This is a genomic window from Leptospira ainazelensis (assembly GCF_016918785.1).
Taxonomy (GTDB): Bacteria; Spirochaetota; Leptospiria; order Leptospirales; family Leptospiraceae; genus Leptospira; species Leptospira ainazelensis.
On the sequence record NZ_JAFFPT010000060.1, the window covers coordinates 172,600 to 230,270 of the forward strand.

General features: G+C 43.6%; 50 protein-coding genes and 1 tRNA gene (1 of these 51 running past the window's edge). 24 read left to right on the forward strand and 27 right to left on the reverse strand.

All coding sequences use genetic code 11. The annotated features are described in order from the left end of the window. Both JWG44_RS14185 and JWG44_RS14190 read left to right on the forward strand, forming a co-directional pair. Positions 1–995: the 3' portion of an ABC transporter permease gene (locus JWG44_RS14185; RefSeq protein ID WP_205275716.1), read on the forward strand. Its footprint begins 1,495 nt before the window's first position; the window shows 995 of its 2,490 coding nt (coding positions 1,496–2,490); its start codon lies off the left edge, out of view; the stop codon is at positions 993–995. Positions 996–1,076: 81 nt separating this feature from the next. Continuing rightward, positions 1,077–2,012: a hypothetical protein gene (locus tag JWG44_RS14190; RefSeq protein ID WP_205275653.1), complete on the forward strand. Its 936-nt coding sequence runs from the start codon at positions 1,077–1,079 to the stop codon at positions 2,010–2,012. 10 nt (positions 2,013–2,022) lie between these two features. Here JWG44_RS14190 and JWG44_RS14195 read toward each other — a convergent pair whose 3' ends face one another. Both JWG44_RS14195 and pyrE read right to left on the reverse strand, forming a co-directional pair. Then, positions 2,023–2,730: a hypothetical protein gene (locus tag JWG44_RS14195; RefSeq protein WP_205275654.1), complete on the reverse strand. Its 708-nt coding sequence runs from the start codon at positions 2,728–2,730 to the stop codon at positions 2,023–2,025. Further along, positions 2,723–3,286, reverse strand: a complete 564-nt coding sequence (gene pyrE, locus JWG44_RS14200) for an orotate phosphoribosyltransferase (RefSeq protein ID WP_205275655.1) — start codon at positions 3,284–3,286, stop codon at positions 2,723–2,725. The genes JWG44_RS14195 and pyrE overlap by 8 nt, the downstream gene beginning before the upstream one ends. Before the next feature lie 115 nt (positions 3,287–3,401). Between pyrE and nadE the strand changes: the two genes are divergently transcribed. Further along, complete coding sequence (gene nadE / locus JWG44_RS14205; protein ID WP_205275656.1) at positions 3,402–5,336, forward strand: NAD(+) synthase; 1,935 nt, start codon at positions 3,402–3,404, stop codon at positions 5,334–5,336. 2 nt (positions 5,337–5,338) lie between these two features. Here nadE and JWG44_RS14210 read toward each other — a convergent pair whose 3' ends face one another. The 3 genes from JWG44_RS14210 to JWG44_RS14220 all read right to left on the reverse strand — a co-directional run bounded on the left by JWG44_RS14210 (position 5,339) and on the right by JWG44_RS14220 (position 6,958). After that, positions 5,339–5,650 carry a HigA family addiction module antitoxin gene (locus JWG44_RS14210; protein WP_205275657.1) on the reverse strand — a complete coding sequence of 104 codons (312 nt, stop codon included), beginning with the start codon at positions 5,648–5,650 and terminating at the stop codon, positions 5,339–5,341. Positions 5,651–5,730: 80 nt separating this feature from the next. Continuing rightward, entirely contained in the window at positions 5,731–5,991 is a 261-nt protein-coding gene (locus JWG44_RS14215; RefSeq protein WP_332460793.1) for a type II toxin-antitoxin system RelE/ParE family toxin, read from the reverse strand. A 259-nt stretch (positions 5,992–6,250) separates the two neighbouring features. Continuing rightward, on the reverse strand, positions 6,251–6,958 hold the full coding sequence (locus JWG44_RS14220) for an LIC_20245 family lipoprotein (RefSeq protein WP_205275658.1): 708 nt from the start codon (positions 6,956–6,958) through the stop codon (positions 6,251–6,253). 121 nt (positions 6,959–7,079) lie between these two features. On the opposite strand from JWG44_RS14220, the gene JWG44_RS14225 reads away from it, so the two are divergent. From JWG44_RS14225 to recJ, 6 genes are all read left to right on the forward strand, one after another. Next, entirely contained in the window at positions 7,080–7,820 is a 741-nt protein-coding gene (locus tag JWG44_RS14225; RefSeq protein WP_205275659.1) for an LIC11073 family putative lipoprotein, read from the forward strand. Then, the gene (rsmI, locus tag JWG44_RS14230; protein ID WP_205275660.1) at positions 7,817–8,584 is read left to right on the forward strand and encodes a 16S rRNA (cytidine(1402)-2'-O)-methyltransferase; all 768 of its coding nucleotides are present in this window, start codon (positions 7,817–7,819) and stop codon (positions 8,582–8,584) included. The genes JWG44_RS14225 and rsmI overlap by 4 nt, the downstream gene beginning before the upstream one ends. Before the next feature lie 12 nt (positions 8,585–8,596). Then, complete coding sequence (locus tag JWG44_RS14235) at positions 8,597–8,920, forward strand: flagellar biosynthesis anti-sigma factor FlgM (protein WP_069607848.1); 324 nt, start codon at positions 8,597–8,599, stop codon at positions 8,918–8,920. An 82-nt stretch (positions 8,921–9,002) separates the two neighbouring features. Beyond that, positions 9,003–10,169 (forward strand): iron-containing alcohol dehydrogenase, encoded by a 1,167-nt coding sequence (locus JWG44_RS14240; protein WP_205275661.1) that lies wholly within the window; start codon positions 9,003–9,005, stop codon positions 10,167–10,169. Between the two features lie 736 nt (positions 10,170–10,905). Beyond that, entirely contained in the window at positions 10,906–11,226 is a 321-nt protein-coding gene (locus JWG44_RS14245; protein WP_205275662.1) for a bactofilin family protein, read from the forward strand. Positions 11,227–11,228: 2 nt separating this feature from the next. Beyond that, positions 11,229–13,160, forward strand: coding sequence for a single-stranded-DNA-specific exonuclease RecJ (recJ, locus tag JWG44_RS14250; protein WP_205275663.1), 1,932 nt, complete (start codon positions 11,229–11,231; stop codon positions 13,158–13,160). On the opposite strand, the gene pcnB is transcribed toward recJ, so the two are convergent. Further along, entirely contained in the window at positions 13,157–14,683 is a 1,527-nt protein-coding gene (pcnB, locus tag JWG44_RS14255) for a polynucleotide adenylyltransferase PcnB (protein WP_205275664.1), read from the reverse strand. The two genes, recJ and pcnB, sit on opposite strands and share 4 nt — an antisense overlap. 53 nt (positions 14,684–14,736) lie before the next feature. Here pcnB and JWG44_RS14260 point away from each other — a divergent pair, with 53 nt between their 5' ends. Together JWG44_RS14260 and JWG44_RS14265 are read left to right on the forward strand one after the other, a co-directional pair. After that, positions 14,737–15,753, forward strand: a complete 1,017-nt coding sequence (locus JWG44_RS14260) for a M23 family metallopeptidase (RefSeq protein WP_205275665.1) — start codon at positions 14,737–14,739, stop codon at positions 15,751–15,753. A gap of 155 nt (positions 15,754–15,908) precedes the next feature. Continuing rightward, a complete protein-coding gene (locus JWG44_RS14265; protein ID WP_205275666.1) occupies positions 15,909–16,841 on the forward strand; it encodes a prolipoprotein diacylglyceryl transferase in 933 nt (310 codons plus the stop codon). Positions 16,842–17,680: 839 nt separating this feature from the next. Here the strand turns inward: JWG44_RS14265 and JWG44_RS14270 are convergent. Together JWG44_RS14270 and JWG44_RS14275 are read right to left on the reverse strand one after the other, a co-directional pair. Beyond that, on the reverse strand, positions 17,681–17,893 hold the full coding sequence (locus tag JWG44_RS14270; protein WP_205275667.1) for a hypothetical protein: 213 nt from the start codon (positions 17,891–17,893) through the stop codon (positions 17,681–17,683). A 12-nt stretch (positions 17,894–17,905) separates the two neighbouring features. Beyond that, positions 17,906–19,246: a protein-disulfide reductase DsbD family protein gene (locus JWG44_RS14275; protein WP_232371654.1), complete on the reverse strand. Its 1,341-nt coding sequence runs from the start codon at positions 19,244–19,246 to the stop codon at positions 17,906–17,908. Between the two features lie 324 nt (positions 19,247–19,570). Between JWG44_RS14275 and JWG44_RS14280 the strand changes: the two genes are divergently transcribed. After that, positions 19,571–20,299, forward strand: a complete 729-nt coding sequence (locus JWG44_RS14280) for a hypothetical protein (protein ID WP_205275669.1) — start codon at positions 19,571–19,573, stop codon at positions 20,297–20,299. A gap of 391 nt (positions 20,300–20,690) precedes the next feature. On the opposite strand, the gene glnA is transcribed toward JWG44_RS14280, so the two are convergent. Continuing rightward, the gene (gene glnA, locus JWG44_RS14285; RefSeq protein ID WP_205275670.1) at positions 20,691–22,112 is read right to left on the reverse strand and encodes a type I glutamate--ammonia ligase; all 1,422 of its coding nucleotides are present in this window, start codon (positions 22,110–22,112) and stop codon (positions 20,691–20,693) included. A gap of 73 nt (positions 22,113–22,185) precedes the next feature. Here glnA and JWG44_RS22705 point away from each other — a divergent pair, with 73 nt between their 5' ends. From JWG44_RS22705 to JWG44_RS14300, 4 genes are all read left to right on the forward strand, one after another. Then, positions 22,186–22,368 (forward strand): hypothetical protein, encoded by a 183-nt coding sequence (locus JWG44_RS22705; protein WP_408611981.1) that lies wholly within the window; start codon positions 22,186–22,188, stop codon positions 22,366–22,368. 71 nt (positions 22,369–22,439) lie between these two features. Continuing rightward, positions 22,440–23,726: a hypothetical protein gene (locus tag JWG44_RS14290; protein WP_205275671.1), complete on the forward strand. Its 1,287-nt coding sequence runs from the start codon at positions 22,440–22,442 to the stop codon at positions 23,724–23,726. Between the two features lie 76 nt (positions 23,727–23,802). Next, positions 23,803–23,876, forward strand: a tRNA-Met gene (locus tag JWG44_RS14295). Positions 23,877–23,896: 20 nt separating this feature from the next. Next, entirely contained in the window at positions 23,897–24,181 is a 285-nt protein-coding gene (locus JWG44_RS14300; RefSeq protein ID WP_205275672.1) for a Cys-rich protein, read from the forward strand. A 183-nt stretch (positions 24,182–24,364) separates the two neighbouring features. Here JWG44_RS14300 and thiH read toward each other — a convergent pair whose 3' ends face one another. Continuing rightward, positions 24,365–25,498 carry a 2-iminoacetate synthase ThiH gene (gene thiH, locus JWG44_RS14305; protein WP_205275673.1) on the reverse strand — a complete coding sequence of 378 codons (1,134 nt, stop codon included), beginning with the start codon at positions 25,496–25,498 and terminating at the stop codon, positions 24,365–24,367. Beyond that, the gene (locus tag JWG44_RS14310) at positions 25,479–26,306 is read right to left on the reverse strand and encodes a thiazole synthase (RefSeq protein WP_205275674.1); all 828 of its coding nucleotides are present in this window, start codon (positions 26,304–26,306) and stop codon (positions 25,479–25,481) included. The genes thiH and JWG44_RS14310 overlap by 20 nt, the downstream gene beginning before the upstream one ends. A gap of 131 nt (positions 26,307–26,437) precedes the next feature. On the opposite strand from JWG44_RS14310, the gene JWG44_RS14315 reads away from it, so the two are divergent. Together JWG44_RS14315 and JWG44_RS14320 are read left to right on the forward strand one after the other, a co-directional pair. Then, a complete protein-coding gene (locus tag JWG44_RS14315; RefSeq protein ID WP_205275675.1) occupies positions 26,438–26,962 on the forward strand; it encodes a DUF1564 domain-containing protein in 525 nt (174 codons plus the stop codon). A 503-nt stretch (positions 26,963–27,465) separates the two neighbouring features. Further along, on the forward strand, positions 27,466–28,509 hold the full coding sequence (locus JWG44_RS14320) for an HD domain-containing phosphohydrolase (protein WP_205275676.1): 1,044 nt from the start codon (positions 27,466–27,468) through the stop codon (positions 28,507–28,509). Between the two features lie 31 nt (positions 28,510–28,540). On the opposite strand, the gene JWG44_RS14325 is transcribed toward JWG44_RS14320, so the two are convergent. Then, the gene (locus JWG44_RS14325) at positions 28,541–31,315 is read right to left on the reverse strand and encodes a chromosome segregation SMC family protein (RefSeq protein WP_205275677.1); all 2,775 of its coding nucleotides are present in this window, start codon (positions 31,313–31,315) and stop codon (positions 28,541–28,543) included. A gap of 89 nt (positions 31,316–31,404) precedes the next feature. On the opposite strand from JWG44_RS14325, the gene JWG44_RS14330 reads away from it, so the two are divergent. Beyond that, on the forward strand, positions 31,405–33,243 hold the full coding sequence (locus JWG44_RS14330; RefSeq protein WP_205275678.1) for a motility associated factor glycosyltransferase family protein: 1,839 nt from the start codon (positions 31,405–31,407) through the stop codon (positions 33,241–33,243). Between the two features lie 636 nt (positions 33,244–33,879). Here the strand turns inward: JWG44_RS14330 and JWG44_RS14335 are convergent. The 7 genes from JWG44_RS14335 to JWG44_RS14365 form a co-directional block, all read right to left on the reverse strand. Continuing rightward, positions 33,880–34,374, reverse strand: a complete 495-nt coding sequence (locus tag JWG44_RS14335; RefSeq protein WP_205275679.1) for a hypothetical protein — start codon at positions 34,372–34,374, stop codon at positions 33,880–33,882. Positions 34,375–34,520: 146 nt separating this feature from the next. Beyond that, positions 34,521–34,733: a hypothetical protein gene (locus tag JWG44_RS14340; protein ID WP_205275680.1), complete on the reverse strand. Its 213-nt coding sequence runs from the start codon at positions 34,731–34,733 to the stop codon at positions 34,521–34,523. A gap of 115 nt (positions 34,734–34,848) precedes the next feature. Beyond that, positions 34,849–35,601, reverse strand: a complete 753-nt coding sequence (locus tag JWG44_RS14345; RefSeq protein ID WP_205275681.1) for a hypothetical protein — start codon at positions 35,599–35,601, stop codon at positions 34,849–34,851. Continuing rightward, the gene (plsY, locus tag JWG44_RS14350) at positions 35,576–36,226 is read right to left on the reverse strand and encodes a glycerol-3-phosphate 1-O-acyltransferase PlsY (RefSeq protein ID WP_205275682.1); all 651 of its coding nucleotides are present in this window, start codon (positions 36,224–36,226) and stop codon (positions 35,576–35,578) included. Before plsY ends, JWG44_RS14345 begins: the two co-directional genes overlap by 26 nt. Beyond that, the gene (gene der, locus JWG44_RS14355; protein ID WP_205275683.1) at positions 36,223–37,695 is read right to left on the reverse strand and encodes a ribosome biogenesis GTPase Der; all 1,473 of its coding nucleotides are present in this window, start codon (positions 37,693–37,695) and stop codon (positions 36,223–36,225) included. The genes plsY and der overlap by 4 nt, the downstream gene beginning before the upstream one ends. Positions 37,696–37,716: 21 nt before the next feature. Beyond that, the gene (smpB, locus tag JWG44_RS14360) at positions 37,717–38,202 is read right to left on the reverse strand and encodes an SsrA-binding protein (protein ID WP_069607876.1); all 486 of its coding nucleotides are present in this window, start codon (positions 38,200–38,202) and stop codon (positions 37,717–37,719) included. A gap of 103 nt (positions 38,203–38,305) precedes the next feature. Continuing rightward, positions 38,306–41,338, reverse strand: coding sequence for an AAA family ATPase (locus tag JWG44_RS14365; RefSeq protein ID WP_205275684.1), 3,033 nt, complete (start codon positions 41,336–41,338; stop codon positions 38,306–38,308). 156 nt (positions 41,339–41,494) lie between these two features. Between JWG44_RS14365 and JWG44_RS14370 the strand changes: the two genes are divergently transcribed. Beyond that, entirely contained in the window at positions 41,495–42,607 is a 1,113-nt protein-coding gene (locus JWG44_RS14370; RefSeq protein ID WP_205275685.1) for a pyridoxal phosphate-dependent aminotransferase, read from the forward strand. Next, positions 42,591–43,448 carry a prepilin peptidase gene (locus JWG44_RS14375; protein WP_205275686.1) on the forward strand — a complete coding sequence of 286 codons (858 nt, stop codon included), beginning with the start codon at positions 42,591–42,593 and terminating at the stop codon, positions 43,446–43,448. Before JWG44_RS14370 ends, JWG44_RS14375 begins: the two co-directional genes overlap by 17 nt. Positions 43,449–44,277: 829 nt before the next feature. Here the strand turns inward: JWG44_RS14375 and JWG44_RS14380 are convergent. The 7 genes from JWG44_RS14380 to JWG44_RS14410 all read right to left on the reverse strand — a co-directional run bounded on the left by JWG44_RS14380 (position 44,278) and on the right by JWG44_RS14410 (position 50,260). Beyond that, positions 44,278–44,667, reverse strand: a complete 390-nt coding sequence (locus JWG44_RS14380) for a hypothetical protein (RefSeq protein WP_205275687.1) — start codon at positions 44,665–44,667, stop codon at positions 44,278–44,280. 436 nt (positions 44,668–45,103) lie between these two features. Then, positions 45,104–45,298 (reverse strand): hypothetical protein, encoded by a 195-nt coding sequence (locus JWG44_RS14385; protein ID WP_205275688.1) that lies wholly within the window; start codon positions 45,296–45,298, stop codon positions 45,104–45,106. 174 nt (positions 45,299–45,472) lie between these two features. Continuing rightward, the gene (locus JWG44_RS14390; RefSeq protein WP_205275689.1) at positions 45,473–46,693 is read right to left on the reverse strand and encodes a hypothetical protein; all 1,221 of its coding nucleotides are present in this window, start codon (positions 46,691–46,693) and stop codon (positions 45,473–45,475) included. A 62-nt stretch (positions 46,694–46,755) separates the two neighbouring features. Then, a complete protein-coding gene (locus JWG44_RS14395) occupies positions 46,756–47,472 on the reverse strand; it encodes an ABC transporter ATP-binding protein (protein WP_205275690.1) in 717 nt (238 codons plus the stop codon). A gap of 1 nt (position 47,473) precedes the next feature. After that, positions 47,474–48,712, reverse strand: a complete 1,239-nt coding sequence (locus tag JWG44_RS14400; RefSeq protein WP_205275691.1) for an ABC transporter permease — start codon at positions 48,710–48,712, stop codon at positions 47,474–47,476. Then, positions 48,712–49,524, reverse strand: coding sequence for a secretion protein HlyD (locus JWG44_RS14405; RefSeq protein ID WP_205275692.1), 813 nt, complete (start codon positions 49,522–49,524; stop codon positions 48,712–48,714). The genes JWG44_RS14400 and JWG44_RS14405 overlap by 1 nt, the downstream gene beginning before the upstream one ends. A 16-nt stretch (positions 49,525–49,540) precedes the next feature. Continuing rightward, on the reverse strand, positions 49,541–50,260 hold the full coding sequence (locus tag JWG44_RS14410; protein ID WP_205275693.1) for a TetR/AcrR family transcriptional regulator: 720 nt from the start codon (positions 50,258–50,260) through the stop codon (positions 49,541–49,543). Between the two features lie 349 nt (positions 50,261–50,609). Between JWG44_RS14410 and JWG44_RS14415 the strand changes: the two genes are divergently transcribed. Beyond that, positions 50,610–52,586, forward strand: coding sequence for an LTA synthase family protein (locus tag JWG44_RS14415; RefSeq protein WP_205275694.1), 1,977 nt, complete (start codon positions 50,610–50,612; stop codon positions 52,584–52,586). Positions 52,587–53,469: 883 nt separating this feature from the next. On the opposite strand, the gene JWG44_RS14420 is transcribed toward JWG44_RS14415, so the two are convergent. Next, positions 53,470–55,386: a sulfatase-like hydrolase/transferase gene (locus JWG44_RS14420; RefSeq protein WP_205275695.1), complete on the reverse strand. Its 1,917-nt coding sequence runs from the start codon at positions 55,384–55,386 to the stop codon at positions 53,470–53,472. A 550-nt stretch (positions 55,387–55,936) separates the two neighbouring features. Here JWG44_RS14420 and JWG44_RS14425 point away from each other — a divergent pair. Both JWG44_RS14425 and JWG44_RS14430 read left to right on the forward strand, forming a co-directional pair. Next, on the forward strand, positions 55,937–56,491 hold the full coding sequence (locus tag JWG44_RS14425) for a DUF2721 domain-containing protein (RefSeq protein ID WP_408611984.1): 555 nt from the start codon (positions 55,937–55,939) through the stop codon (positions 56,489–56,491). 207 nt (positions 56,492–56,698) lie between these two features. Continuing rightward, positions 56,699–57,505, forward strand: coding sequence for an HET-C-related protein (locus JWG44_RS14430; protein ID WP_205275696.1), 807 nt, complete (start codon positions 56,699–56,701; stop codon positions 57,503–57,505). Positions 57,506–57,671: the final 166 nt, after the last annotated feature.

Consider the following 57,671-nt stretch of genomic DNA (forward strand, 5'->3'; position numbering starts at 1 on the left):
AATCCCTCAACGACTGGGTGGATTCGGAATTTCCGGCGGAACTAACGATCATCAACGCTGAAAATCTCGCAGCGGGAATCCACGGAGGAGTTCCCCTTTCCTTGTTAAACGAACTGGCGCAACTCCCGCAGGTAAAATCCCTGGACGGATTCTGCGTAAACACGAGAACGGAGACGGATCGCGGAAACTTTACGATTCACGCATATACTTTTTCAACATACGATCGCGCGGATGCGGCGGAGAAACTCGCGACAAGGGAGAATGAAATTCTCATCTCTTCGAACATGGCTTATCTGCAAAACTTTAAAGTGGGAGATAAAATCATTCTCTCCACAAAACTCGGAAAGGAAGAATTTTGGATCCGAGGAATCAAGGAACATTTTTTTTCGGAGCGAGGGACGATCATGATGGATATCAAAAACTACGATCGTTTTTTCGGACTTGGAGGATACAATTCGATCAAGATATTCTTAAAAGAACCTTTGAAAGAAAAAGAAGCCGAACTTGCGATTTCGAAAATTTTAATACAAAATCCTTCCTTGAAACTGTTAAACTCTCAGGAACTCAGGGAAATTTATACCGAAGGAGTGGATAAGGTTTTTGGAGTTTTAAATACGCTCAAAACGACCGCCTTTATCATCGCGATGATCTCCTTGGTTTCATCTCTTCTCCACAATCTTATCTCCAAAAAAATGACGTTAGGAATTCTTAAATACCTGGGAGCCGATCACGCACAACTCGGCAAGGTTCTTTTGACCGAAAGTATCTTTCTCACGGTAGTTTCCACTTGTTTCGGCATTCTTCTTGCGTTTCTTTTATCCCCGATCGTTCTTTACGTCGTCAATAAAAACGCATTCGGATGGACGCTCAAGTTTACCGTAAACCCCGAGGTTTCCTTCTTTTTTCTGATCCTTTCTCCGCTCCTCGGAATTCTTTCAGCCTTGGTTCCGTTGTATACTCTGCGAAAACTCGGATTCCGAATCAGTCAGGAATGATTTCTAACATTCTATGTTTGATACTCGGATGAAAACCAACTTGATTGTAAAAGAACTTTCGATTAGGATGTTCCAACCGTTATGAAGAGCCTGACAGACGTCGCTTTAGAAATCGCTTCCGAAATCAAGAAGATCAATCTTCAGGACGACGACAAGATCCCCACTTCGGATACGTTTGTAAAAGAATTGATGGCTCTTTATTCGCGAGAACCGGAAGATCTTCGCAATATCATAGAGGCCCTTCGAGAAGCAAAAATAGTCTTTGTCATCAAGATCGTATTGCCGGAAGAAAGGGCGAGCAAGATGAACGATCCGGGTGTGGACGCTTACGCGTATGCCGATCTCAAAATTTTGACCGATCTAAAATACTTCGCTGAAAAAAAATTGGAACGCCTTTACGAGGCGACGTATTACAAAAAGAAATCTCCCTCTCTTATCGCTCGCGAACTTTTTCCGAAAATCCGGGAACTGAACAACACTCCGATCGGAAGAATCGTAAACATCGCCGTGATGCTCGAAGAGTTTATTCGGATGATGAACAACAATCCGAACGACTTTTTAGAGGAGTTTAGAATCCAAGCCTTGGAGGAGATCCTCGTTTCCAAAGGAAGTAGTCCGTCTGAAGGAAAAGACATCGTCGAAGACTCTTCTCCCACGTCTTCGTTTTCCAGCTCCTTTAGTCCGGTCCCTTCGCAGAGAGCGACGGATCGGATGGAAGAACAACTAAACAACGTCAACCCCAACAGTCCTTGGGGAAGAATGGTTTCCAAATTTTCGGTGGACTTCCTGCTTCGAGTTCATCTCAGAAAATGCGAATTCGAAACCATACGCAAATTGATCATCACGGGAAAGGTGGCCGAAGCCGAACAACTACGTCTGGTTCGCGATAGTCTTTTGAAAATGGAAAAAAACATCCACGTCGACACGGTCCTCGCTTCTTATCTGGAAGAAATGGTGGAACTCCGAAGACTCACACAGAGAAAACTCAATCTGCTCGGAAAATCAAAAATTCTATAAAGATAGAATATTAGAATAACTTTAAATAGATCGCACACTGCGCGATCAAAAGCGCTCCTAAGAGAAAAATCCAACGTCGTTTTGCGGAAAAAGCCATCTGAATCCTGTCTTCCGGAAAATAAATCGCCACAAGAAGCGCGTTCACGTTTGCTACGAGATAAAAGGATTCTATCTTGATTCCGAACGGTTTATAAAAGGAAGCCGCCAAAACCGCAAAGGAAGGGATAAAATACAAAAGAGTTTTGAGTTGAAAAAAACCTCCCTTATTTTCCGTAAGAATCACCTTTTTACCGCTATGTTTTTCCAGTTCCGATTGAAACAAATCCGGCTCCAAAAGATTGAGAACCGGAATTTGATCTTCCTTTGTGGAGATCAAAAAACGGACATAGGAACGAAAGATATCCCTTTCGATCGAAACCACCGACTTGAGTTTTGTTTCCAAGGATTGCCCTTTGGAATTGAAAAGTTTAAAAGAATGAGGCCCCAACTCCACCTTGGCTCCTTCCAAAACGCGGAGTTGTCTCGAAAAATTTCTATAAAGAAGAAACCCGAGAAAGATCGAAAGAAGACCAAAAATTCTCACGAAGTCAGTTTTTCCCTCTTCGGGAACCTTTAGGAAGTTCCAGACCAAAAAGGAAAGATACAAAAGAATCACCGCCACGGAACGAAGAAGAAGATTCCTGCGAAACCTCGCGGAATCATATAAGAATTCACGCATGTTCTAAATTACCAAAATCACTTTTTTTGAATATAGGAAAGATCTTAACGCCTTCCGCAAGGATCGCTTCCATTCCGCCTTCCTCACGATCCAGAATACAAATCCCCTGGGTCACTTCGATACCGGCGTCTCTCAGACTTCGAATCGCTTGAATGGTGGAACCGCCGGTCGTGATCACGTCGTCGACAACAACGCAGGTTTTGACCGCGTGAACCGCTCCTTCGACGAGTTTTTTGGTCCCGTGTTCTTTGGAAGTTTTGCGGATGATCAAAGGATAGACGTTTTTATTTTGTTTTCTAAATTCCAAACTGATTCCGTAGCAGATCGGATCGGAACCCATCGTAAGTCCGCCAAAGGCTTCCGGTTTTGAGATTCCTACCTGAGGAAGGTGTTCGTCCACGACGTATTTGCAGAGAAGTTCGAGACGATCCGGAACGAGAGTGATTTCCTTGCAGTTAAAATAGTGTCTGGATTGTTTTCCCGAGGCCAGGGTAAAGGGTTGTTCGGAATAACGATACGCGTGGATTCGAATGAGGTCTAAAAGATCTTGTTTCATAAAGAGTTCTCGTTCTTTTTTTAAAAATATTTTTAACCAGAATCCGAAATGGAAAGAATCTGGAAAACCGGAAAAAACACTTTCAAAAGGAGTTCGAACCTGAATTCTGTAAAACATGCAGTCAGTGAGACTTACTTCCGTTTCTCTCAAAACTCGAGTTCTGGATTTTTCGGGAAACTTTGAAAAAATAAAGAGGGTCTTGGAGAAAGAAAAAGATTCCGATCTGATCTTATTTCCCGAACTTTGTATCTCCGGATACGGATGTGAGGATTCGTTTTTTTTCCCGAGAGTATGGAAGGATTCCTGGGAATCCCTGAACCAACTTCTTCCCTTTACCGAAAATAAGATCGTAGTCGTCGGCCTTCCTATATTCCAAAATCCTTATCTATTCAATTGTGCCGCTGTTCTCTGTAACAGAGCCGTAGCCGGAATCGTTCCTAAATCCAATCTTGCGGCCACGGGAGTACACTACGAAAACAGGTGGTTTGCCAAAGGAGAAGAAGCTCAGGAGAATCTGGTGGCCCCCGACGGATCGGCGATTCCCTTTGGCTCCCTGATTTTTGAAACCGATCATTTTTCTTTCGGAGTAGAGATCTGCGAAGATTCTTGGGTATTACAAAAACCTTCCCTTACACTTTCGGAGTCCGGAACCGATCTTATACTTTCTCCCGGCGCTTCTCATTTCGCGTTCGGAAAACAAAGGATCAGAAGGCAAATTTTCAAAGAAAGTTCGAGAAGAGAGTCTAACGTGTATCTGTTCTCCAATCTTTGTGGAAACGAATCCGGAAGACTGATCTTTGAAGGCGGATCCTTGATCGTTCAAAACGGAAACCTCGTCGCGGAATCGGAACGTTTGTTCTTTGGAGAGGCTCAGGTCTGCTCCTCGGAAATCGATTTCGACGTTTCCAGATCCGATCGAGCGAGAAACTTTCGTCCTTCGGGAAACCGTTCCAGGAAAAATCGGACGGAAGAGGACAATCGAATTTATCTCGGAATCCAATTCCGAGAAAAAAAACCGAAGATCCAACGTTCTCTCCCGGAACCTTCACTTTCCAAAGAGGAAGAATCGTATCGCGACTTCACGAGAGCGGTCGCTCTCGGACTTTTCGATTATATGATTCAATCGGGGACCAAGGGTTATACACTTTCACTTTCGGGAGGAGCCGATAGCGCCGCATGCGCTCTTCTCGTGACCGCGATGAAAAAAATCGCCAAAGAAGAATTAGGTGAGAATTACTTTCAAACCAAAGGAATTTCCGAGGATCGAATTCTTTCCACACTTTATCAAGCGACAAAAAACAATTCCGAAAGGACAAGATCTCTCGCTGCGGAACTCGCAAAAGACCTGCAAGCCGTTCACGGAGATCTAACGATCGACGATGAAGTAAAAAGTATCACTGACAAAATTTCCAAAGTTACGGGTGTTTCTTTCGACTGGGAAAAACACAATCTCGTATTGCAGAATATACAGGCAAGGGTTCGTTCTCCGATCGTCTGGATGCTCGCGAATTTAAACGGACATCTTCTTCTTTCCACGGGGAATCGGAGCGAGGCGAGCGCGGGTTATACGACGATGGACGGAGATTCTTCCGGTTCCGTGGCGCCGCTGACGGGGGTCAGTAAAGAATTCATTCTAAAATGGATGCATTTTGTCGCGGAAGGAAAGGATCCGATTCTTCCTTCGTTTCCTTCGGTGAAAGAGATCGTTCAGTCGCCCCCGAGCGCGGAACTCAAACCGCTCGAGGACAAACAAGAGGACGAAAAAGATCTCATGCCCTATCCTCTTTTGCAAAAGATCGAAGAACTTTTTGTGGTTCGCGGCGCGGGATACGCAGAAATCGTTCAGCTTCTTTCCTCAGAACCCGAGGTTCTAAAACTTCCTTCCGGATTTTTAGAGGAAAGCGTTCGAAAATATGTTCAATTGTTTCATAGAAACCAATGGAAACGGGAAAGACTTCCTCCTTCGTTTCACCTCGACGAATACGGACTCGATCCAAAATCGAGTTTTCGTTTTCCCATTCTTTCGGAAGAAAAAGGATCCGGAATCTAAAATCAGCCGACCTTTAAATCGGTCGGTTTGATTTTGTCGTATTCTTTGCCTTTGAGCCGAATCAGTTCTTCCAAATCGAATGCCATCTGGTAGTTGAGCCAGAAATCCGGAGTCATCTTAAAATATTTCGCCAGCCGCAACGCAGTGTCCGGTGAAATCGACTTTTTACGGTGAATGATCTGTGAAATCAAACTTTCGGAAACGCCGATGTCCTTTGATAGACGATACGCGGACAAGGACATCGGTTCCAAAAAATCAAACTTTAAAACATCTCCAGGATGTGGATTGGAAACTCTTCGATTTTTTATTTTCATCGTAAAAACCTCATACAAGGTTAAGTTTATCAAATTCTTCGCACATAAAATAGAAACACAATTTCAGTGATAGTCGACGATCATAACTTCGTGAGGACGTTGTCCTTCCAGAAAAAACAAATTCTCCACTGATCGTTGATTCGTACCGAATACATTCCCTTTCGATCCCCTTTCAAAATTTCCAGACGGTTTCCAGGAGGACTTTTTAAATCCTGGAGCATCTTTGCCGAATCCAGAGATCGAAGTTTTCTTCTCGCGACGTCTTCAAAGACGCGATATTCTTTGGGAGACCATCCGTTGTGAACACTTTCCGTGAGCTTGTCTCCGAAAGATTGAATCATCTTTCTTCACCATAAGTAAAGCAATACAAATGTCAAGGTTTTTTTAATTTTATAGGAGCGAAAAAAGATTCAGTTCATTAGAAAAATAGAATGTTTTTCAGACAAATTGGTTTTTAGAAAAATGAAATCGGACTTCGAGTCCGGAGGAGAAACGATACGATTTTAGAAAGATCTCTCAATTCTAAAATGGGGAAGAAAGGTTGTGAGTTTGGCGGAAAGCGGCCGATCGTTTTAGATCGGCCTTTGGTAGTTTAGAATTTTATAAACCCGCTTGTTTAAACGCGTTTTCCTTATCTTTTTGAACCTGTTGGAGCTGGTTTTTGATCGAGTCCTGGATGTTTTGTAATTTTTTCTCGGTCTCTTCCTCACCCGAACCTTTCTGAAGATCCACAAGATAGTTGATGATATCCATTCTATCCTGAGTTTGTTTTTCCATGTGATTGTAGTAGGAACGAATCTGAGTGGGAGAAGCGGTTCTTGCGTAGACGTTTCTCGCAGCTTCCGCGATCTGATTCTCCTCTTGTTTTTTGGCTTCTCTCTCGGCGGCATTCAACTTTTTAGGAACGAGAGAATTGTTCGGAAAACGTTCTCTCAACTGGGAGAAACGTTCCATCTCTTCGTTCGTATAAGGTTTGTTTGTCTGCGGATTGAGAGGGTTATCTGGATCGGCGGCGTTCGGATCCGATTCTTTGGTTTCTCCTTTTTCCGATTCGATGTATTCTCCCTTTCCGGCTTTGTAAAAAGAGGAATCAAAAATCGAATCATTGGTCCTTCCACCGGAGGAGCCGGAAGAGGAAGAGGAAGAGGAAGAACTTCCTCCCCCGCCCAAAAGAAGCGCAACGCTGTCAGCTTCTCGATTTTTCTTTTCCCTTTCCGAAGGATCGTCGGAAGAAAAAAGAATCCAAATCAAAACAAAAAGAGCTATGGAAATACCGGAATAGAGAACGATTTTACGAATGCTGATCAAGGGTTTTGCTCCGGAAGAATTCTGGAAATTTTGATTGTAAGACCGCTCTTATAGGAAATTCTATCCTGAAAGCGGATCCTTTTCAAATTTTTGAGAATTCGAATCCGAAGCAAGATAAAAAATGTCTTCTAAAACACAACATCCGGCGATTCTTTCCACCTTTCTTTCGATTTTTCTTTTTTTCGGATGTGGTCAAAATACGGAGACGGCTCAGTCGCCTTTTGTTTTTCTTTCTCCCGTAGGAGTTCCTCAGTTTTTTAGCGTCATCGCGGCGAACGAAGGAATCACCGACAAAGCTGAAAAAGATACGGATTTCGTTTCCGAACCGAACAGCTACAAACCGGAGTTTTTAATCCGTTATTTTGTTACAAACGGGGAACCTCAGTTTGTAGGATACAATCTTTATATTACAACGGCGGCTCCTTCCGTCGCGGAAACTCTCGCGGGTGGAAACGTCTATTTGGAAGACGGGGTACAACCTTCCTTTCCTCATTTGGCTTCCGAAGCCTCCACTACTTCCACAAAACTGCAAACCCGTCGTGTTTTAAATCAGGTTGCTCCTCCGGGAGTTTTTCCGTTTATCAAATGCGAAATCTATACGTTTTCGATGAGAGCTCTTCTGAACAACGGAATCTTTTCCAACCCTTCCACGGCGGTTCGGATGTGTTCTTCTTCTCGTCCTTATCTCTGTCCGGTCGGATCCAGTTGTAATCCTTCGGAATGTAATACAGCTTCTTGCAGTACGACGGTGAAACAAAACTGTCCCGTGGGAACTCTTTGTAATCCTTGTCTGATCGCCGGAGCCGAAGAAACCGGATGCGCGTGTCCGTCCGGCGTATCTCCTCCCGGCTGCAATCTATGAGTTTAGAGGAAGAATCGGAAGAATCTTCCTCGGAAGAAATTCCACTCCAACCGGGAACTCTATATGTGGTTTCCACACCGATCGGAAACTTGGAAGACCTTACCTTTCGAGCCTTACGCATTCTTAAAAATACAAATCGAATCCTTTGTGAGAACGCGGGACATTCCCGAAGACTTCTTAAATTCTATGGAATCGACACTCCGGCTTCTACGCTCTATAAGGATCAATCCGAGGTTCCCTATTCGGGGCTTCTGGAAGAATTGAGAGAAGGAAAGAATTTCGCTCTTATCTCCGACGCCGGGGCGCCCGGGGTTTCGGATCCGGGTTCTCATCTCGTGAGAATGGTACGGGAAGCGGGACTCAGAGTAACCCCGATTCCCGGTGCAAGCGCTCTCACCGCGTTACTCTCGATCTCCGGTTGGCAGGCAAATCCGTTTTTGTTTCTGGGATTTATTTCCGAAAAAAAAGGAAAGAAGAGAAATCAGCTGGGAGAATGGAAAAACTTCGAAGGTTTGATCATGATCTTTGAATCGGTACATCGGATCGGAGATACCCTCGACGCCGTGAAAGAAATTTTTCCGAACGGGGAATTTCTGATCGGACGAGAAATGACCAAAATGCACGAGGAAATTCTTCATTATTCTCCTCTTTCCGAAGGAAAACTCAAGGAATTTGCCCGAAAGGGCGAATTTGTGGTTTTAATCAATACGAATCGGAAAAAAATGCTTAAAGGCTCTCTTGGATCGGCCGATAGAATTCAGTAGAGGTAAGAAATCATGACTATCGATAAAATCGGTGGGATCGGCGGAAGCGGATACGAACCGAAAAGAACCACCCCGGTTAAAAAAGCGGAATCAAAAGAGACTTTTGACAACGTTTCCATTTCCGATACCGCAAAACAAAAAGCATCCGAAGCAAGGCTTCAGGCTGAAGTTCAAACTATAACTCGTAAAATTCTTTCCACTCCGGAAGAATCGGATCGTTCCGTAAAATTAAAAGAAGTCAAAGAAAAACTCAAAAACGGAGACTATGACAATCTGAGTTCCGATGTTCTAAACACGATCGCAGACAGAATCTCTGAGACCATGTTAGGTCAATAAAAACGTTACGGAAGACTGATTTTTACCTCTATTTAAATTAGAATGATTCCGAGTCACTAGGTTACTCTGGGGGACGACGACGATGCCGATACTCCCCGATTGGGTTAATTACACATTTCCACCTAAAATCCACTTTGAAGCTGACTGCGGTTACAAAGTGGGTAACTTCGTTAAAAACATTGGAACAAGAACCGTTATTTTTTCCACTCAACAAGAGCTGGAGAATATGGACGAGTTGTCCATCATCAAAACCAGTTTAGAAAAACATATCGATGGAGTTATACTCTACGATGATATCGTAAAAGAACCCACACTCGAAGAATTGGACACGGCCGCATATTTTGCTAAAATCGCAAACGCGGATTGTATCATCGGTTACGGTTCCTACGAATCGATCAGCATGGCGAAAATCATCGCCCTTCTCGTTACAAACGACATTTTCGCAGAAGAGATGTTAAACGATAAAAAGACAAAACTTAAAAAACCGCTTCCGCTTATTTTGATTCCCACTCATCCCGTTTTTGGTTTGGAATGTTCTCCGATTTCTACGGTTCTTTTGGGAGACGAGAAGATCATCAAATACTTTTCCCACGAACTTCTTTTTCCCGAGCTGATCATCGCGGACCCGAAAATTTCCTCTTTTATGAGTTCTTCCGATATTTCAAAAGTTGGAGTAGGAATTTTGGCTGCGGCGGTGGACACGATTCTTTCCAAATTTTCCACTGAGTTGACGATTTCTTCCGCCTTGAGAGCGATCGAACTTCTTCAGAAAAACCTGATTCCTTCGATAAGGGATCCGAAAAACATCAACTATAAAAACGGTCTTTATGCTGCGAGTCTTTTGACCGGAATCGCTCAGTCTTCCAGCTCTTTAGGACTTTGTTTCGCGCTTTCATTAGCAAGTTCGAATATTACGAATCTTGATATTTTTCAGTCCATGTCCATTCTTCTTCCACACGTGATGGAATACAATCTCACCTCCTCCGCGGGTAAATACGTGATGATCGCAAGAGCCTTAGACGAGGACATCACGAACATTTCGGTGATCGAGGCCGCTATCAAGGCCGTGGAAGGAATTCGGAAAATTTTTATAGAATTGAAAATTCCTCAGAGGTTGTCCGAATACGAAGTGAGAAAGATCGATCTTCCTCTGATTGCAAATCTCGCGGCTTCGTTTCCGTTTTTGGATTCCCTTCCGAGAGAACTTCCTAAAAACGAGATCGAGACGATCTTGGTCGCCGCTTTCTAAGAGTTTAAAAAATCGCGGCGTTCACGGAGGATGGTCGAAGTTCCGACAAAAGACGTCCGATTTTTTTTTCTTGTAAGAATGCGATTTCCGTGAAAAAGAAAAATCTTCCAAGTTTTCCCGGGAAGCGAGTCCGCCCAGTCCGGGCATTCCTTACCCACAAAGTTGTTTGAATCTTAAGAAAAATCTGTCGGAACTACGACAATCCTCCGTGAAACGAAATCCCCGCCCGGATTTCGGGTGGAGGGGAGCGGTGGCGGGAAAACTCCGGGAGATTTTCCTATATCACAGAATTATAATTTTGCAAACACAATTCTCTCTCAGAGCCTTTGTAGGAACTCCTACAAAAAATCTTATCGGGACCTGGTTCATTCTAAATAGTTTTTCCAATTGCGTGTAAGGTTATGCAAAAAACTCAGTGCAAGATCCCTATGGCTCTCTACCCGGTGTGGGCCTGCAAATTTCTCAGTAGAAGGTCGGAACTACGACAAAGACCCTCCGCGACTTTCCTAATTTTTCCCCTTAACCGACTTCACTTTCAAAGACGCACAACGTGTGGAAAGAATCCTTTCCGAATCAGCAAAAAAAAATCTGAATTTTGGTAAAAAAAAATCAAAAAACCGTTCCGAGTGTTCCTCTTCAAGAACCGTCTTTAAACAGAAGGGAAAAGGGAAACGCCGCCTAAAAGGGCAAAAAAACATTTGAAACTGCCTCTCTTCCCTCAAAACTTGGAGACAGAATGAGCGACGAACACATCGATACAATCATCGGAGACGATATCCATTTCCGAGGAAAACTGAAATTCAGCAATTCCTTGAAAATCAAAGGCAACTTTAAAGGAACCATCGAAACGACCGGAAAACTCGTAGTCGGGGATACGGGCGAAGTGGAAGCGGACATCCAAACAGGAACCCTCGAAGTCGAAGGCGCTCTGAAAGGAAACGTTTCAGCAAACGGAAAAGTCTCCATCCGTAAAACCGGAAAAGTCATCGGAGACATCCGCACACCCGATTTAGAAATAGAATCCGGAGCACGTTTTAGCGGCAATAGCGCAATGTAAGAATGCTCAAAAATTCCCCCTATTCTCATGGCCCGGGATTGAAGGAAATTTCTTCCTCCGGGCCTCGCCCGCATCTCAGCCCTCTCCAACATAGATTCTACCAAACTCACTTACGGGAAAAATCCCATCCCGAACACCTTCTCTATCACGGACTCAGGGAACTCCCTTCTCCCTTTTTACTTCCGGATCTGGAACCGGCCCTCGAACTCTTAAAGGAAACCGTTTCCTCCGGAAAAAAAATTCTTCTCTTTGGAGATCGGGATTGTGACGGAGTTTCTTCCACAAGTCTTCTTGGAGGATTTTTAAAAAAAATCCATCCGGGAGAATTGATCCTCAAAGTTTCCAACGAAGAAGACTACGGACTTTCTCCCGCCGCGCTCGACTTCGTAAAAAAACACAAACCCGATCTTCTCATCACTCTGGACTTCGGAACTACCAATCACGTTCAGATCGACGAACTCGCTTCTCTCGGGATCAAGGTCATCGTCCTCGATCACCATGAAATTCCGGAAAGAATTCCAGCTTGTTTTCTTGTTTCTCCCAAACGTCCGGACTCCCAATATCCGAACGAAAAAATCTGCACCGCGGTTCTCGCGCTCAAATTTATCCAAGCCTATCTTTATTCTTCTTTGGAAGAATACAACCTCGGGACTTGGATCGGAGACGGAAATTCTCTCTTCTCTGGTTATTTGATCCACAGAGGAAAACTCGTCTTTCAAGGAGAAAGACAGGAAGTAGAATCCAAATTCTCCTTTCCCATCCGAGAAGCGCACTACAGCTTCTCTTCCGAGTTTCCGGAAAGAGAATGGTTCTATCAGGAATTTCTAAAATACCCGGCGATCTTAGAACAGTATCTTCAAAATTTCGATCTCGCCGCGGTCGGCACGATCTCCGACATGATGCCCCTTTTCGGAGAAAATAGAATCATCGTAAAGGAAGGATGTAAAATTCTTTCCAAACTCTATCGTAAGGAAACCAGACATAGGGAAGGATTGTATCAGCTCCTTCAACTCATGGAACTCAGCGAAAAACACGTCACCTCGAAAGATCTCGGCTGGGGCCTCGGACCCATGATCAACTCCGCGGGAAGAATGAATTCCACCGAAGTCGCTCTTCATCTTCTTTTGGAGGAGAATCCGGAACGTGCAAAGGCGGGAGCCAAGGAACTTCAAAAGTTAAACGAGGAAAGAAGGGAAAGAACAAAACGAAATCTTTTCAAGGTCGACGGTTTTCTAAAACGAAAACAGGAAAGAACGCAGAAAGCGGTTCTTTTTTGTTACGAACCCGACTTCGAACCCGGGGTTTCCGGAATCGTAGCGACCCGTCTTGTGGAAGAATACAAAAAGCCGGTTTTATTTATCACGCCCGATCACGGTCACGCAAAGGGAAGCATTCGTTCTTTTGGAAAGGAGAATGTTTTGAATCTTCTAAAAAAAGCCGAATCGATCTTCTTTCAATACGGAGGCCACAAGGAAGCCGGAGGTTTTTCCCTTACCATCGATCAAATTCCCGAACTCGCGAAGGTCATCTTTGAACACGCGGATTCTTGGTTGGAAGAAGAACAAAAACAGGCGGTTCAACATTCCACTCCGAGTCTGGTTTCCCTCGAACCAACCGAACTCAACGCAAAAATCTTTCAGGAACTCTCCGTCTTTGAACCCTTTGGTCATGAGAATCCGGTTCCTCTTTATTCCATCAAAGGCGCAAAGATCTATCACACCAAACCGATGACCGACGGAAAACACGTTCGTTTTAGAATTTTGGGAGTTCCCGAAACGATCCAGTGTCTGATCTGGAATCGTGGGAAAGATTTTTTAGACTTACTCAGCAAAACCGGAAGTCTGGATCTCTGGGGTTCCTTGGAGGAATCCACCTTTCGATCCAAAACTTCCCTTCAGTTTGTAGTAAACTACTTTCAAGAATCGGAAAATTAAGATTCTTCTCCGGGAAAATTTGCGGAATTGTTTCCGCGAGAATCGTCGGAATCGTTTTTAGAGTTTCCGCTTTCACCGTTGGAAATTTCTTCTTTCCGGTTTCCACGTTCTCCTCTTTGTCCTCCGTCTTCTCCTCCACGGTTTTTATTCCGAAAGTTTTTGTTCCGATTTTTATTCGGACGCGGACCGGGTCTGTCTCCGCCGCCTTGGCTTTGATTTCCACCACCTCTTCCTTCGTGAAACTTCTTCACCGGAATCGGTCTCTTTCTTACGGAAATTTCCCAGAAAAAAGCGCTCTGAATCGATTGTTCGTCGTTCTCTGCAATGGCTCCGATTTTAAAGACCATAAAGGCGTCGTAAAAGTAATCCTTCATACGGAAAAAATTATTCTGCGACGATTTTTCATCTTCCGTGCTTAGGAATCTCTGCTGACTTGCAAAAATCTTAATCAATCGATCCTTATCTTTTTTAGGAGTTTCGAGTCGATTGAAGATCGGATCCAAGCTCGTTTTGATCGCCGGAACCAAATGCATATTCTCTTTCGTAAGGGCCTCGCTTGCGAGATCCGAAAAAATGAGAGAATAGAAAATATGAGGAGTCATCTCCTCTCTTTCCGTGAGAAGTTTGTCCGCGATCGCAAGACGTTTTCCGATATTGGTTTCTAAAAACTTTTCGCCAAAATTAGAATTTTTCTTACGCTCTTTGTCAAAGGCTTCTTTGAAAAGAACTTCCAAAAGACCGTGCTCCGCCATTCCTTGAAAGATCAGAGAAGTTTTCCAGGTGCGGAAGATCTTATTGTATTCTTCCAACATTCTAGAACTCGAAGCTTTTTCCAATTCGATCTTGTGTTTGCGGATCGCCTTTGCGGTTGCCTTTTCAATTGTTAAACCAAGAATCTCCGCGAACTTTACGGCGCGAAGCATTCTTACAGGATCTTCCCGAAACGAAATATCCGGGTCTCCGATAACCCGCAGTACCTTATTCTGAATGTCTTCAAATCCGCCGACGTAATCGATGATGGAATCATTTCGAACGTCATAATATAAAGAATTGATTGTAAAGTCTCTGCGAGCGGCATCTTCCTGAGGTGTGCCGAACTTGTTGTCTCTCTTGATGAGGTAATCCTGATCTTCCACGGCTTTTCCCAACCGATAATCCGGCAGGGAACGAAACGTACTGACTTCGATCACTTTTCCGCGAAAAAGAATATGCACAATTTTGAATCTTCTTCCGATGATTCGACAGTTGTTGAAGATTTTTTTTATCTGGTTCGGAGTTGCGTTAGTGACTACGTCGAAGTCTTTAGGCTTTCTTCCCAGGAGAAGGTCTCGGACCCCTCCTCCAACGATGTAAGCCTTAAATCCAAATTTATTCAGCCTATGAATGATCTTGACCGCGTCCTCATCTATCATGTTTTTGCGGATCAGATGGGCATCCCGATAATAGCGCTTGCCATCCGGGTGAGAGAGAATATCCTCAACTGATCCTATTTTTTTCTTGAACAGATTGGACAGGAATTTCATATAAAGAATGAGTCTATAATCCTTTCATTCCCCCTACCTGCAAGTAAAAATCTATGACAAGCCCTGCAAAGTTCGATCTCAAATTAACGCATTCCGAGCGTTTGCAGGTCAGAATTCTCAAGTTCAAAAATTGGTTTCGTAAATTTAAAGAGAGAGGGTCCAAAAAGATCTCCTTTTTACTCGTTCCACACAGTCACGAGAACGTAATTCGGATCGAACTGAACGTTTTTATGGCTTGGTTCCTCGGAATCCTCTTAGGATCGATTCTCGCGCTTGCCTTTGTCTTTCTTTCTTATCTCAACTTCTTCTATCGCCCCGACGAAGACCTTTTTCAAAAAAGCGACGAGAACGTGAGCCAATATCTTTACTATGATATGCTCCTCCAAGACGCCAAAAAGGAAATTCGAGGTTTGGAAAGAAAAACCGAACAGCTGAATCTCGTGGCCTGGGACGAGGTTCCTTGGAAACGAATTCTTACCTATGAAGTAATCCCCGAGTTTCGGCTCAAAAAAGAGATTCCGGATTCCGAGACAAACCTAGAACTCTATAAGAATACGGTGGAAGGTTTTGCCGCCCAGAACATCGAACTTTTCCGAATTCGCCAGGCCTTTGAAAACGCCTTTGATTATCTCGAAGAAAGGGAATCCATTCTCTACGCATTGCCTAGGGGACGTCCTCTCAAACCGGGGGTCGGTTTTGTTTCCTCCACATTCGGAGGAAGGGTCGATCCCTTCGGTCTCGTAATCTTAGGGGAACATCACTCCGGCGTCGACTTCGCTTCTTCCGAAGGAACTCCAATCTATGCCACCGCACCGGGAATCGTTGTAGAATCCGGCCAGTCTTCGGGAGGACTCGGAAAGAACATTCGAATCAATCATTTAAACGGAATCTTTACGGTCTACGGTCATTGTTCTCAAATTCTCGTGGAAAAAAATCAGGTAGTAAAACGGGGAGATCTGATCGGACTTGTAGGTTCGACCGGAAAAGCGACGGGGCCTCACGTTCACTACGAAGTTCACTTTGGACAAGACCCTCCCGTGGATCCTGCCGAATTTATCAACATCGAGTGATTCTTCCAAAAAAAAGAAGACCAAAGTTTTCATTCTTACGTTCCAGCGTTTTTCAAAAGAATTTAATTTTTCAAATCTCGAAAGAGCGTCTTTGTCTTTTTCAAAAAAGGATTATGGGTTGATCCATTCCCGCAATCGAGAGAATTGGTTACACTATGATCGATAGAATTCCAGTGCCCTTTCTCAAACAATTCTTCAATTGGGATGGACCGTCCACATTCAGCATTCTCATGATGCTCGGTTTTTTAGCCGCATCCTATCTTCTTCCTAAAGAATTAAAACGAAGAAACTTAGAACCCGAACATTCGGACTGGCTTCTTCTTTTGGGAATTTTAGGAACCTTGGTCGGCGCGAAGATTTTTTTTATCTTTGAAATCTGGGATCAGATTTTTATGGAAACTCCCGGCTTTGACGGAAGGTTTCTCTATCCTCTCACTCACTGGTTCGGGTTTCCGGGAAGAATGGCTCTCTGGGATAATTTATTTTCTGGAAGCGGTCTTGTTTTTTACGGAGGATTTCTTTTCGGAATTCTTTTTATCTCGCTCTACATGAAATATTTCAAACTCGACGTGGCTTCTTATTTGGACGCTGCCGTCCCAAGTATGGCGATCGGTTATGCGATCGGAAGATTGGGTTGTTGGGTTTCGGGTGACGGATGTTACGGATTCGCGACCGACTTAAGAATTCCTCTTTTGGTTTTTGATTATCACGGGGCTCATCCTTCGGGGGTTCCAGTTTGGAACACTCCTCTGATCGAATCGATCATATCTTTTGTATTTTTCGCCTACTTTCAATTTTGGGCCAAGGACAAAGGTTTTCGGAAATTCTCCATCGGAGCTCAGTATCTTATCCTTCACGGGTTTGCAAGACTGATGGTGGAATTTTTGAGAGTCAACAAGGCGGTGTTTCCGTTTATCACACCTCCTCCGTTAGTCAACATTCCAAACGCCGAACAGAATCCGGAATTTTTGAGTCAGTATTACTGGCACGGATTTTCCCAGTCTCAGTGGGTTTCGATCGCGATCATCGCGGTGGGAATTTTCTTTTTTGTAAAATGGAAACTCTGGGAAAAAGAAGCGACCGTTTGATTTTTTTTCGATCGACCTTTTCATTGAAGGTCGATCGAACGTTGGAACCACCAAACCCAATTTTTTTTACGTTTCCCCCCGCACACTCTCCTTAACCTTACCCACAAGGCTCTTGAATCTCCAGAAGAATCTGTCGTAACAACGACAGTCTTCCGTAAAACGAAAGCCCCGCCCAAATTTTGGGTGGAGGGGCGGGGGGCGGAAAACTCCGGGAAACTTTCCTATATCACAAAATTCTAATTTTGCAAGAAAAAAATCCTATGTAGGAACTCCTACAAAATCCTTCTTTGTAAGACGATGCTCGTTGCAGTTCCTCTCAACTTGCGGGCAAGGTTATGATACTCACTCTCCCGTTTCACGTTTATTAGAAAAATCGAGATCCTACCCCGAAGACTAAAAATGTAGGAACTCACACTTTTCTGGAATGATGGAAGATTTCCTAAAAAGTCCAATACGTTCTCAATCGTAGGAGCTCACACGGGAGAATTGATTTTATACAACGGGATTCTTTCCGTCCTTCGAGACTTTGGGACCGATTCTTATTTTTCCGATTCTAAAAATGAAACGTTTGTCCTAGAGTTTTAGAAAAACGTGGGACAACATTTTACAAACTCGTAATGGAACAAGGCAGGAGTTCCCACAGATTCTGTCTCTTTAGTCGTTAGAACTTTCAAAGCAGATAGATTTCCCGTAAATAGAGGAGTTCCCACATTTTGTGAAACTCAAGCGTCTCGGATGATTGACACCGGCGGGTTTTAAGAAAAGCGTCGATTGAAAACCGACGGTCTTAAGATCCTAACGAGAAAGGATAATGGGGAGAATTTTCCCGCTCCGTTATCTTATTTTCTTTTTTCCAAAAGTTCGGCTCGCAGTTTCCGATTGGTTCTCAGAAGTAAAAAGACGAGGACGATCAAAATCAAGGTAAAAAGCGGCCAGATCACACAAAAGATATAAACGTTGATTTCGTTGTAGGTAATCCCGAAAACTTTAGCCCAAAAAATCAATACGTCCACACACCAGTCAAAAATCCGATCCACCGAAGAAAACCGCATCCGCAATGTCTCCTAACGTTCTTCTTTTAGAATCTTGATCATCGTCTTCGTATCTTGATAATCCGTGGTCTTAAACAAAAGATTTCCTTCTCCGTCCAAGATCACAAAAAAAGGAAGACCGATTTTTAATTCTTCAAAACGAGGATCTCTCGCGTAGGTTTCAAAGACCGGATCGTCGTCTTTGATTTTTAAAAGAACTGCGTTCCCTAAAGCATCGTTTAAAGAAGAATCGGAAAGGGTCAATTCTTCAAATGCTTTACAATTCGTACACCAATCCGCGTAAAAGTCGATGAATACTTTTTTACCGCTGTCCTTCCCCTCTTCATAGGCTTTCCCGGGAAGTCGAAACCAGGTCAGATTTCCTTTTGTTTCGGTTTCGGAAATTCCCGAGATACTCGCCCCGCCTAAACCGCCGGAAAGAAGAATCACGAGCCCGGCCGCAGACAAAACCACTCCGCCCAAGAAAAGGGCCTTTTTCATTCTTTTGTATTTGTCCCAATCTTCCGGAAGAAAAAAATAAAGACAAATTAGAAGAATCAAAACTCCGGCCGCGGCCGGAGGAATCGAACGATCCAAAACTCCCCAACCCGAAAGGGCCTTCTGAAAATAAGTATAAGAAAAGTATAATACAAAAATCCCGAGAACCCACTGGATCCATCTCATCCACTTCCCTGACTTCGGAAGACTTAGACCGAAAACACCGATCATCAAAAATGGAAAACCCAATCCTACTCCGAAGAGAAACATCTTAAAAGAAGCAAGGAGAATCGAGCCGATCGAAATCGCGCCGGATCCTGCGGTGATCTGCAAAAGGATCGCGACTACAACGGGACCGACACAAGGAGAGGAAAGAAGTCCCGCGCCCATTCCAAGGAGAAAGGTTCCCTTACAACCCCTTCCTGTTTTGACTTCCTTGGATTGAAAAAAAGGAAGATGGATCAGATCCAAAGAAGCGAGCGCCAATAGAAAGATGAGAACCGCTAGAGCGAGGTTAGTGAACGGATAACGTAGAATTACGTTAAACGCTCCTCCCGAAAAACCGGCTATGAGACCGAAGCACCAATAAACCGCAACCAATCCCAAATAATAAACCGCGGGGTGAAGAATTTTCGGAGATCCGTCTCCCCTCGCCCTCACGATTCCGACTGTGATCGGATAGAGAGGATAGACGCAGGGAAGAAGACTCGCTAAAACTCCGCCCGCAATGAGAACAAAGCCGGTGGTCCATTCAAAACCCCCGCCGGCGACCCCGGAAGAAACCGACTTTTGAATTTTCTCAAACCAAGAAATGGAAAGATCTTCGGCGGAAAGAGAGAGTGTGATGAGAAAAAAGGACAGAAACCCCAGGAACAGAAATCTGCTTTTCGAATTCTTATGTTGCTGGGTTCTCAATACCACGGATCAAATGACCAGAAAAAAATAAAACGTCATCCAAGAAACAATACTTTTGCTAAAAAAAAAGGGGTCAACCCGATTCCGAGCAAAGATGAGCTTGAACTCGTAGTTTAGACTCTGGGCCTTTCTAAAAGGATTTTTTTTTAGAATCTAAATTCTAAATGTGAAAACCTTGGAAGAAGAAAAAGAGCCGATTCCTTTCAAAAACCGTCCACCCCGCCCGACTTTTTTATCCGGTTCCGAACTCGCCTAAAAGTCGAAATCTGCCGAAAATGAAGAAGAATGAACGCCGGAATTCTAAAACTCCTCAGTTGTATCCTTTTAGGGGTGGTCTGCAATTTTGGAACGAGTTCGATTTCGGCAGAGGTCGATCTGGATTACAACTACGAATACGAAAAGAACGGCCCTTACACAAAATTCTCAGATTGGGTTCCCTACAAACTCCATAAGTGGGAACCAAAATTCTTAGAAGACTATTATCAACTCTACGGCCTAAAACTTCATTACAAAGAAAACGATCTCAGAAGGGACATCTACTTTCTCAAGATAGGACTCAAAAAACGTTTTCGACATCCGAAAAACGCCCTTTGTCCGGTAAAAGACGAGGAAGAATATTATAAATATCGCAATCTTCTTTTTATGCATATCAATCTTCAGATTATGAGATCCTATATGAGAATCGCGTCCCAATTTGATAAGCGACATCTTTACTTTTATAATTTGGATTTCGCCTACGACCTCAATCGATCGTTCGAAGTCGCGGACGGATTTTATAAGGAAGCAATTCCCTATTGGAAGGAAGCTCAGAGATACGCGGACCGTTCTTCCGAAATCGAGAGCGACCTGGATCTCGGTACGTTAGAAACGGAAAGATATGAAATCATTACTGGAAAGCTCGATTTCGGAAAGATCATCGACGATCATCTCTCTCGTTTAGAGAAAAAAAGGAATACCGTAAAAGAATACCTCGTCCAACATCCGGATGCGAATAAACCTCTTCTTGAACAGTAAAGCCGAAAAAAATGTGGGAGTTCCTACGAGATCGGCTGTGAGGATATTACTTGAAAAAAGTAGAATATTCTGATATGGCGGATATGCAGGAGTTTTTCCCGCCACCTCTCCCCTCCACCCAAGATCAGGGCGGGGCACGCAACTTTCACAGTTGAAGTCGGAACTCCTACAAGAAGAATTTTCCTTGCAAATATAAGCATTTTCTGATAGAGAAAAGTTAGCCGAGGTTTTCCCACCACCTCTCCCCTCCACCCAAGTTCAGGGCGGGGCCCGCAACTTTTACAGTAGAAGTCGGAACTCCTACATTCCCTCTCCAAACAAAAAAAGCCCGATTTCCACCGGGCTTTTTTAAATTCTCTAAACCGAAGAAGCGCTTTCGCACTCATTCAAATCAACAAGAATAAGTAGTAAGAAATTCGAACGGGTGAGGTCTTCCTTCCCATGGCCAAATTTCAGTTTCAAACTTATAAGCTTTGTAAGTTTGGAGAAAGTCTTCGGTAAACACGTCCCCTTTTTTGAGGAAGTCTCTGTCAGCGAGCATATGCTCGACAGCTTCTCTCAAAGTATGAGGCATCTGCTGAATTCCTTTTTCACGGATTTCATCCAAAGAAAGTTCGAAAAGATCTTCTTCCCGTGGCGGACCCGGATCGATTTTCTTTTGAACTCCGTCGATACCCGCCATCAACATCGCTGCAAAAGCGAGATATGGGTTCGCGGAAGAATCAGGGAAACGGAACTCCACTCTTCTAGCCTTGTCTCCGTTTACGAAAGGAATCCGGCAAGAAGCGGAACGGTTCTGAGCGGAATACGCCAGAATCGAAGGAGCTTCGAAACCGGGAAGAAGTCTCTTGTAAGAATTTGTGGAAGCGTTTGTAAACGCCGCACAAGACTTAGCGTGAGATAAAACACCGCCGATATAATTCATCGCAGTGTCGCTTAGGTTTTGATATCCTTTTCCCGCGAAAAGGTTCACACCGTTTTTCCAGATGGATTGGTGACAGTGCATCCCGTTCCCGTTGTCTCCGTAGAGCGGCTTCGGCATAAAGGTGGCGGTTTTACCGTAATTGTGAGCTACCATCTTCACTACATATTTCAGTTTTTGAACGTTATCCGCCGCTTCGATCAGAGTTCCGAATTTTACTCCGATCTCACCTTGACCTTGTGCAACCTCGTGGTGAACCACGAAAGTTTCCATTCCGATCTGGTGAAGCGTCTTTACGATCGCGGCTCTGAGATCCACTTGAGAATCCACAGGAGCTACCGGGAAATAACCGCCTTTGGTTCCGGGACGGTGACCGGTGTTGGTCGCACCCGGGAAATCCGTATGAGAATTCCAAATCCCTTCCGAAGAATCGATTTCATAGTATTGAACGTTGATGGCGTCTCTAACTTTGATGCTGTCAAAAATAAAAAATTCGTTTTCAGGACCGAAGTAAGCGGTGTCGGCGAGTCCGGAAGATTCGAGATATTTCAGAGCTTTTTTCGCGATGGAACGAGGACATTTTTCGTAAAGAGCGCCTTTGTAGATATCAAATACGTCGCAGAAAACTACGAGTGTCGGATCCGCAGTAAAAGGATCTAAGAAGATCGCGTCCGTATCGGGAATCAATTGCATATCGGATCGATCGATCGGTTGCCATGCTGGGATGGAACTTCCGTCGAAAGGAAGACCCTTGAAGGAATCTTCAGTGATGGCAACGGTGTGATAAGATACGTGGTGCCAAGCTCCTTTGATATCCGTAAAACGGAAATCGTAGAAAAGAACGTTATTCGCCTTGGCGTATGCGATAACTTCACTAGGTGTTCTGGACATTCTATTCTCCTATTTGTCTTCGAGTATTAATAACTAATCTCTAATTCACGCTCAGCGTGCGTCTGTAGATTCGATGCAAATTTCGTACCATGGGAAGCAAATCCCCGGTTTTCCGAAAAAAAGAGTCTGCTCTACTCTTTGGATCCGTTTTGAAGTCGATTCCGGAATCAGAGTAAAATTCCTTGAACGACAGGCAAGCCCTAAAATACAATGCGGTAGCAGATTTTCTCTTTTTTCCAATCCCTTCGGCAACTAGCTTAAAATTCGTACAGAGCCAGTACCAAGAACAACCATTCTGCGCAAATATTATCCATCAATGAGAACCAGATGAAACAGATTCAATTTCTGAACGAAGCGGCTATAAAGACAATGCTCGACCGAGAAACGATGGAACTCCTCTTCACAAAAAGCGGAGTTTCCGAAACCGTTCGGAAAGAATTCCATCTCCGATTGAAACACTGGGCCGAAGGACAGAACGCAAAATTCTGCGTAGAATTCCCTGAAAACGCCATCGAACAATCGACGCTCCCGGATTTTTTGCGCGAAACGGAACGTTCCATACAAACCCTCTCCGAATTTTCGAAATCCATCCCTCCAAGAATTCCTTCTCAAACGTTTCCTCCTTTTGTCTGGAAAGAAATATTTTATTTCCCTTTTGAATCCGAAGAAGAATCCATCGCATCCAAGATTTTATTTCTGGAAGAAAAGATCGAAGCCGAACGATTTCAAAAAACAAAGAAGAATGGAGAGACGCAGACTTTTCAGTTGGAGTTTTTGATCTCTTCGAAATCGAACGATTCTTTGGAAAGAATTTTAGAAACTGAGATTCCGGAAAACTTCGTGGAAAGAATTTTGGAAAGAGGAAGTCAAAAAATTCTAATCACGCCCAAACTCAGCGCGACACAGAGTTTGTTTGCGATTCATCTTTTTAGCGAACGTATTTCCGATCTCGAATTTAAGTTTCAGAGTATAAGAATCGATCTTTTTTCGATAAAGGAAATTCTTCCCGTTTGGATCCAACGGTCCGGCTCCGTTCTAGCGGGGCTCGATTTCGAAAACGCTCCGGTCTACGGCGATTCTTCTCTCGAAATAACGATTTCGCCCTGGCTCAGTGCCTCCTTTGTATTTTTAGTTTTGAATTCTTCGATCTTGGATGCTTGGGAAAAATGGGAGCCTGGAAATTCAACGAATTCTAATTCGAATATGATTTCGAAGTTTACGAAAAGTGAATCCTGGAGGGACGTCACGGAACACCGATTTGCCGCTCGCGTAGCGAGACATCTGGAAACGGATGAAAAATTCTTTTTCGAACTTCTCCAAAAAGAATTCGAAGTTTCCAAAAAGATTTTGGATTCTCACTTAGATCTTCGGAGAGAAGAATTGGAGCAGGTGGAAATTCCGAAACTTTTAGATCGTATCAAGATCATCCAAGAATCCTCTCAGAGTATTTCCGCTGACGAATCCACAAAGGAAGAATGGAAAAATCTTCATTCCGCGACGAACGATTTGATTCTTCAAAAATGGAAGGAGCGAAACTCCCTCTCGACGAAAAAAATTGACGAAATCGCAAACGTTTCTTCTTGGAAATCTCTCATAGAAATCTGGAAATCCTGAATATCAAGAAACCTTGACAGGTCGATTCCCTTCAAAAAAATAGCACTGGAACCGACTTGTCGGGTCCAATAAAAGCGGCGACGTAGCTCAGCTGGTTAGAGCAACGGAATCATAATCCGCAGGTCCGGGGTTCGAATCCCTGCGTCGCTAATAGTTTCAAGGAGAAGACATTGAAATATCTCTTTCTAATGATTCTTTCTTTCTTCCTTCTGGCTCAGTCCGTGCCAGCTCAATCCCCGGCCTGTAGCGAAATCTGCGGGTTTTATTCGGGATGTGTGGAGCAAAACGCTCCGAGAAAGTTAAGCGCGGATGAAAAAACAAAGGTAAAGGCCGGATGTTTGAATTCCTGCAAAAAACACTCACAAGCGGTTGCCGCATGTTTTGAGAACCACAAAAATCAGTGCAAACCGTTTAACGAGTGTATCATAAACGCATACAACGCGAATAAAAAATAGAACGATCGAATTTAAGATCTTCTACGTTAGAATTAAAAAGAGCGGGTTTTATCCCGCTCTTTTTTTATATCTTTTGAAAACGGGGGCTTTTCCTAAAAATTCCGGTTTTAGAATATTCTAAATTTAGAATCTATTTATCCTCCTTTTTGGAAACTTAGATTCTTTTTGAATCGGAATCGCAAATCAAAAAAGACCCTTCGATGACAACAAAGCCCGATCAAAATCCTTAAGGACCGGATCCAGACCCGCACTTTTTAGAGACGCCGCGACTTCCGCGAGGGGACGATCGTCCTCGATCTCGAATTGTTTGAGCGCGCCCGAGTTGGAATATCCGCCCGGTTCCGTTTTGGATTCCACGGACATACTAGTAATTCCAAGACTTGCGAGACGGTTCCTGAGACGGGGAGATTCTCTTGTGGAAAGAACAAGACCGATATCCGGAAACGTTATCCGAAGCGCAAAAAGATACCGAACAAAATCACGATCGTCTACGGGAACGATCTTCTGAAAATCCCCGGCCGCAGGCCGCATTCTAGGAAGGGAAATCTGAAACGAAGTTCTCCAATATTCTTTCATTAGATATTTTGCATGTTCTCCGAGTTTATACATCTCTCCCAGGGGATCGGAAAGTCCGAGGAGCGCTCCGAGTCCGATCCTTCGAAAGCCGGCCTTCCCTCCCCGGTCCGGGGCTTCCAAACGATAGCCCATGTTTTTTTTGATCCCTCTGTAGTGATTTTCCGCGTAAACTTCTCTGTCATAGGTTTCCTGATATACGATCAGGGCTTCGACTCCGGAAGCGATCACGGTTTGATAGTCGTCCGTATCCAAGGGATAAATCTCGATCGCGAGAGAATCAAAGGATTCTTTTAGAATGGAAACGGCTCGAAGAATATAATCCAAATTCGTTTTACTGTAATCCTCTCCCGTAAGAATTACAAGATGACGAATCCCTTTCGATTTGAGAACCTCTACCTCTTTTCTTATTTCCTCTTCGGTAAGAGTTTTTCTCGGGATCTTATTTTCATAACTGAATCCGCAGTAAAGACAAGAAGAACGACATTCGTTGGAAAGATACAAAGGCATAAAAAGTTGAATCGTATTCCCGAATCTTTCCTTTTTGATTTTTTGCGAAAGAAAGGCCATCGGTTCGAGATACGAAGAAGCGGAAGGAGATACGAGGGAAAGGTAGTCTTGGAAGTCGAGAGGAAGTCCGATAGAACCGCGATGCAAAGCGTTTTCTACGTCCTCTTTTTTTTTGGATCGTATGATTTCAGAGCCGGACTTAAACGGAGTTTTATCAAAAAGCTCCGTGTACATTTCTTTCCTCTTCGTTTAAAAAACCGGTGAGCGGACTCGAGGCGGAGGCTTCCCATTGAAACTTCGATCCGCTTCCGCCGTAAAGACGTCCCATTCTTCCCGCAATCGTCGCGAGTTTAAAGGCTTTTGCGATCTCGACGGGATTCTTTGCGATCGCGATCGCTGTGTTTACAAGAACCGCATCGGCTCCGAGTTCCATCGCTTCCGCGGCGTGAGAAGGTAGTCCAAGACCGGCATCTACGACGACCGGAATTTTGGATTGAGAGATGATGATCTCAAGATTCGTCCTTGTTGAAATTCCTAAATTGGAACCGATCGGCGAACCCAAGGGCATCACGGTCGCACAACCCGCGTCTTCGAGATGTTTGCAGAGGATCGGGTCCGCATTGATATAAGGAAGCACCTTAAAACCTTCTTTGACGAGGATCTTCGCTGCTTTGAGGGTTTCGATCGGATCGGGAAGAAGATAGACCGGATCGGGTGTGACTTCCAATTTTAACCAATCTCCTGCTCCTAATTCCCTCGCGAGAATGGCCAGACGAACCGCTTCTTCCGCGTTCCGCGCTCCGCTCGTATTTGCAAGAAGAAGAATCCGTTCTCGATCGATATGGGAAAGAATATCGTCTTCCGGTGATTCCAAATCGACTCTTCTCAGCGCGACCGTGACAACCTCGGTTTCGGAAGCCTCGATTGCACTTTGCATGATTTTCCCCGATGAAAACTTTCCGGTTCCTAAAAAAAGCCTGGAGTGAAAAGTCCGTCCGGCGATTACAAGAGAATCCTCGGATTCTTTAGATACGTTTGACATTCTTCTGTAGAGATCTTTCAAAGACTCCTCTCCGTCAAGAAGCCTTCTGAAAATAAGAAAAGAATCTCAGAAGAGATCTTTTTTTTTCTAAAATAGACAACGTTCGATTCTTTCCTGGAACCGGAAAGAATATGGGACAAATCTTTTTAAACACGAATCGAAAAATTCAATCTACTTTGGTCTTATCCAGGATGAACGTGGAAACGATCTTAATTCCTGAAAAATATCTGGATCGTCTAAGCGAAGAAGAAAGAAAAGCGCTTCCGAAACGGATCTTACCACTTTTGAGGAGATATCAGAAACTCATTCTTTCCTTGAGGAGAATCAATAAGAATGCAGGAAAAATTCTTTATCAAAAGGACCAAGGAAAACTCAGAAGAATCAATATGAGAATTGATACCGGAGTCTGGGCCATCTTGGGCGTCTTAGCGGCCGCACACGGTGTCTCTCGTTGTTTTATGGTAAATTATCTCTTCTGGCTGGAGGATTCCGGAGGCGGAATTTACCTTGATAGAGTTTTAAATGTGGGATGTCCCACCTTTCAAAATATTTACAGTTATATCTGGCACCTCGATCTACTTAAAAACGAAATTACAAAGAGGATAGAGTTCGAACCAAACCCAATTCACGTCCTATCACCGGAAGATTTTCCCTAAAAATCCATTCTCCCATCGGTTCTCGAAACAAAGAGGCTCAGAGAAAATTTGAGACACGATTTTCTCAGAGCCTCTTATGCTCATAGAATCTACAGAGTTTGCCTGCGCTTTAAACCGCGGCCTCCCTTCCTCTTTCCACGAAAAACTCCACTACAGTACCGTAATATTTTCCAAATCATCCAATAAAGAGAGAATTCCGAGTTCATAGAGTTCCCGTTTCGATTAACGGAGGTAAGAAGTTGACTCATTGGACGTAAATTTATTTCAGAGAACGTCTGTTCATTGTCTCCCAAAAAGAAGAAAGACTATTCGTATTCGCTTCGCTCGCGCTCCACTCGGATAATTCTTGAATTTTATTTTTTTTATAACCTTTATAATTGTTTTTTTATATAAAAACGGATTATTCATATTTATTTATAAGTCACTTAAGAACAGAGCCAAAAGAGATCCAAAGCAAAACTTTTATCCGATTTCCAAATACGAATCTATCCGAGCCAAAACAAATGCACACAGTTCCAATACCGAGAAAAAAGAAAGTGATGGTCGTAGAAGATAATTTATTGGATCTGCAAGTGATCCAACACCATTTGGAAAAGGATTATGAAACGATTCTCGTCCAAGATCCGAATTTAGCGATTCAATTGGCCAGAACCAATCAGCCGGATCTGATTCTTATGGATATCAGGATGCCTCAAATCGGAGGTGTGGAAGTCTGCCGTAGACTGAAAAAAAATCCTCAGACGACCGATATCCCCGTTATTTTTATCACTTCCATCGAAGATCCGAAAATGGAAACTCTTGGTTTCCAAATGGGCGCAGTCGATTTTTTAAAAAAACCTTTTAGCCCTCCCGTATTCAGAGCCAGGGTAAAATCCCATCTTGAACTCAGTAGAATGTTGGAAATCAAATCCTCCCGTTTGGAAATCATCCGAAGATTGGTGGTAGCGTCCGAATACAGAGACAATGAAACCGGAAATCATATTTTAAGAATGAGTAAGTATTCCGAAGTATTAGCAAAGTCTTATGGACTTTCTCCGGAATCCGTGGAAGATATCCACAACGCGTCGGCGATGCACGACGTCGGAAAAATCGGAATCCCCGATTCTATCTTGCGAAAAAACGGAAGGCTGACTTCGGAAGAATTCGAAATCATCAAAACCCATCCCATCATCGGGGCCAATATCATCGGTGAACACGAAACGGGACTTCTCAAAGTGGCGAGAGAGATTTGTATCGGGCATCATGAAAAATGGGACGGCTCCGGTTATCCTTACGGACTCAAAGGAGAAGAGATCAGTCTTTCCGCACGAATCGCATCCGTGGCGGATGTCTTCGACGCTTTGACGACGAACCGCCCTTATAAAAACGGATGGCCGATCGGACAAGCGGTGGAATACATCCGATCACAAGCGGGAACTTCTTTCGATCCGGAGATCGTGGACATTTTCAGTGAAAACCTGGTCGATCTTTTAAGAGTAAAAGTGGAATTCACCGTTCATACCCAAATGAACGGCGAAACAACACAAAACGAAGAAAGTATCGCCTGAAATACGATCTTCGTCTTGTAGCCTTAGCGCGTTATACCGCCGCTTCCGTTACTTTTTCCGCAAGATGAGCGGCCTCGTCGAGTTTTAGAGAAAGAATTTTCGAAATCCCGGGTTCTTCGTTCGTAACACCAAAGATGGAATTTGCTCGGTTGATCGTGGACTGTGCGTGTGTGATCACGATAAACTGAGACTTGTCCTTAAACTTATCCAGGATCTGACAGAAACGAAGTTTGTTCGCTTCGTCCAGAGCCGCGTCGATCTCATCCAAAAAGCAGAACGGAGAAGGTTTTACCATATAGATCGCAAACAAAAGAGCGATGGCCGTCATGGATTTTTCCCCGCCGGAAAGAAGTCTTAGGTTTTGAACGTGTTTACCCGGAGGTTCCGCCATAATTTCAATTCCGGCGTTTAAGCTATCTTCACTTTCGGTCAGTTCGAGAATGGCCCTTCCCCCGTTAAACAAGGTCGAAAAGGTTTCCTGAAAATTCTCGCGAATCTTTTCGAAGGTTTCCCGGAAGAGTTTTTCGGATTCTTCGTTGATTCGATTGAGAACGTCTTCCACGTCCCCTTTGGATCTTTCGATATCCTCTTTTTGAACACGGTGGTGTTCGTAGATTTCTTTGACACTTCTGTATTCTTCAATAGAAAGAGGATTGATCGATCCCAACATCTGAATGTCGGACTTGAGACGTTTGAGTTTGACTTCTTCCTTGGTTCGTTCCAAGTCTCTCTTTTCAAACTCGGCGCTGAGTTCCTGTTCCGAAATGGAATAGTCGTTGTACAATTCTTCCGTAAAGGAATCGATCTGCACTTTCAAACCGGAAGCCGTTCTTTCTTTTTCCGTCAAAACGGGAATGAGATTTTTAAAATCGTCCTGATTTTTCTGAATATCGTGTTTGAGAGTTTGGATTTCTTTTAGGATATTTCGAAGCGTTTCCTTTTCGGATTCTAAAGCGCGGCTCATATCCAAAAATTCGTTGTAGCTGGATTCGATCTGTTGTTCGAGTTCGGAAACTTCCCTTTCGAATTCCTTCTTTTTAACGATCACGTTTTGGATAGAATCCTTTGCGTTCTGGATTCTTTTTTCGATCTCTTCTTTACGAAGTCCGATCGCTTTGGCCGCCTCGAGTCTTGAATTTCTTTCGGACCCAAGTTCCAAAACCTTCTTTTCTAAGAATACGGTTTGTTCCTTGTTCGCTTCCAAATCTTCTCGAAGAGACTCGATCTTCAAACCGGAATCTTTGATGCTTCTCGTGAGATTTTCGTTGTCTAAAATGAGATCTTCGATCTGTTGATCCAAGGTTTCTTTGCGGGAAAGAAATCCGTCTCGATCAAAAAGAATGTTTCGGATCATATCCTCGAGATGAACAAATTCTTCCAACTTGGTTTGAACGTCTCCGAGATCGAGGGTTTCCAAAACCGCGGCGATCTTAGAATTGTCCGAGAGTTGCAGATTGTTTCGCAAATCCTGGATTTGAACCGCGTATTCGGACATCCTCGAAAGAAGAAATTCTTTGAGTTCCTTTCTGCGGGTTTCGGTATCGATGGCTTCTTTTTTTCTGGATTCGAGTTGGCTGATCAGTTCAAAGATCACTTCTTTGAGTTTTTCTCTGAGTTCGTTGTGAGCCTTGTCGTTCGCAGCGATCTTGGATTCTTTTTCCAGAACGCTGTGATTTTCGTCTTCGATTTGTTTTTCGAGGACTAGTTTAGAATTCTTTAATTTAGCGATTTCTTCTTCGAGAAGTTCGACTTCACCCTGGAGTTCGGAACATTCTCTCTGAATTCTTTCCAAATCGATGACAAGAAGGCTCAGAGAAGATTCTTCGCTGTTCAGAGTTTCCGTCATATCGGAAATTCTTTCCTCGTATTCGAGGATGATCTGTTTGTTTTTTTCGATCTTCTCTTTTTGGATCTTTGTTTGGGAAAGATGATCGTATAATTTCTTATCGATCTCGGAGACTCGTTTTTCGATCTCCGCTTTGTCCTTTTCCAAAACTTCGATTCTTCCGGTTTCTTCGCTGATCGTTTCGAGAAGAGTTTGATTCTTATCCTTGATGGATTGAAGTTCCTCTTCGGAAGCCTTGAGTTTTTTTGTAAGAGTGCTGTATTTGAGATAACGGATGATCTTATCGGTTTCGTCTAACTCCGCTTTGAGTTTAAAATAGGCTTCCGCTCTTTCGGCCTGTTTCTCTTTGACTTCCATTTCTTTTTTCATGGAATTCATGATGTCTTGGATGCGAAGAAGGTTTTGTTTTGTATCGTCCAGACGTTTGAGTGCTTCTTGACGTTCCACCTTGAAACGGGAAACACCCGCCGCTTCTTCGAAGATCAATCTTCTTTCTTCGGGTTTGGAATGAAGAATCCGATCCACCTTTCCTTGTTCCATGATGGAATAGGAAGACTTTCCGATCCCGGTATCCATGAGAAGTTTTTCGATATCCTTTCTCTGAACCCTCGAATCGTTGATACAGTATTCGTTGTTACCGTCCAAGTAAAGACGACGGGTCATCTTCACCGAAGGATAATCCATCTTGATGAGTCTGGAAGAATTATCGAAGATCACCGAGACTTCGGCATAACCCGCGGGTTTGCGCGCTTCGGAACCGTGAAAGATGACGTCGTCCATCTTATCACCGCGAAGTCCCTTTGCGGACTTCTCACCGAAAACCCATTTCACCGCGTCTACGATATTCGACTTACCGCTTCCATTCGGTCCTACCACGGCGGTAAAACCCGGATCGAGAAGAACTTCCGTCTCGTCCGCGAACGTTTTGAATCCAACAATATTCAGGCTTTTTAAATACATAGTTTTTGTGTTTTTCGATTCCGGATGTTCCGGAAAGATGATTCCAATTGACCAGATTTCGGCAGGGAATAGAATGCACCTGGGTTATTATGTCTCACAATCTCTCTGAAAAGACAAGAGAAATATTCGGGAAAAAGCCGTACTTATCCCTCTATTTCCAAAGACAACCCGACCCGAACCTCCAGTTCACGCTCAAGCCGGCTAAGAATTCGGAAGAATGGTTTCTCGACTTCAACGGTCGCGCGCTTTCGAGCACCGTCTCACCTCTGACGCAAGCGTTACGATCCGTTCAGGCCCAAAAAATTTCAGCGACCGATCTCGTCGCCGTGATCGGGCTTGGAAATCCACATCTTATCTATGAAGTTCATAAGAATTTAGAACCGGGTCAGATTCTTCTTTTGATCGACGAACATCCCGAGCTCATCTTTCCTCTTTGGGAGGGAGTTTTGGAATCGGTGATGGAGGTTCCGGGAAGACATCTGTTTCTCGGTCATTCCGCGCTCAACTTGTTGTGGAATTATATGGAGTCGCTTCCCGTCGAAAGAGTTTCAGGGGTCCGAATTTTTCGAAACGCCGCGAGCACTTCACTGAACGAATCGTATTACGGAGAACTCGAAGTTAAAATTCGAAAGATCCTTTCTTCCAAGATGAGTGACCTTTTGACCAAGTTCGAGTTTGAAAGAATCTGGGTCACCAACACGTTCGTAAACACCGCGAACTTTCCGGATTCTAAAAATCCAAGAACCCGTGTCGAACTCTTAAAAGAAAAGTTCGCAAATACTCCGGCGATGCTCGTCTCCGCAGGGCCTTCCCTTCGAAGTCAGTGCGAATGGATTTCCAAGGTCCGAGAGAAGGTTTTTTTATTCTCCTGTGATACTTCCTTAAAAGCTCTCCTCAAGTTCGGAATCGTTCCGGACGGAGTGATTACCCTCGACGCACAGACTCATTCTTTCTTTCATTTTATGGGAGCGGAATCGTTTAACGTGCCTTTGTTTGCGGACTTGGTCAGTTCTCCTCCTATCCTAAGATCTCAAAAGTTTTCCAAGATCGTTCATTCCTTGACCGCGAAATATGTAGTCGACGCAAGCGGGGAACTCAAAAGAGAAGTGACCGCCGGTTCGAAGACTGCGGAAAAAATTCTCGGGACCATCGGAGACATTCAATCCGGAGGAAGTGTGGCGACGACCGCGTTTGACCTTCTTCGAAACTTGGGTTGTAAGCCGATTTTTTTGGTGGGACAGGATCTCGCGTATTCGGGAAGGGAAATCCATTCTACGGGAACTCATCACAACGAAAAATGGCTCACCTTGCTAAAACGAACTCAGAGTCTCGAAAGGATCAACGAGATGATCATCCGAAAAAGGGACACTCGTTTGGTTCCGTCTGCGGGTGGAGGAGAGGTTTTGACGGATTACGTTTTGGATTTATACCGTCATTGGTTTGAAGAATCCTTTCAGACACTCGACTTCCCGGTTTACAACGTCAACGTTCGAGGCGCCAAAATCGCAAACTGTGAAAACGTTTCGATCGAAACTGCGGATTCTATTCTTTCCCAATTTTCCGATCATGGATATTACTGGAAAAAATTTCTTCCCTGGAATTCCGAACAAGATCCGGAAATCTCCGTGGAAACTGCGGAAACCTTTCGCAAAGAACTTTTGGAGAAGATCCAAAACGTCTTGGATACGTTTTCAAAACCTTCAGTTCGGGGAGATTCTTATGAATCGATTCTCTCAGATTTTAGAAAAAAAATATCCGATTGGGAAGATTTAGGTTATCTCGTCCGGAAGACTGAAATTTACATTCTCAGACACAAAAACACGTTAGACGAAATCAGAAAGAAGGACCTTTTTTTGGGAGCCGTCTTGAAGGAATTTACCGGACTCAAACGAAAACTTCTTTCGGGAATCGAAAACAAAACGTCTTGAACTTGAAAGAAGTTTTCCGTTCTTCCTTACCCTTGCTCAACCAGGAGTGAGTCTTAGAAAAAAATTCGTGGTAAGAACTACAAATTCTCCGTAAAACTCTTGCGTCTCGCGTGCGACCCATAGGGAGCGAAGCGCTGAGTTTTTACGTGCGACCCATAGGTTGAGTTTTTTGTCGTAGTTCCGACCTCCATGGTGCAAGTTTCGCACCCCGCCCTGATTCGTTTCATAACGTTACCCGCAAGTTTAGATTTAGAATCAAAGAAATCCCATGAGAATTTTTATAGGAGTTCCTACAATTAAGACTTTTTATTTGCAAGGATTAGATTTTTCTAATAGAGGAAAATCTCCCGATTTTTTCCCTGCGACACGATTTGTAAAGAGCGTCCTATTGAGTTAATCCACACCTCCTCCCGCCCGAATGAACAAACCCTGCCCGCAAGTGAACTGAATCTTTAAAAATATTGTCGTACCACCGACAGCTCATCCGTGAAAGTCGCGCGCCCCGCCCTGATTGGGTGGAGGAGGAGAGGTGGCGGGAAAAAAACGGGGAGAAATTTTCTATATCAGAAGATTCTACTTTTTGCAAACACAATTCTCTCTCAAAACTCTTGTCGGAATTCCCACAAAATATACTGTCTATTCCAAAAAGGAGGCACAAGAAAACTTTTTTCGAACTATTTTTTTTCCGTGAAATACAATCTCTACGCAATTCTTTGGTTGAAATATCGTTTCTCCGAAATCGCTAACAAAAGTAATTTCCCGCATCGGAAAATTTCCCGAACCTTGGATCTTCGAGAGGATCATCCTTTGTTTTCCCTTTTCGATTGTCCTTATCTGGAACGCGCTTGTCTGGAGAATAAGGCAAAGTTTCTCTTTTTTTTGAGGTCGTAGAAGATACCAATCCCGATTTTTAGAAGGTGTGGAATCGATCAGCCAAAAACTTCCATCGGTAAAAGACGTCTTTTGGATTTTGATATTTTCATCCTCGAATCCATTCGGGCCCGCGATCGATTCTATCCATTCGTTGAGGGAGGGATAACATTTTCCGATCGGACCGTCCGAACGTTGTGCAAAAAGAGAGTGGAATCCGGTGAGTAAGACGAGTATCCTAAAAACAAAACGCAATTTCATCGTGTAGTAAAACCGATCGTTTTTTAAGATTGCTCGGGATTCTTTTTGGATACGAACCTTGAGTCCGTTTTTTTTGGAAATTTTTTAAGAAAGAATCCCCTCGTAAAAAAGGCGAAATGTGTGAGATCCTACTTTTTTAAAATCTCTCACGCGTTTAAGTCGATGAGATAACCTCTTCGAGTCGCTTGATCGTCGGTGTTGACTCCCACCTTCGCGATGTTCCGCGCACCGGAATTTACATTCTCCAATTCGGAAAGAGGATGAAGACGATCGGGCATGTTCCGAATCGTAAATTCAGACTTTGAAAATTGGCGTGCGCCGGGTGAACTTTGAAGTGCAAAATTGATTTCTTTGAGCATGGCCTGCGAATGTCCTTTTTTCTTTCAAGGGAACAACCATTTTACAACTTTGTAAAGCGAAAATCGACCTTTCGATCCAAACCCGAATTCGGTCCTTCCTCAAATTCTCTCCGGATTACAGGCCGTCGAAATTAAAATTTTCGGTATTTTCAGAATCCTGTTCCTGGGGAACTTCGGCGAGAATCGCCGAAACCTTTTCGGAAGTTTTTTCTTTTTTTGGAAGCTCCAGTTCCGGTTCTCCTTCGTCTTTCATCTTCATCAGGAGAGAGAATCCTTTGGGTTCTCTTACAAATTCCGGAAAGTATTCGTAAAATAATTTTGCAGAGACGACGCGGAATTTGTACGGGTAAGCGTTTTTATAAGTGGGGGAAAGTTCCACATCTGGCAACTGTTGAAACTGGATTCTATCCTCAAAGTCGTTAAACTCTTGTTTGGTGAAAACCGGAAGTCTTTCGGTGATCAAATCTTTTAGAATGATCCAGTCCAACTTAAAACGCATCCTATAACCTTGAAACGCCGAAGACCTCTGGATCAGATTGACAAGTCTTTTGAGAGGATAATCCCGTTTTGCATACGGAGTCAGATAGATCAGAAGATATCTCTGCGAAAAGCCGAGAGGTTCCCAGACTCTTTCCGGAAAAAGTTTTCCCTCTTCCTCTTTTAGGTCGTCTAGAATGGACTGCAATTCAGGAACGATTTCCGTATGATCCGAATAGAACTCTTGTTTTTCAACTTCTCCAAATTCTCCGTAATAGAGCCATTTGTAAAGGTCCGCGATTTCGAAGACGGGATGGTAGATCAAGAATCGATCTAAGAATTCGATCTTTTCTTCGCGAGATTTGTTATCGTCGATTTCTCTCTGAATCACTTTTTTGATCCTCGTTTTTGATCGCGAACAATTCGGACTGATTTAAAATCCGAAGGATGTTCTCCCTATGGGTCAGTATGATCCCGATAGAGATAAAAATCATGGTTCCTAAAACCCAATACGAAATCTCTTCGTGTAAAAGAAGAACCGAGGAAAAAGCATAAACGAGAGGAAGCGTTAGGGAAGCAAAAATTGATCCCAGAGAAACAAATTTAAAAAATTTATAAACCGCTAAAAAAACGAGAACCGCTCCCAAACACGCGATCGGAGTAAGAACCAAGAACACGCCTAACGCAGTCGCAACTCCCTTCCCACCTTTGAAGTTTAAGAATGGGGAGAACATATGTCCGAGGACGGCCAGGACTCCGCAGAGCAACTGAAACGGAATTCCACCTTCCGGAAGAAACAACCCGGAAAGATAAACCGGAAGCGCGCCCTTGGCAACGTCCAAAACCAAAACGGGAAAACCGTATCTCCAACCGACCAATCGGCCGACGTTCGTCGCGCCTATGTTTTTACTTCCGGACTTGCGGATATCCACGCCGGCCAATCGAAGAGCGATCCAATATCCGAAAGGAATCGAACCCGCGGCAAAACTTAAAAAAGCACAAAGAAGAAAATTCATTTACGATCCGAGCGAAACTCCAATTGAACCGGGATTCCTTGGAGTTCGTAAGTCTCCGTAAGTTTCTTTTTCAAAAAAGAAACGAGATTCGGTTTGAAGTAGTCTACGTGATTTACGAACAAAATAAGATGAAACGGAGAAGTCGAAACCTGAGTGCAATACAACATCTTCGGAGGTTGGTGGGCGGAAAACGATCTTCCCGCAAGTCCCATCCAGGATTTGAGATTTTTGTTCAACTCGGAAGTGCTCACCTTTCTCTGAGAACGGGTCGCGAGATCGAACGCAAGATCCACCAACTTTTTGACGCGGAGTTTTTCGGTCGCGCTGATCGTGATGATCGGGACTTCGTTTAACAATGGAAATCTGCTGAATAGTTTTTCCTTATATTCCTTGAAGGTCTTATCGCTTTTGTCTTCGATAGCGTCCCATTTGTTGACCGCGATCAAAAACGGTTTTCCTTTTTCCTGCAAAAGAGAAGTGATCTTTTTATCAAAATCCCCGAAACCCTTTTGTGCGTCCAGAAGATGGATGACAAGATCGCTTCCATCGATCGCCTTGAGAGTTCTCTGATACGAATAGAATTCCAAAGCTTCCGCGGATTTGCTGTGTCTTCGAATCCCTGCGGTGTCGGTCAAAAGCAAACGTCTATCACCGAATTCTAATAGAGTGTCCACCGAGTCCCGTGTGGTTCCGGCGACGGCGCTGACCACCGCCCTTTCGTAACCGCAGATCGCATTTAACAAACTGGATTTTCCGGAATTCGGTTTTCCGACGATCGCAAGACGAAACTCGTAGTCTTCTTCCGCGAGAGGAAGGGGTTGTGCGTCCTTCTTCTTCGCAGGATTCATCTTTTCGATCCAGACTTTTCCGAGTTTTCTTCCACTTAAGAAAAATTTAATCTTCTCCAGAAGTAGTCCGAGATTCTTTCTTCCCACGGCCGAGATGGGAAGGACTTCGGCAAGACCCATTCTATAGAATTCTTCAAGATCGAACTCGTCGAGTTCCTTATCCGCCTTGTTTACGCAGTAGATGATCGGTTTTTTCGCGACATCGGGTTCCCTTCTCAGATATCCGAGAAGAGTATGATCCGCCGGAGTAACCTCATTCTTATCCAATAAAAAGATGATCAGATCGGAAGCCTTGAGTTGTCTATAAGCGGCTTCTAATATGGATTGGGCAAGCGTATCCGGATTGTCGATGTCGAGTCCCGGAGTATCGCAGAGATAAAAGTCCAAGTCCTTGTCTTCCTGATAGATTCTCGCGGAAAGAACGTCACGCGTCACACCGGGATAGTCTTCGGTGATCGCGAGTTTCTTTTTTAAGAGCGCGTTGAAGAGCGTGGATTTTCCCACGTTCTGTCTTCCCACGATCGAAACAACGGGAATGATTTCACCGGGTTCTTTTCGTGGAGCTTTGATCGGAACGATTTCTTCCGATTCTTCGGTTGTTTTTTTTCTGGCTTTAGCCATATGGATCCTAATTGATACTTCCTAAGAATCGTAACGATTGGAAGATTTTAAGGCGCGAGCGATTTCCTGCTGTGCGTCTTTTTTCTGCATGTCATCCCGTTTATCGTGTATCTTCTTCGGTTTGGCGACGGCGATCTCCACCTTAACTCGAAGGTTATTCTTAAAATAGACCTTTGTGGCGACGAGAACCAAACCCTTTTCTTTTACCTGACGATCCAACTTTTCGATTTCCCTCTTATGCAGAAGAAGCTTTCGAGCTCGGATCTCCGGATGATTTGCGTAACCTCCGTTTTTGTACGGAGTAATGGAAAAATTTTCTAAAAAGATTTCGCCGTTTTTGATCTTGGCGAAGGCGTCGGTAAGATTCCCTTTTTTTTCACGAAGACTTTTGACTTCGGATCCGGTCAAAACGATGCCCGCTTCGATGAATGATATCAATTCGAAGTTGAACTTGGCCTTTTTGTTGACCAAGGGCGAATGCCCGGATTCTTCTTTTTTGTCTGCCATCTTACTTTGTTAAACCGACTTCGTGGACGGTTTTTTGATTTGCATCGATTCTAGATTCGGCGGTCCCTAACGGATTTCAGCGCCGAAGAACGTCGAATTCCGATTAATTTCTCATACTGTGATGAGTGAGAATCAATCTGCCTAGTTCGGTCCCGATCAAGTTGGGCATATTGTAAAAATTATCCGAAGTGATCTGGATGGAATCCTGAAACAGATGTTCCGCTATGTATCGTCTTCCGAGACCGACTCCCAGAAAGACGTAGTTCCGATTCTGGTTTTTCAGAATTTCGGCGTGGAGTTTGCGGTTGTCCCGAGAATTGATTTCGTCGGAAACTTCTGCCTTTCCCCTTTGTCCCCGAAAATCGGAGATCATTACCACAATTTTCGTCTGTGCCTCTGGCGAAAAGTACGATTCTACTTTTTCGAGAAGTTGATACTCTTCTACGGAGTCTCCCTGCCAGTCAGTTCTGAGATAATTGAACATTTCCTCTTCTTTGGCTTCGTCGTATTCCTCGTCGAGACGTTTGATCGGAACAAGATCGATTCGATCCTTCTTATTGTTTCGATCCGAATAGGCGTGGATCGAAAAATCCACCTCGTGTTCTTTGAGAATATAAGCGGAAGAAAGCATCGCCGAGATTACGGCGACCGCGTATTCGAAGTTGAAGATCCTTCTCGACTTGGAGACGAGAAACGCGACTTCCACACCTTTGAGTTTTTCCTCGTTTTTATCGATGATCGTACGATCAAAAACCTTCGAGTCCCCTCTTCCGGATAAGAATGAAATATATTTCCGAGTATCGATACGATTTCCTTCGTTTCGATACATTCTAGTGATGTCGATCTCGGGATCAAAAAGACGATCGAGATTGAGTTCGATGTCTTCCAAACTCTGACCAAAAACTTCCTTAAATTCTTTTAAAGAAACTTGGATCGAGTATTCCCAGAGAATTTTCCGTTTGGCAAGAAATTGTTTGTAGAGTTCTTCGGTGCGATAACCCCAGGCCCCGCCTCCTCCGGCGGGTTCACCTTGGCCTTTGTTGCCTCGAGTGTCCTGCCCATACCAAGCGTCGGCGCCTTCCTTCATCTGGCCTCCGGTTTCCGGAGTGTCGATTTCAATTCCACGTTTGAGAGGGTTGCCCGAGTTGAGAAGTTTGGCCTTTCCGGTTAACGCTTCTCTTTTATGAAGTTCGGGATTCCACCAACGTTTTTTCTCAATGTCTGTGGCCGTTGTTAGAGTTTTTTTTTTCTTATCCTCAAGAACCTTGAAGAAGTCGGATTCGATCTCGATGCCTGACATTTGGAAATCTAAGATTTTTTCGAGCTCCTGTCTTTCTTTCGGATCGGCGATCTGATTTGTATAAGCGATCTTACCGCCTCGGACTGCGGTTTCTTTCAGACCCGCTTCTCCCGTTTTTTCATCCGCATAACGAAGAATATGATCCTTCCAAAAAAGAAGATTGGAAAGACCGAAAAGATACGGTAAAAGATTCGCCGAACCGATGGTTCTTTTTTTTGCGAGATCGCGGATCTTTGTGTGAAAGGTCACCATCTTCGAGATCAGACTGCTACCGGGAAGATAGAAGGAAAGAATTTCGGTTAACGTGGATTCGTCTTCGAGATCCGGAAACAAAACACTCGTAAAACGATTTCGAAACGCGCGGGAGATCGTCGCGGTGGACTTCGACTTTCTAAAAAGTTTGAGAGCGAAGATGCGGGAATCGCCTGTCAACTGGATCGGTTCGGTTCTTCCTGCTTCGGGAGGAAGTGTGAGAGATCTCGCGTCGTCCGTGAGCATATTCAATTTTTCTACGAGTTCGGCTCCGGCGGCTTCTAAGTTTGTGATAAGAATGTTTCCGCCTTCCCGGATTCCACGAGTGAGAGGACCGTCGACCCAATCCACCTTGGAACCGCTGATCGGTTTTAAAGCTCCGATGATATCCGAAGTGTGAATTCCCTTACACAAACTCACCGTCTCCAGAGGAAGACCGGAAATTTCAGTGAAGAGAGGAAGAAGAATCTGAGGATCCTGTTCTTCCGAATATTCGATCAAAACATTTTCTTGAAACTGAACTGCGGTAAAAATCTTTTCGGAGAATTCGCGGAGTTTTAAAGGAAGAGGAACGCTGCTCAAAAGATTCTTCGCTTTGTTTTCATCCACGACCGGAAACGCCTTATCGTTGCAGTATAAAAATCCTTTATGAACTTGGAAGGTCGGTTCCGGAAGTTCGGGAGCCATCTTGAGTCCCGTTTCGTTTAACAAAAGTTCGACCTGAACGTCTCTGTCTTCTTTTTTACGGAAGGGTTCGACGTAGAAGTTCCAGAATTCGCGAAACTGAAGTTCGCTCGTTTCCGCTTTTAATCCGAGAATTCTGTTACACAGTTTTTTGAGATTTCGAATGTTGAAGTGATATTTTTCCAGATCACCCTTTCCGAGTTTTCCGGTGATCACACGATTCTCCGTTTCCAGAGAAATACGAATGCAGGATTGAAGAAGGGATGGACTCAAAGCGGGATAGAGTTTTTTCAAAATAAAAAGAATCTCATCCGGAGTATGAGGATCGATAAAAACGACGGAGAAAAATCGTGTGATGTCGAAAGGAAGCGGTTTTCTTCCTTCAAAACCTTCGGATGGGTTCTGGGTTCCAATAAAATTAAAACCTTCACCGCAGGAAATTCTCGAACCGTCTCCTTCGATTAACTCCAAATAGGCGGACTCATAAACGGTGGAGAATCGTTTGATGATATGCGGAGGACAGAGGTTCATCTCGTCGGCGACAAAACTCTGGCCCGAACGAATCGCCGCAGTAAGAGGCCCGTCCGACCAGGCAAAACCTTGCCCATCCATGAGAATTCGATACGAACCGATGAGATCTTCCGGAAGTGTGTCCTCGTTAAAACTAAAACGAGAAGTCGGATGTTTTCTCATAAAGTTGATATAATAGATGAGAGCGTTTTTTCCCACTCCGGCGTCGCCCACGAGGAGCACCGGTTTTCCTTCGAGAAGAGGATAGAGAATATTGGATAGATTGCGAACTGTGGAATCGGTCTCAACGAGATCGGATCCAAGACTTCCTGTGTTGATTCCCGACTTGGAAACGGGAACATTCAGACCGGCGATTTTTACGGTTTCCATGACTCAAAGTTTCTCGGATAGAATCCTCTGGCAACCTGAATTCCCGAAATTATAGTTTGAATTGTTTGACTATCAAATCAACTTTTCGAGATGATTCTTTTGAGAAGACCGTTTTGCGGTAGTTCTCTCCGATGGAAATTTCAAAAAGGATCTAGTATGAGTCAGAATCCATTAGAATATGTTTTAGCAAATCGAATCCAAGGCCTCGACACTTCCGCGATCCGCAAAGCGTTCGAACTCGCGGGAAGTTTAAAAAATCCGATCAACCTTTCCATAGGCCAGCCTCATTTTCCTTGTCCCGCAAATATCATAGAAGCCGGATGTAAGGCTCTCAAAGACGGAAAAACGGCTTACACTCTCACCGGAGGAATTCCGGAACTTCGTTCGGCGCTTGCTGAAAAATACAAGACGACTAACGGCATCTCCTACGCAACGCCCGAAAGAATTTTGGTCACTTCGGGAATCAGCTCCGCCTTTTTACTCCTATTCAACGCATTGTTAAACGAAGGAGACGAATGTCTCGTCGTCACCCCCCATTTTTTGATGTATCCTGCGTATATCAAAATCTACGGAGGAAAGATGAACACGGTGCATCAATCCTTCGAACCGGAAGACTTAAAGGAATTTTCGAAGAAAAAACTGAAGATCATTATTTATTCTTCTCCTTCCAATCCTACCGGTAAAATTCTTTCCAGAAAACAACTGGAAGCGCTCGCAGAACTCGCTGAAAAGACGGGAGCTTATTTGATTTCGGACGAGATCTACGAACTTTTCGACTATGATAAGAAGTTTGTTTCCGCCGGTTCTTTTTACGAGAAGGCGATCACACTTTCGGGTTTTTCTAAAACTTACAGTATGACGGGGCTTCGTTTGTCCTCCATTCTCGCGCCGGAACCTATTATAAAAGCGTTAACTACTCTGCAACAATACACGATCGTCTGCGCGCCTTCCGTCACTCAGTGGATGGGACTCGAGGCTTTGAAGACGGATATGAGTTCCTACATAGCGGACTACAAAGAAAAAAGGGATTTTGTCTATGATTCTTTGAAGGATCATTACGAAGTCGAAAAAAGCGAAGGTGCGTTCTACTTCTTTTTCAAAATCAAGGAAAAGGACGATGATTTTGTCCTAAGGGCGATTCAAGAGAAAGAACTGATTTTAGTTCCGGGTTATATCTTTGCGGATTCCAAAAACCACATTCGGATCAGTTTCGCATCGGAATGGGAGAATCTAAAGAAGGGAATGTCCGCGCTTGTCTCACTCGCTTGATCCGTTGAGTTTTTGGATCCTTTTTGCATTCGGAAGTTTTGGCGCGGCTTCCTTGGGAAGTTTTTACGTTACCCTCGGATATAGAATCTTAGAATACTATTACGGCAAAAAAAGAAAGTCCCTTTCTTTTCGGGAGAAGTGGAGGAGAATCTTCACTTCTCCAAGCGCCTGCGACCATTGTGAAAAGGAGGTCCGTTATCCGGAATTGCTTCCCGTAGTCGGTTATCTGATCACAAAAGGTAAATGCAAAAAATGTAATCAACCGATTCCTCCGATCTTTCCTCTTGTGGAATTTTCTTTTTTTTGTGTTTTTGTTTTTTGTTTTGTTCTTACCCAAAATATAACGTTCAGTTTTGTATTTTTGTTTTTATGCGGCCATCTTTTGATTTCCTGTCTGACCGACGCTTACCATTTTTCTTTGGATTACGAGAATCTTCCTTGGATTGTTTTTTTCGGATTCGCCGCGGTTTTTCTCTTAAACGGAAAACTTCCGGGTTGGAATGAGCTCTTTGTGTTCGGAGGTTTTTTGGGAGCGTTTCTTCTCCTTTTCTTTTTCTTTCCGGGAGGAATCGGATTTGGAGACGTTCTCTTCGCGCCGGTTTTTGGGATGATTGCGGGGCATCCTTGGTGGATGTTTTTTTTAAACGCTTCTTATATTCCTGCGGTTTTGTTTACGATCGTTCTTCGAAAGAAGGGAGAAAGTCTGAGAAAAAAGCCGATTCCCATGGGTTTGTATTTTGGTCTGGGAACGTTGTTTACTTTTTTTGGGAAGATCCTTTTCGAATCGGGACTTCTTTCTTTTTCTTTTTTTTCCGGTTTTTCGGACCAGAACCCGCAATAAAAAAGGGATCCGTTTCAAAAACCGGCGACGGCCGCTGAAAAAAAACCAAAGGATACATTCGTATTTTAGAATATTCTGATTCACTATTTTAACAGAATTGTTTACCTCTTTTATGCTTCCTTTTTTTATTCGTGCGGAGAATGACCGTTAAATCGAACAATAGATCGACGATCCTTCGAAGAACTGTTTTGAGAATTGAGTCTTCCGATTCGGGAGTTTTGCCGAGGTTGACAAAACGAGCAAGACCGTCCGAATGGAAATCGTTGTCGGAACTGCGACGGGAAGAATTCTCCTTGCAAATACGGGATCTTTGTGTGAGCTCCTACATTCTAAACTTTTTACTTGCAAGAAGTAGAATTTTGTGATAGAGCAAAATCACCCGGAGTTTTCCGCCACCCGATTTGCATAACCTTACCCACAAGTTTGGGAGGAGCCGCCACGAAAATTGTCTTACACGGAAGGACTTTTTAGGAGCTCCTACATGGGATTTTTTCCTTGCAAAATTATAATTCTGTGATATAGGAAAAACACCCGGAGTTTTCCGCCACCCGCCCCTCCACCCGAAAATCGGGCGGGGCGCGCGTTTCACGGAGGACTGTCGTTGTTACGACAAATTTTTCTTAAGATTCAGTCCACTTTGTAGGTAAGGTTATCGTCGCAGGGCAGAACCCGCCGACTTTCACGGAAGAGCCGTCGTAGTTCCGACTGACATTTCTCTTGGAGTCTGAATAACTTGTAAATAAGAATCGGATTCCCCAAAATGAACTCAAAGTCCGACTCAGAACATTTTCTCAAAACAATCTCTGTCGGACTACAAGCCGGAACTCTCTTAGATCGGATAAAAAAAGAGTCCGCAGAAAAAGAGGATCAACCAAAAACCGGTCTCGATCGTTTCGCTGAGAGGTTGAATTCTTCGAATACCTCCATAAGCGTGGACGATCACCATCAAACCAAAACATCCCAAAAGAATATTAAAGTAAAACGGCTGTACACTTCTGTCTCCCGCCGCGACAAAACCCATATAACAAAGAACGCTCATTACGCTTGCGAGACAACGTCCGTAATAAATGGACAAATTTCCTTGAGCCGGAATCTCCCAACCCAAAACGGCGGCCCACCGAAGCGGGACCAAAAACATGGGAAGCGCAAACACAAAGAATGTCGACGCAACGAGCACGTATAAGAATACACTGGATTCAGTTCCCCAGATTCCAATCATAACCAACTCCTCACATTAGATTCAGATTCTTCCGAAGCCGAGAACACACCGGCCGCCCGGGAAATCTTTACGTTAAGCGAAACCATTCTTCTATCCCTAAAGACACAAAAGGCATATATACTTTAAATATGCCATGAATTCTAGATCATTGACTCATATTTCTGTAAAGAACAATATTTTTGTTCAAATTAAAAGAAAGAATTCGGACTGAGTTTTACGGTTTTCAAGGGCTCCGAGTTTACAAACTTTCCAAAGAGAAAGCGAAAATCGAATTCCTAAAAAAAGAAATCAGAGCGAATTCAAATCTCTTATTTATAATTTAGAATCGTTTCTGTTCACGAATGCCTCTTCGCGTTTCCGCTCGGAAAGGTTACGTTTTTTGAATATGATTTTCTTGGAGGTTGGGGAGAAAGTTCTTTCGGTTCCCGATATTTTTTTAAGAATTTTCTAAATCTTTGTAACTTTTTAAAACGTCTTTCGTAGTCGAAAGATTCACCCGAGAAAAGTTAGGATCGTTTTGTGAGAATCGATCGACCAGAATCGGCTTTTTAGAAAACTGAAAGATTCCGCTTTTTAGGAGCAAAGACAAAAACTGTTTTAGAATTTTTTGAATTCTCCTAAAACGTTCCATCCTCGAATAAAACTTTTTGAGAAGATTTTTTTTGAAAATTTTACGTTAGGCGCACTTGAAGTCCGATTGCGGCTTTTCGCGACAAGATCTTCTGAAGAAACAAGGGCCCTTGAGGTTTGTCGGATTGTGAAGTTTTAAAACTTGAAACGGACTTCGTTTCAAAAAAAACTCTCTCTAAAAATAAACGACCCTCAGATCCACTCCTCCGTGAGTTACGTGGATGGTATCAGTTTTGATTCCCATATTTCGATTGAGAATGGACCAAGAATCCTCGTCAGGACAAAGAATCAATCCGCTGATTTCAACGGGGAGTTCCCACCAAAGTTTGAGCTTTTCCCCCAACTTTTTGTAAAACGTATTGGTGGCACCGGCTTCCATTCTCAAACCGTAAGGAGGATTGAGGGGCATCCAGATCCGTTTCGGCTTGCCTACGCTTTCCCAGATCTCGTTTGGAGAACCCGTAAAAAAATCCCCTTGCCACTGTTGCATCGAAACCAAGTCTTGAATCGCAGAATCCTTTAGAAAAGTTTGATATTGTTCCATTCTTTTTAAAGTGTATTGAAAGGTCTCTTCGTTGAGTTCATTCCACCAAACCGCGATCGGATTTTTACCCGGAGGTTTTAGGGTTTTCTTTTTGAGAAAGTCCCAAGTAGACTCGGGAAATTCTCCCATGTCTTGAAACAAAAAAGTTCTCTGATAATGAGGAAATCCGACTCCAAAGATAGAATCCACGGATTCTCGGATCAAGGTTCCCGTTCCGGCAAAGGGAACAAAAACGGCGTCCGGATTGGGAAGAATCTTGTGCATTCTCTGAATTAAAAATCTCGCGAGATCCTCCCGGATCGGCGCCGACTTGGAAAGCGGTTTGAACTTTCCCCTTTGATTGAGGGGTTCTCCGGCGAGACTAACGTTCATCACGATCTCGTCGTCCATGATCATCGCGCTGAGTTCGGTCGTCCTTTTTCCGTTTGCGGGATTCGTGTGTTCCGTTTCCCAAAGTCTCCTTAGATCCTCGGGGGTCCATTCGGTTGCACCTTTTACCTGAGGATGAAACAGAAGATCCCAATCGGCCGGAAGAATTTCGGATTTACGAAGAGAGTTTTCAAATTCTTTAAAATCAAAAGAACGTTTGAGGGGATACATCCCCAGATTGAGTCTGAAGTCCCGAACCCAGGGGATTCTCACCAAAAGTTCGAGCGCCTGGCGGAAGTTTGCATTTTCGAGTAAAATTTTCCCCGGGAGAACTTTGAGAAAGGGTGTGGACATCTTCGGAAGATAAGAATCGCTGATGATTCTTTTCGCTGTCTGTTCGGTTTCCTTTGCGGATCCCGTGGGGAGCAGATATTCCCATCTCCTCAGCTGGCCCGACTTAAATTTAGGAAACTTCCATAGCATGAAAGTAGAATTTAATATCGCTTCCGTACGGCCTATCTCAAAACTTTCTCAAATTCAAATAATCAGCGCCCTCCTTTCGAAACCTTCTGGATCGCCTCCCATTCCTTGCCGGAAACGATTCTTCCGTCCACCAGATGAATCTGTCTTTTGGTTTTTGCGGCAAAATCCGGGTCGTGTGTCACCACGACGATCGTCGTATTTCTCTCTCGATTTACCTTCGCGAGAATGTTCATCACCACTTTTGTGTTCGCGGAATCGAGCGCGCCCGTGGGTTCGTCCGCAAAGATATATTTGGGATTCATCACGAGGGCCCTTGCGATCGCAACCCTCTGAGCCTGACCTCCGGAAAGACGATTGATACGATAGTTCATCCTGTCTTTGAGATCGAATTCTTCCAAGAGGTGTTCCGCATAACTTTGGTGTTCGTTCAAAAGAGCCGCCTTTCTCGCCGGCATCAAAACGTTTTCGAGCGCGCTGAATTCCGGAAGAAGATAGTGAAATTGAAAGATAAATCCCATTCTTTTGTTTCGAAACTCGTGGATTTCCTCTTCCTTCATCCGATAAATATCTTCTCCGTCGATATGAATGGCGCCTTGACTCGGAGGATCCAAGGAACTGATCATATAAAGGAGAGTACTCTTTCCGGAACCTGACTTTCCGGTCAAAGAAACGTAGTCGCCCTCTTCGATATCCAAGCTGACTCCTTTGATAATTTCCGAGTTTCCAAACGTCTTCTGAAGATTAAAAACTGAGATTCCATTTTGAACCGCGATCGGCATCCTATTCTCCCCTTATAATCTCGATCGGAGAAAGTTTTCCCGCGGACCTCGCGGGGATCCAACTCGCAATCAAGGTCGCGACCATAGATTGTAAAAACGCCTGAAAATAAATCGAAGGCGCAAAAGATACCACCATCGTATTCGCTCCCGAAGAAAATAAAGGATTGGTAAAAGGAAGGGATTCGATTCTCAAGCAGATTAAGAATCCAACGATGAGACCGATGATTCCTCCTGCGATTCCGAGGATCACTCCTTGCATCAAAAAGATCATCAAAACCTCTTTCGGCCTAAATCCGATGGAACGAAGAATCGCAATTTCCCTTTTTTTCTGGTTGATAATTACATTCAGAATATTGTATATTCCGAATCCGGCGACAACGAGTATCGCAGCGGTCATGGAATAACGGATCGCGTCCTGCAGCTTAAAGATCGCAAAAAAGCTCGAATTGGCTTCCTGCCAGCTTAGAATTTTGTCTTCACCAAAACTTTTCCAATCTTCCGCTTTTTGGATCGAACGATTCACGTCTTTGAGTCGCACCGCGATGTCGGTGATCATTCCGGATTGCCCCGTCAATTGTTGAACTTCGGATAACAATCCGTAGGCGATGCTGTCGTCCAAGGCCTTGTTTCCGGAACGAAAAATTCCTGAAATACGAAACGGAGTTTTTTGCTGCAAACCCGCCGTGATCCAGACCGTTTTGTTGAGTCCCAATCCCAAAAGTTTCGCAAGTCCGTCGCCCAGGATCAGTCGGTTTCCTGCGGAGAGAGATTCCACACTCCCTTCCGTGATATATTCCGCAAGAGGGGTGATTTGAATCTGTCTCGATGGAATGATTCCTACGATCTTTCCGGCTTCTTGATTGGAACCGGAATACAAAAAAATCCTTCCGCTTACCTGCGGAGAATACGCTTTCACTTCCGGGTCCCGATCGAGTCTTTCATACCAAAGACTCGCCTGATTCAAATGTGTGGAACCTCGTTTTCCGGAAGGTGGCGAAAGCCAGAATACGTTTTCTCCGGGAAAAAGATCGTCCATGGAATTCGCTTGGATGATCTCCTGTCTTGGAGAAATTCGAACGTGACAGTCCGCGTTGATCAGTTGATCGATGAGATATCCCCGAAATCCGAGTAAAACACCGGAGATGATGATAAACGCCGCCGTTCCCAAAACGATTCCGGAAAGAGTCGTCAAGGTCTGTTTTCCCCTGACGAGCATCTGTCTGAGCGCGATAAACAACATTAGGGCGCCTCGGAGATTTGATCTCCCGGTCGGATATCGCCTTCTTTGACTTCTATATACCGTTCGGACCTGAGTCCCGGAGTAAAAGAGACGGAAGAAGATTTACCGTTTCTGAATATTACAATTTTATGTTTCTTTTCGTATTTTCTAGGAACCAAAACCGCGTTGTCCCTTGTACCGATCTCGATCGCGACGTCCGCGGTCATTCCGGGAAGAACTCCTTCCGGAAAACGGGAAGTTTCGATTCTCGCAAAAAATTGTCCGGCGTGGGAAAAAGTTCCCTGCACTTTTCCTTGGATCGTATCGTTTGGCTTTCCTTCGAAACGAATAAAAGCGGTTTGTCCTTTTTTTACCGAAAGAAGAATCTGTTCGTCCAAAGCGACGATTAGATATTTAGAACCGACCCCCAAAACTTCGACGGCTTGGATCGTTGGAAACGCGACCTCGCCTTCGTGGTAGCCGACGTCGGAAACGATTCCTCGAATCGGAGATCGAATGGTGGAAAGACCTTCGAGCTGCAAAAGATTCTGACCGGGAAACACCTCGTCGCCTTCTAATACAAAAACTTTGGCAACCTTAGTCGGGACGCCGACTCGAAAACGAAACGTATCCAAAGAATGAACGGTTCCTAATCCATAGGCCTTTTCCGAGATCGGACCTTTGATCGCGAAATCTTCCGCTTCCGGTTTGTTCCTATATAACAAAAGCAGAATCAAAACCATGGGAAGAGCGGCATAAAATATTCGATAAGGAAGTTGTAAGGATCTATAAATTCTCAATAAGGATTTGAGCGAGTTGACTAGGACTTTCATTCTGACTGACTCCGGCTTACTTTTTTTTCTTCTTCTTTGCAACGTTAGGGAACGTTTTCTTTTTCTTCGCTTGCGAATTCACAACCGAAGGTTCTATTTTTTTAGGAGCAAGACCGCCTGCGATAAAGTCGACGGTCCTTTTTAGTTCCACTTCTCCTTCCCAATCTTCTCCCGGTTGGAAAAAAATTTCGGTAAGAAGGATATATCCGGAAAGATTGGTCGCCAAGAGTCGAAACGCGGAAGTGATCGGAATGTCTTTGATCATTCCTTTTTCTTGAAACGTTTTGAGACGTTCAAGCATCAAGGGCGCAAGTTTTTGTTTGAAAACTCTTTCCAAGATCGCCCGCATTTCAGAAGAGATCATGGCTTCTTGAACGACGATACGGATAAGATTTTTATTCTTTCGAATAAAAGAGATTCTTTCCTCAAAGACCGCATGGAGAAATTCTTCCAGAGTCGCGTAGTCCAGAGAAAAGATGACCTTCAGCCGTTTGAGCGTAAGCGGTGCGATAAAACTTTCCAAAAGCGGCATCGCAAGACTGAGAAGAAGTTCCTTCTTGTTCTTAAAATGTTTGAAGATCAGCCCTTCCGCAACTCCGGCCTTTTTTGCGATCTCGCCCGTTGTTGTGGCCGAAAAACCCTTTTGAGCAAAAAGTTCCATCGCCGACAAAAAAATCTTTTTTTGACCTTCGGGCCAGGACGGATCCAGTTCTATACTTTCTTTGATTTCTTCCATGATGAGTGATTACTCACTCATAATAACAAGGAACGCTTTTTTGTCAAGTCGTGAAAGCGATTGTTTCCCCTTTTTTCCAAAAAGTAAAACGGGGAAATCCGGAAACCTGAAAACAAGAAAGTGGATTCTTTACAAAAAGCGAACGTAGACCGGCATAAAAAAACTTCTAAAAAAAATCGATAAACGAACTTTGTATGCAATTTGTAATCGGTTTCGTTTGTATCCGTTTCTAATTTCAGTCGTTTTTGGCTTGAGTGTCAGCCTTTGTTCCTACTTATTATAAGAATCGGCTTCGACTCAGCAACTTTGTGTTGATCCCATATCCGAGAGAATAATAAAAAGAGCCAGAATGTTTCCACGAATACCCACTCATCTCAAATTGATTTTTAGTTACGTCGTCTACTTCGCAGTCATCCTACTCTTATACAAGATTGCCTTTCTTTCGGTTTATTGGTATCGTTTGCACGGAGTTCCTTTGGACGAAATCGCGGTCGCGTTTCTTTTGGGTTTTCGATTCGACTTAGCGGTCATCGGAATGACCCTCGGAGTTTTTGCATTCTTATCCGTTCTTCCTTTTTTGAATCGTTTCAAAGCGTATCGTTTTTTCTGGGGCTACACCCCGATTCTTTTGGGAATCTGGATGATCGCACATTTGATCGCGGACATCATCTATTTTGAAAACGCGAACAAACATATCGGCTACGAAGGATTCGTCTTTATCGGAAAGGATTTGGGCGTGATTTTAAAATCCGCATTAGAACAAAACACGGCCACGTTTATCATAGGAATCGGATTTTTACTCGTCTTTCTTCCGGTCTCTACTTGGCTTTTTCTCAAATACAATCCTTACGAATACAAAAGAGAATCTTGGAAAACATACGGGGCACACATAGGAATCGTTTTGGTTCTTTCGATCATCGCGATACGGGGAGGAATTCAAGAATCTCCGATCCGCGCCACGAACGCGATCGTCTCCGGAAACAACTTCGTCAACAATATCGCGTTAAACGGAGTTTTCACGTCCATCATGGATCTGAAAAGTCAGTCCATTCCTAAATTTTTAAAACTGGAAACTGAGGAAGCCGTCGAAATTGTTCGAAAAGAAATCGAATATCCCGGAGCTGAATTTGTAAGCGAAAAGTTTCCGATCCTAAGAGTTCAAAAAGAAACCAATCAAGGAACTCCGCCTAACATCATTTTGATCATGCTCGAAAATTGGACCGGAAAGTTTATTCGTCCGATTTCGGACGGGCTCGTGGACGGAAAAGAAGTGGCGCCTCACTTCAATCAACTCCTAAAAAAAGGAAGATTTTACAATCGATTTATCGCCTCCGGTGGAAGAACTACAAACGGAATGATGTCCATTCTTACCGGAATTCCGGATCGCCCGGGTTTGACCGTAGTTCGAACCCATCAAGTTCTCGGAAACTTTTCCGGGATCGGAAGTATTTTTAAAAGAATGGGCTACGATACTTTTTTCGTGACCGGCGGGGACCTGAGCTTTGACAATAAAAGTACACTTATGCCTCACTGGGGCTTTGATACGGTGATGGGAGAAAAAGAGATCTCAAAACTCGGAAGATTCAAACTCGGAGCCTGGGGATACGACGACGCCGACGTATTACAATTATTGCATGAACGGATTTCTAACTCGAAAAAACCGATCTTGGGATTGGCGCTGACGCTTACGACCCACTACCCTTACCGGACTCCTTCGGAAAAATTCAGAATCTTCGGCCCGGAAACGAGAGACTATGATTTTTTAAACGTCTACAACTACGCCGACTGGGCGGTTCACAACTTCATCACACAAGCCGAAAAGTCCGGTTATTTTAAGAATACGATTTTTGTATTTGTCGCGGACCACACTCACCACCGTTATTTGGATTATTACGAGGATAGGAACGTTCCGTTTTTGATCTACGCTCCCGGAAGAATCGCGCCTGCGTTAGACGAAACTATAGCATCTCAGTTGGACGTGATTCCCACCATCCTCGGTCTTGTCGGAAAGAAGGTTGCGTTTTCAGCGATGGGAAGAAATCTTTTGGCTCCCGGAAGATCCCAAACCGCATACTTCGCTTACGGGAATTTATTCGGCTGGATCGAAAACGAACATTTTTATCTGAGATTTTTTGACGGGAAGGAGGATCTTTCTTACAATATCATTCCACCTCGTGAAAAAAATAATTTCTGCGAAAAGGATCCGAACGTTTGTGAGGAGATGAGCAGGAAGGCGAAGGCCTATCTCAATCTGAGCTACGACTTATTAAACAGAAACGTAGTTTTTCCTTCGGAAACAGAGCTGATTCGGGAAATCAAACCTTAGAATATTCCGAGGGTTTACGGACTCCTTGTCCTTAGCATTGATTCCAAAAGCGTTTGGAAGAATCGAAGAATCAAGAGGATTTTACGGCGGAGTTTCTACCGTTACGATTGATAAATCTGAGTGTTGAGAATTATGATTTTATAATATAATAATTTTATATAAATATTTTTACAGAACAATAAAAGAATTTTTAGCAAAGACGCAAAAACCTTTTGAAATCAATGCAACCTGTCATGATCCTATGTCGGAGTTCCGACGAAAGGGAAACTTTTTACTCGCGAAAATAAGAATTTTCTGATATAGAAGAATCCTCCGAATTTTCCCGCCACCACTACCCAATCAGCATAACCTTACCCACAAGTTAAAAAAGCGATTTAGAATGAAGAAGTATCCCCGTCAGAGCTTTTGCAATAGTTCCTACAAAAGCTCTCAGAGAGAATATTCCTTGCAAAATTATGATTTTGTGATATAGGAAATCACCCGGAGTTTTCCGCCCCGCGCCCCAAGGAACTCAGTGCATAGCTCCCGATGGGTCGCTACGCAGGGCGGAGCTTTCGTTTTACAGAAGGCTGTCGTTGTTACGACAGATTTTTCTTAGGATTCAAACAACTTTGTGGATAAGGTTATGCGCAAATCTCAGGTAGAGGATCGCGCTACTTTCTCACGGAGGATCGTCGTAGTTCCGACAGTTCTATCCTACGATTTAAATGATTTGTCGCTGGGAGGACAGATTTAAATTCCGCACCAAATTTTTAGGCGCATCAGTTTGTCGGAACAATCTTTACGCGTTCAAAAAAAGTGGACAACGTAGATTGCATTCTTTAGGGGCGTTTGGCAGAGATCGACAAGGAAAGAATTCAATACTCTTCTCGGGTTTTTCGGGTCAGAGTTTGATTCCAGAAGTGGAATACAAATCCTGACAAAGCCCACAAGCCTCTAACTGTTTTCGAATTTCCTTTTTCTTTTCAGAATTTAAACTCGGCCAAAGATTCCTTTTCTCATTTGGATCGGCTTGAATGTCATAAGCTTCCTCATCGGGAGGAAACGAGTTCAGACGAAGCATATAATGAAGATTTCCTCGGATATAACTCATACCGACTCTATAAAGGGAAGTTTCGTTATTGTTTGCGATAAAAATACGGCGATCGTCGGTGAGATTGGAAAAAAGAGAACGGCCTTCCAACTTGGAAAGATAATCTTTTACCTCGGATCGATTAGAAACTCCTAATATATCGGCCACCGTAGGAATCAAATCCGTATTGGAAACGTTTTTCTTCAGGTTTTTTTTCAGACGATCCAAAGGAATGGTATTTTTTAAAGAATCCGGAACATAAAAAATCATCGGAATTGCGACCGTTTCTATATGATTGCTTTCGATATGACCGATATAATCGTGTTCGAAAATCCCCTCTCCGTGATCGGAAGTAAAAATTACCAGAGTATTTTTAGAAAGCCCTTCTTTTCGCAAGAATTGAAATACACTTTGCAAAAGTTTGTCTAAATAATGTACGGAGTTATCATAAGGAGCGTAAGCGTCCTTTCCGATCGGAAATACGATCGATTCTTCGGGGATGATATAAGGAAAGTGATTCGTGTTGAGATGGAGAACACCCGCAAAGTTTCGATTTTTTTCTTTGAGACTTTTCACATGAAGTTCAAACTCTTCCACCGTTTTACGATCGTCGATTCCGATATCGTTAAAAACGCTGAGCCCGCTGATCTCCTTATTCCATAAAAAATCGATCCCCGCATTTTTAAAAAATCCGGAGAAGTTATTCCAGCGAAAACTGTGACTGGAAATGTAAAACGTCGAAAGACCTGCCGCTTGGCCGTATTCCCAAAACAGGGGGGAGCTATGAGTCAAGGAAACCGGCTGGATCGGCGAAACTCCAGATAACAAACTTGGTACGGAAATTAATGTGGAACTCGAATTCGAGAAGGCGTTCTTAAAAACTACTACTGAACCGTCGCCCGGATTTTCAGACCAACGTTTGAGAAACGGAGTGGTATCCCTTTCATATCCGTAAAGTCCCATACTCTTTCTTCTAAGACTTTCGCTCAAGATCACGAGTATATTCATTTTCGTAGGATTTGCACGTTGACTTAGAAGAGGTTTATTTCGCGACTGCAACCCTGCCGAACCGAGTCTATCGCCGGTCAAAATGTTATAGAGATTACGATTGATAAACGAAATGGAATTCGTATCGGAAACGTAGATCTGATCGTTAAATCGTGTGTTGTTGTGAAAAAAAGCCGCAAAAAGAAGAATCACGACACTCAAAGAAACGAACCTACTTTTTAAAAAACGGGAAGGTCTTTGAAAAGAAGACGCAACTTTTAGAGTTACGAATAACAATAAGAAAAGAAGAACAAAACCGATCAGACTCCAGAACGTTAGTCCGCCTTTAAAGATGGTCCAACTGTTGAACGGTTCCTGAAAAATATAGGAAAATACGAAAAAGTTCGGCATGATGCCGGAATATAAATAATATCCGTAAGAGCCGACGATACAGACCGTGTATCCGAGACTTATGTAAACAAGAAAAGCCCAGTAAAGACGTCTCTTCGAAAAAGTCAGAAAAAGGTTTAGGGTCAGAAGAATAAACGAGTAGATCAATATCGAATAAAGAAAAGAAAGAAGATAATATGACCACTGGAGCTTTTCCATTTGACTTAGGATTTTCCAGCGGATCACTAAATCCGTTAGAAGGATAATGGACGGAAGCACAAAAATCGCAGCAATTTTAAATTGGAAATCGGAAACAAAAACGTTCCATTTCTGTTTGAAAAGTGAAAACAAAGAGACACCCCATTCTTGATCGGAAAACCGGAAAAGGAATTTTTATATTTCTTCCGAATCCAATCCGGAAGCCTTTCCTGGCATTTTATAGTAAGCAGTTGCTTACTTGGTTATTTTTAGAATGCCTCTATAAATCAAGTTTTTTTCCCTACAAATGAGAAAAATAACCTCCGATTCATCATATCGTTTCCGGATTTATAAACAATGTAGGTTTTTTATAAAGAATCGACCTTGCCAGCGAACCAAGAGACCGGCATTGAAATACTGACAAAAAGAATTCGTTTTTCTTCGAATCTTCAAAGAAATCGACTTCGTTTTTTCTATGTTTAGAGTTTCCTTGGAACTCAATCTTCCCTGCTCTCTATACTCAAAGGACAGGCTCTGAAAGACACCCATTCTTTGTTCATTTTCCAAGACCGGAAGCCATCGGTAGAAAACCTTGATTCACCTAACAAGGGGAAGGCGTTTGAGGAAAAAAAACGGATCCATTTTGAAAAAACAGATCGGTGAGAATTTTCTTCTCGTGTTTTACTCGAAGCGGGTGAAAAAAATGACGTTCAAATCTTATGGACAAAATAGCCGAGCGGGACAAGGATTGATCGTGTTCTTTGAATCGCTTTCCAATTCGAATATCCTCACCGGGATGATCACACCAGCCGTGATGATTACCGCGTGCGCCAGTTTGATTTTTTCCACCGCTAACCGTTTGGGAAGAATTTTTGATCGGGTCAATCTTCTCAAAGCGGAAGTCGAAGGAGTTCTTGCGGGAAAGTTACTCTTTCCGTCTGAAAGAATGGAAAGTCTCAAAACTCAACTTCGAATCCAAAGAATCCGTGCGATTCTTATTCAGAGATCGATGGCTTTTCTTTACACCGCCACTTCCCTTTTTGTTCTCTCTAGTCTCGGCTTCGCGTTTTCTCAAGCGTTATCTCCCGAATACTCCTGGTTCGCAACTTTGACCGCGCTTTTGGGAGGAGTTTTTCTTTTTATCGCGAGTATCTTTCTCCTTTATGAGAGCCGTTATAATTTGAAATTTATCAAGGGACTGATCGATCTCACTGAATTTTTGGGGAGCAAAATCCCCGATTCTAATTCCCCTTCCTAACCGAATTCTTTCCAAAGCCGGAACCTGAATCATAGCCGGGATCCGGCAACGGATGGATTTTCCTCTTTTGTCCTTTTACAATTTAACAACTAATTCTTCCTTTCTCAACATTCTGTCTCCTACCTAAAAACTATTCATTTTTTCGCAAAAATTTTTCGAACCTTTTGAAACAAATGGGTCTAAGAAAGTAAGCAGTTACTTACTTTCATGAATCGGATACTTTCTATCACAGGCCTACTGCCGTTGTTATTCTTATTTTTGGATATCCTGCCTTCGTTTTCTCTAAACGCGTTCGGACCGGCGGGGACTTACAACCATATCCGAATCCTAAAGGAGTCGTTTCGAGATTTTACTGAAAAAACCGGTTATGAAATCCGGGCAGATTGCCAGGAAATGATCATTCAAGGAAATCTGCGATCCGACTCCGAGTTTATGGAAGAAGAAGGTTTTCACTGCGATGACAACCATATTTTCGGATGCGGAATCGAACTCAGAAACTTAAAATCGAAATCCGAAAAGGCGGGCCTTTTTACGGACTCGATGCGATATATGGGACACGCGACACATATCATTCAGGATTTTTACGCTCACAGCAATTGGGCGGAAAATCATTCCAATCAGATCGAAATCGCGCCATTGGAAGAACCCTGGCTTTTGCTTTCCAGACCCGAGATACAAACGGGTTACTACGATCTTACGCCGGTAATTCATCATGAGGAAGAAGCCCTTGAGTGTCTGAGTCTTTCCTTTGATGAGATGAAATCCTTTCAGCCTTTTGCCACCCATCTTTGTCTCAATAAGGATTCTGAAAAATCTCTTAGAGGCGGAAACCCGGTGGAAAACAATCCTAACGTCAATCTACACGAATGGTCCGGATTACACGCCGTGGAACACACAACTCGGTATTTAGTCGACGCTTATCATAGTAATCATAAGAATCTAAAACTTTGCCTGATTCCAAAAAAGGCGAGTTTTTCCTGCAATAACGCAACGTTCCAGATGAGAACCGAATAAGATAGAATTTCGAACTCGGCGATTTCTGGTAGGAGAGAATTCTTCTTTTCCGATCGCACAATCCGTATTAACTCCTATATCCATCGATTTTCTAAGTAGTTTCCGAGATTCATTCCATTCGTCTTCTCTGATAGATTGGTGAAAGACCGTCGTTTCGACGGTGAAT

What these genes read in the sequence shown, in the direction of transcription:
- JWG44_RS14385 (WP_205275688.1), bottom strand. Translation starts at nt 45,298, where the DNA reads ATGGAACGTTTTAGGAGAATTCAAAAAATTCTAAAACAGTTTTTGTCT.
- JWG44_RS14235 (WP_069607848.1), top strand. Translation starts at nt 8,597, where the DNA reads ATGACTATCGATAAAATCGGTGGGATCGGCGGAAGCGGATACGAACCG.
- JWG44_RS14290 (WP_205275671.1), top strand. Translation starts at nt 22,440, where the DNA reads ATGAAACAGATTCAATTTCTGAACGAAGCGGCTATAAAGACAATGCTC.
- JWG44_RS14325 (WP_205275677.1), bottom strand. Translation starts at nt 31,315, where the DNA reads ATGTATTTAAAAAGCCTGAATATTGTTGGATTCAAAACGTTCGCGGAC.
- JWG44_RS14335 (WP_205275679.1), bottom strand. Translation starts at nt 34,374, where the DNA reads ATGAAATTGCGTTTTGTTTTTAGGATACTCGTCTTACTCACCGGATTC.
- rsmI (WP_205275660.1), top strand. Translation starts at nt 7,817, where the DNA reads ATGAGTTTAGAGGAAGAATCGGAAGAATCTTCCTCGGAAGAAATTCCA.
- JWG44_RS14215 (WP_332460793.1), bottom strand. Translation starts at nt 5,991, where the DNA reads ATGATTCAATCTTTCGGAGACAAGCTCACGGAAAGTGTTCACAACGGA.
- JWG44_RS22705 (WP_408611981.1), top strand. Translation starts at nt 22,186, where the DNA reads ATGCAAATTTCGTACCATGGGAAGCAAATCCCCGGTTTTCCGAAAAAA.
- JWG44_RS14320 (WP_205275676.1), top strand. Translation starts at nt 27,466, where the DNA reads ATGCACACAGTTCCAATACCGAGAAAAAAGAAAGTGATGGTCGTAGAA.
- JWG44_RS14270 (WP_205275667.1), bottom strand. Translation starts at nt 17,893, where the DNA reads ATGCGGTTTTCTTCGGTGGATCGGATTTTTGACTGGTGTGTGGACGTA.
- JWG44_RS14315 (WP_205275675.1), top strand. Translation starts at nt 26,438, where the DNA reads ATGGGACAAATCTTTTTAAACACGAATCGAAAAATTCAATCTACTTTG.
- JWG44_RS14260 (WP_205275665.1), top strand. Translation starts at nt 14,737, where the DNA reads ATGACAAGCCCTGCAAAGTTCGATCTCAAATTAACGCATTCCGAGCGT.
- JWG44_RS14390 (WP_205275689.1), bottom strand. Translation starts at nt 46,693, where the DNA reads ATGCTATGGAAGTTTCCTAAATTTAAGTCGGGCCAGCTGAGGAGATGG.
- JWG44_RS14225 (WP_205275659.1), top strand. Translation starts at nt 7,080, where the DNA reads ATGTCTTCTAAAACACAACATCCGGCGATTCTTTCCACCTTTCTTTCG.
- JWG44_RS14330 (WP_205275678.1), top strand. Translation starts at nt 31,405, where the DNA reads ATGTCTCACAATCTCTCTGAAAAGACAAGAGAAATATTCGGGAAAAAG.
- JWG44_RS14195 (WP_205275654.1), bottom strand. Translation starts at nt 2,730, where the DNA reads ATGCGTGAATTCTTATATGATTCCGCGAGGTTTCGCAGGAATCTTCTT.
- JWG44_RS14240 (WP_205275661.1), top strand. Translation starts at nt 9,003, where the DNA reads ATGCCGATACTCCCCGATTGGGTTAATTACACATTTCCACCTAAAATC.
- JWG44_RS14415 (WP_205275694.1), top strand. Translation starts at nt 50,610, where the DNA reads ATGTTTCCACGAATACCCACTCATCTCAAATTGATTTTTAGTTACGTC.
- JWG44_RS14405 (WP_205275692.1), bottom strand. Translation starts at nt 49,524, where the DNA reads ATGAAAGTCCTAGTCAACTCGCTCAAATCCTTATTGAGAATTTATAGA.
- JWG44_RS14210 (WP_205275657.1), bottom strand. Translation starts at nt 5,650, where the DNA reads ATGAAAATAAAAAATCGAAGAGTTTCCAATCCACATCCTGGAGATGTT.
- JWG44_RS14430 (WP_205275696.1), top strand. Translation starts at nt 56,699, where the DNA reads ATGAATCGGATACTTTCTATCACAGGCCTACTGCCGTTGTTATTCTTA.
- JWG44_RS14310 (WP_205275674.1), bottom strand. Translation starts at nt 26,306, where the DNA reads ATGTCAAACGTATCTAAAGAATCCGAGGATTCTCTTGTAATCGCCGGA.
- JWG44_RS14410 (WP_205275693.1), bottom strand. Translation starts at nt 50,260, where the DNA reads ATGGAAGAAATCAAAGAAAGTATAGAACTGGATCCGTCCTGGCCCGAA.
- plsY (WP_205275682.1), bottom strand. Translation starts at nt 36,226, where the DNA reads ATGAATTTTCTTCTTTGTGCTTTTTTAAGTTTTGCCGCGGGTTCGATT.
- nadE (WP_205275656.1), top strand. Translation starts at nt 3,402, where the DNA reads ATGCAGTCAGTGAGACTTACTTCCGTTTCTCTCAAAACTCGAGTTCTG.
- JWG44_RS14400 (WP_205275691.1), bottom strand. Translation starts at nt 48,712, where the DNA reads ATGTTGTTTATCGCGCTCAGACAGATGCTCGTCAGGGGAAAACAGACC.
- glnA (WP_205275670.1), bottom strand. Translation starts at nt 22,112, where the DNA reads ATGTCCAGAACACCTAGTGAAGTTATCGCATACGCCAAGGCGAATAAC.
- JWG44_RS14380 (WP_205275687.1), bottom strand. Translation starts at nt 44,667, where the DNA reads ATGATTGGAATCTGGGGAACTGAATCCAGTGTATTCTTATACGTGCTC.
- smpB (WP_069607876.1), bottom strand. Translation starts at nt 38,202, where the DNA reads ATGGCAGACAAAAAAGAAGAATCCGGGCATTCGCCCTTGGTCAACAAA.
- recJ (WP_205275663.1), top strand. Translation starts at nt 11,229, where the DNA reads ATGCTCAAAAATTCCCCCTATTCTCATGGCCCGGGATTGAAGGAAATT.
- der (WP_205275683.1), bottom strand. Translation starts at nt 37,695, where the DNA reads ATGGCTAAAGCCAGAAAAAAAACAACCGAAGAATCGGAAGAAATCGTT.
- JWG44_RS14425 (WP_408611984.1), top strand. Translation starts at nt 55,937, where the DNA reads ATGACGTTCAAATCTTATGGACAAAATAGCCGAGCGGGACAAGGATTG.
- JWG44_RS14365 (WP_205275684.1), bottom strand. Translation starts at nt 41,338, where the DNA reads ATGGAAACCGTAAAAATCGCCGGTCTGAATGTTCCCGTTTCCAAGTCG.
- JWG44_RS14190 (WP_205275653.1), top strand. Translation starts at nt 1,077, where the DNA reads ATGAAGAGCCTGACAGACGTCGCTTTAGAAATCGCTTCCGAAATCAAG.
- JWG44_RS14395 (WP_205275690.1), bottom strand. Translation starts at nt 47,472, where the DNA reads ATGCCGATCGCGGTTCAAAATGGAATCTCAGTTTTTAATCTTCAGAAG.
- JWG44_RS14245 (WP_205275662.1), top strand. Translation starts at nt 10,906, where the DNA reads ATGAGCGACGAACACATCGATACAATCATCGGAGACGATATCCATTTC.
- JWG44_RS14370 (WP_205275685.1), top strand. Translation starts at nt 41,495, where the DNA reads ATGAGTCAGAATCCATTAGAATATGTTTTAGCAAATCGAATCCAAGGC.
- JWG44_RS14265 (WP_205275666.1), top strand. Translation starts at nt 15,909, where the DNA reads ATGATCGATAGAATTCCAGTGCCCTTTCTCAAACAATTCTTCAATTGG.
- thiH (WP_205275673.1), bottom strand. Translation starts at nt 25,498, where the DNA reads ATGTACACGGAGCTTTTTGATAAAACTCCGTTTAAGTCCGGCTCTGAA.
- pyrE (WP_205275655.1), bottom strand. Translation starts at nt 3,286, where the DNA reads ATGAAACAAGATCTTTTAGACCTCATTCGAATCCACGCGTATCGTTAT.
- pcnB (WP_205275664.1), bottom strand. Translation starts at nt 14,683, where the DNA reads ATGAAATTCCTGTCCAATCTGTTCAAGAAAAAAATAGGATCAGTTGAG.
- JWG44_RS14340 (WP_205275680.1), bottom strand. Translation starts at nt 34,733, where the DNA reads ATGCTCAAAGAAATCAATTTTGCACTTCAAAGTTCACCCGGCGCACGC.
- JWG44_RS14280 (WP_205275669.1), top strand. Translation starts at nt 19,571, where the DNA reads ATGAACGCCGGAATTCTAAAACTCCTCAGTTGTATCCTTTTAGGGGTG.